This window comes from Roseateles agri (assembly GCF_034043675.1).
Taxonomy (GTDB): Bacteria; Pseudomonadota; Gammaproteobacteria; order Burkholderiales; family Burkholderiaceae_C; genus KK5.
Window position 1 is genome coordinate 170,948 of the sequence record NZ_JAXCLA010000006.1, and the last position, 57,671, is coordinate 228,618.

The 57,671-nt window shown below is 66.8% G+C and carries 45 protein-coding genes and 1 tRNA gene (2 of these 46 running past the window's edge); 25 read left to right on the forward strand and 21 right to left on the reverse strand.

The window, feature by feature from the left end; translation table 11 throughout:
- The 11 genes from SNE35_RS18760 to SNE35_RS18810 form a co-directional block, all read left to right on the forward strand.
- On the forward strand, nt 1-1,101 hold the 3' portion of the coding sequence (locus tag SNE35_RS18760; RefSeq protein ID WP_320424507.1) for a replicative DNA helicase. The gene continues 237 nt to the left of window position 1, outside the view; only the last 1,101 of its 1,338 coding nucleotides appear in the window; the start codon falls outside the window, past its left edge; its stop codon occupies nt 1,099-1,101.
- A 30-nt stretch (nt 1,102-1,131) separates the two neighbouring features.
- Nucleotides 1,132-1,341: a hypothetical protein gene (locus SNE35_RS18765; protein ID WP_320424508.1), complete on the forward strand. Its 210-nt coding sequence runs from the start codon at nt 1,132-1,134 to the stop codon at nt 1,339-1,341.
- 84 nt (nt 1,342-1,425) lie between these two features.
- Nucleotides 1,426-1,803, forward strand: a complete 378-nt coding sequence (locus tag SNE35_RS18770) for a hypothetical protein (RefSeq protein WP_320424509.1) — start codon at nt 1,426-1,428, stop codon at nt 1,801-1,803.
- Nucleotides 1,800-4,586, forward strand: a complete 2,787-nt coding sequence (locus SNE35_RS18775; protein ID WP_320424510.1) for a host specificity factor TipJ family phage tail protein — start codon at nt 1,800-1,802, stop codon at nt 4,584-4,586. The genes SNE35_RS18770 and SNE35_RS18775 overlap by 4 nt, the downstream gene beginning before the upstream one ends.
- 212 nt (nt 4,587-4,798) lie before the next feature.
- Nucleotides 4,799-7,870, forward strand: a complete 3,072-nt coding sequence (locus tag SNE35_RS18780; RefSeq protein WP_320424511.1) for a phage tail length tape measure family protein — start codon at nt 4,799-4,801, stop codon at nt 7,868-7,870.
- Nucleotides 7,871-7,954: 84 nt separating this feature from the next.
- A complete protein-coding gene (locus SNE35_RS18785) occupies nt 7,955-8,176 on the forward strand; it encodes a hypothetical protein (RefSeq protein WP_320424512.1) in 222 nt (73 codons plus the stop codon).
- Between the two features lie 439 nt (nt 8,177-8,615).
- Nucleotides 8,616-8,936, forward strand: coding sequence for a phage tail assembly chaperone (locus SNE35_RS18790; protein WP_320424513.1), 321 nt, complete (start codon nt 8,616-8,618; stop codon nt 8,934-8,936).
- A gap of 128 nt (nt 8,937-9,064) precedes the next feature.
- The gene (locus SNE35_RS18795) at nt 9,065-9,988 is read left to right on the forward strand and encodes a hypothetical protein (protein WP_320424514.1); all 924 of its coding nucleotides are present in this window, start codon (nt 9,065-9,067) and stop codon (nt 9,986-9,988) included.
- 66 nt (nt 9,989-10,054) lie between these two features.
- Nucleotides 10,055-10,540 carry a DUF2280 domain-containing protein gene (locus SNE35_RS18800; RefSeq protein WP_320424515.1) on the forward strand — a complete coding sequence of 162 codons (486 nt, stop codon included), beginning with the start codon at nt 10,055-10,057 and terminating at the stop codon, nt 10,538-10,540.
- Between the two features lie 474 nt (nt 10,541-11,014).
- Nucleotides 11,015-11,668, forward strand: coding sequence for a hypothetical protein (locus SNE35_RS18805; protein WP_320424516.1), 654 nt, complete (start codon nt 11,015-11,017; stop codon nt 11,666-11,668).
- Between the two features lie 312 nt (nt 11,669-11,980).
- Nucleotides 11,981-12,604 carry a DUF4145 domain-containing protein gene (locus tag SNE35_RS18810; protein ID WP_320424517.1) on the forward strand — a complete coding sequence of 208 codons (624 nt, stop codon included), beginning with the start codon at nt 11,981-11,983 and terminating at the stop codon, nt 12,602-12,604.
- A 396-nt stretch (nt 12,605-13,000) separates the two neighbouring features.
- On the opposite strand, the gene SNE35_RS18815 is transcribed toward SNE35_RS18810, so the two are convergent.
- The 7 genes from SNE35_RS18815 to tehA form a co-directional block, all read right to left on the reverse strand.
- Nucleotides 13,001-13,564, reverse strand: coding sequence for an SH3 domain-containing protein (locus tag SNE35_RS18815; protein WP_320424518.1), 564 nt, complete (start codon nt 13,562-13,564; stop codon nt 13,001-13,003).
- A gap of 75 nt (nt 13,565-13,639) precedes the next feature.
- Nucleotides 13,640-13,882 (reverse strand): hypothetical protein, encoded by a 243-nt coding sequence (locus SNE35_RS18820; RefSeq protein WP_320424520.1) that lies wholly within the window; start codon nt 13,880-13,882, stop codon nt 13,640-13,642.
- A gap of 46 nt (nt 13,883-13,928) precedes the next feature.
- Nucleotides 13,929-14,447 (reverse strand): hypothetical protein, encoded by a 519-nt coding sequence (locus tag SNE35_RS18825; protein WP_320424521.1) that lies wholly within the window; start codon nt 14,445-14,447, stop codon nt 13,929-13,931.
- 8 nt (nt 14,448-14,455) lie between these two features.
- Entirely contained in the window at nt 14,456-15,697 is a 1,242-nt protein-coding gene (locus tag SNE35_RS18830; protein ID WP_320424522.1) for a tyrosine-type recombinase/integrase, read from the reverse strand.
- A gap of 173 nt (nt 15,698-15,870) precedes the next feature.
- Nucleotides 15,871-15,947 (reverse strand) — tRNA-Arg (locus SNE35_RS18835).
- Nucleotides 15,948-15,963: 16 nt separating this feature from the next.
- Nucleotides 15,964-17,961, reverse strand: a complete 1,998-nt coding sequence (locus SNE35_RS18840; RefSeq protein ID WP_320424523.1) for an OPT family oligopeptide transporter — start codon at nt 17,959-17,961, stop codon at nt 15,964-15,966.
- Nucleotides 17,962-18,071: 110 nt separating this feature from the next.
- The gene (gene tehA, locus SNE35_RS18845; protein WP_320424524.1) at nt 18,072-19,046 is read right to left on the reverse strand and encodes a dicarboxylate transporter/tellurite-resistance protein TehA; all 975 of its coding nucleotides are present in this window, start codon (nt 19,044-19,046) and stop codon (nt 18,072-18,074) included.
- A gap of 148 nt (nt 19,047-19,194) precedes the next feature.
- Between tehA and SNE35_RS18850 the strand changes: the two genes are divergently transcribed.
- The 4 genes from SNE35_RS18850 to SNE35_RS18865 all read left to right on the forward strand — a co-directional run bounded on the left by SNE35_RS18850 (nt 19,195) and on the right by SNE35_RS18865 (nt 21,432).
- Nucleotides 19,195-19,938 carry a type 2 periplasmic-binding domain-containing protein gene (locus SNE35_RS18850; RefSeq protein WP_320424525.1) on the forward strand — a complete coding sequence of 248 codons (744 nt, stop codon included), beginning with the start codon at nt 19,195-19,197 and terminating at the stop codon, nt 19,936-19,938.
- A gap of 84 nt (nt 19,939-20,022) precedes the next feature.
- Complete coding sequence (locus SNE35_RS18855; RefSeq protein WP_320424526.1) at nt 20,023-20,445, forward strand: hypothetical protein; 423 nt, start codon at nt 20,023-20,025, stop codon at nt 20,443-20,445.
- 9 nt (nt 20,446-20,454) lie between these two features.
- Nucleotides 20,455-21,198, forward strand: a complete 744-nt coding sequence (locus SNE35_RS18860) for a class II aldolase/adducin family protein (protein ID WP_320424527.1) — start codon at nt 20,455-20,457, stop codon at nt 21,196-21,198.
- A 36-nt stretch (nt 21,199-21,234) separates the two neighbouring features.
- Nucleotides 21,235-21,432, forward strand: a complete 198-nt coding sequence (locus SNE35_RS18865; protein WP_320424528.1) for a 4-oxalocrotonate tautomerase — start codon at nt 21,235-21,237, stop codon at nt 21,430-21,432.
- A gap of 133 nt (nt 21,433-21,565) precedes the next feature.
- On the opposite strand, the gene SNE35_RS18870 is transcribed toward SNE35_RS18865, so the two are convergent.
- Nucleotides 21,566-22,222, reverse strand: a complete 657-nt coding sequence (locus tag SNE35_RS18870; protein ID WP_320424529.1) for a DUF6680 family protein — start codon at nt 22,220-22,222, stop codon at nt 21,566-21,568.
- Nucleotides 22,223-22,586: 364 nt separating this feature from the next.
- On the opposite strand from SNE35_RS18870, the gene SNE35_RS18875 reads away from it, so the two are divergent.
- Both SNE35_RS18875 and SNE35_RS18880 read left to right on the forward strand, forming a co-directional pair.
- Nucleotides 22,587-23,294 carry a DUF899 family protein gene (locus SNE35_RS18875; protein WP_320424530.1) on the forward strand — a complete coding sequence of 236 codons (708 nt, stop codon included), beginning with the start codon at nt 22,587-22,589 and terminating at the stop codon, nt 23,292-23,294.
- 136 nt (nt 23,295-23,430) lie between these two features.
- A complete protein-coding gene (locus SNE35_RS18880) occupies nt 23,431-25,566 on the forward strand; it encodes a prolyl oligopeptidase family serine peptidase (protein WP_320424531.1) in 2,136 nt (711 codons plus the stop codon).
- On the opposite strand, the gene mctP is transcribed toward SNE35_RS18880, so the two are convergent.
- The 4 genes from mctP to SNE35_RS18900 form a co-directional block, all read right to left on the reverse strand.
- Entirely contained in the window at nt 25,535-27,034 is a 1,500-nt protein-coding gene (mctP, locus tag SNE35_RS18885; protein ID WP_320424532.1) for a monocarboxylate uptake permease MctP, read from the reverse strand. The genes SNE35_RS18880 and mctP overlap by 32 nt on opposite strands.
- Nucleotides 27,035-27,039: 5 nt before the next feature.
- Entirely contained in the window at nt 27,040-27,222 is a 183-nt protein-coding gene (locus SNE35_RS18890; RefSeq protein ID WP_320424533.1) for a DUF3311 domain-containing protein, read from the reverse strand.
- A gap of 40 nt (nt 27,223-27,262) precedes the next feature.
- Complete coding sequence (locus SNE35_RS18895) at nt 27,263-28,261, reverse strand: SLAC1 anion channel family protein (protein WP_320424857.1); 999 nt, start codon at nt 28,259-28,261, stop codon at nt 27,263-27,265.
- 155 nt (nt 28,262-28,416) lie between these two features.
- A complete protein-coding gene (locus tag SNE35_RS18900; protein ID WP_320424534.1) occupies nt 28,417-29,016 on the reverse strand; it encodes a TetR/AcrR family transcriptional regulator in 600 nt (199 codons plus the stop codon).
- A 65-nt stretch (nt 29,017-29,081) separates the two neighbouring features.
- Here SNE35_RS18900 and SNE35_RS18905 point away from each other — a divergent pair, with 65 nt between their 5' ends.
- The 4 genes from SNE35_RS18905 to SNE35_RS18920 all read left to right on the forward strand — a co-directional run bounded on the left by SNE35_RS18905 (nt 29,082) and on the right by SNE35_RS18920 (nt 33,853).
- A complete protein-coding gene (locus SNE35_RS18905) occupies nt 29,082-30,623 on the forward strand; it encodes a CHASE3 domain-containing protein (protein WP_320424535.1) in 1,542 nt (513 codons plus the stop codon).
- Between the two features lie 159 nt (nt 30,624-30,782).
- Complete coding sequence (locus SNE35_RS18910) at nt 30,783-31,085, forward strand: hypothetical protein (RefSeq protein ID WP_320424536.1); 303 nt, start codon at nt 30,783-30,785, stop codon at nt 31,083-31,085.
- Nucleotides 31,086-31,104: 19 nt separating this feature from the next.
- Nucleotides 31,105-32,121: a GlxA family transcriptional regulator gene (locus SNE35_RS18915; protein ID WP_320424537.1), complete on the forward strand. Its 1,017-nt coding sequence runs from the start codon at nt 31,105-31,107 to the stop codon at nt 32,119-32,121.
- A 133-nt stretch (nt 32,122-32,254) separates the two neighbouring features.
- The gene (locus SNE35_RS18920) at nt 32,255-33,853 is read left to right on the forward strand and encodes a methyl-accepting chemotaxis protein (protein WP_320424538.1); all 1,599 of its coding nucleotides are present in this window, start codon (nt 32,255-32,257) and stop codon (nt 33,851-33,853) included.
- 21 nt (nt 33,854-33,874) lie between these two features.
- On the opposite strand, the gene SNE35_RS18925 is transcribed toward SNE35_RS18920, so the two are convergent.
- Nucleotides 33,875-34,447: a TetR/AcrR family transcriptional regulator gene (locus tag SNE35_RS18925; protein ID WP_320424539.1), complete on the reverse strand. Its 573-nt coding sequence runs from the start codon at nt 34,445-34,447 to the stop codon at nt 33,875-33,877.
- Nucleotides 34,448-34,602: 155 nt separating this feature from the next.
- Between SNE35_RS18925 and SNE35_RS18930 the strand changes: the two genes are divergently transcribed.
- Together SNE35_RS18930 and SNE35_RS18935 are read left to right on the forward strand one after the other, a co-directional pair.
- Entirely contained in the window at nt 34,603-35,769 is a 1,167-nt protein-coding gene (locus SNE35_RS18930; protein ID WP_320424540.1) for an MFS transporter, read from the forward strand.
- A gap of 33 nt (nt 35,770-35,802) precedes the next feature.
- Nucleotides 35,803-36,669 (forward strand): SDR family oxidoreductase, encoded by an 867-nt coding sequence (locus tag SNE35_RS18935; RefSeq protein WP_320424541.1) that lies wholly within the window; start codon nt 35,803-35,805, stop codon nt 36,667-36,669.
- A gap of 4 nt (nt 36,670-36,673) precedes the next feature.
- On the opposite strand, the gene SNE35_RS18940 is transcribed toward SNE35_RS18935, so the two are convergent.
- Nucleotides 36,674-37,516 carry a LysR family transcriptional regulator gene (locus SNE35_RS18940; RefSeq protein ID WP_320424542.1) on the reverse strand — a complete coding sequence of 281 codons (843 nt, stop codon included), beginning with the start codon at nt 37,514-37,516 and terminating at the stop codon, nt 36,674-36,676.
- 101 nt (nt 37,517-37,617) lie between these two features.
- Here SNE35_RS18940 and SNE35_RS18945 point away from each other — a divergent pair, with 101 nt between their 5' ends.
- On the forward strand, nt 37,618-37,998 hold the full coding sequence (locus SNE35_RS18945; protein ID WP_320424543.1) for a cupin domain-containing protein: 381 nt from the start codon (nt 37,618-37,620) through the stop codon (nt 37,996-37,998).
- Here the strand turns inward: SNE35_RS18945 and SNE35_RS18950 are convergent.
- The 4 genes from SNE35_RS18950 to SNE35_RS18965 all read right to left on the reverse strand — a co-directional run bounded on the left by SNE35_RS18950 (nt 37,991) and on the right by SNE35_RS18965 (nt 41,524).
- Complete coding sequence (locus SNE35_RS18950; RefSeq protein WP_320424544.1) at nt 37,991-38,905, reverse strand: LysR substrate-binding domain-containing protein; 915 nt, start codon at nt 38,903-38,905, stop codon at nt 37,991-37,993. The genes SNE35_RS18945 and SNE35_RS18950 overlap by 8 nt on opposite strands.
- Before the next feature lie 56 nt (nt 38,906-38,961).
- Nucleotides 38,962-39,861: an alpha/beta hydrolase fold domain-containing protein gene (locus SNE35_RS18955; protein WP_320424545.1), complete on the reverse strand. Its 900-nt coding sequence runs from the start codon at nt 39,859-39,861 to the stop codon at nt 38,962-38,964.
- Nucleotides 39,858-40,472 (reverse strand): isochorismatase family protein, encoded by a 615-nt coding sequence (locus SNE35_RS18960; RefSeq protein WP_320424546.1) that lies wholly within the window; start codon nt 40,470-40,472, stop codon nt 39,858-39,860. Before SNE35_RS18960 ends, SNE35_RS18955 begins: the two co-directional genes overlap by 4 nt.
- Nucleotides 40,473-40,585: 113 nt before the next feature.
- On the reverse strand, nt 40,586-41,524 hold the full coding sequence (locus tag SNE35_RS18965; RefSeq protein ID WP_320424547.1) for an AraC family transcriptional regulator: 939 nt from the start codon (nt 41,522-41,524) through the stop codon (nt 40,586-40,588).
- A gap of 83 nt (nt 41,525-41,607) precedes the next feature.
- On the opposite strand from SNE35_RS18965, the gene SNE35_RS18970 reads away from it, so the two are divergent.
- A complete protein-coding gene (locus tag SNE35_RS18970) occupies nt 41,608-42,600 on the forward strand; it encodes an oxidoreductase (RefSeq protein ID WP_320424548.1) in 993 nt (330 codons plus the stop codon).
- On the opposite strand, the gene SNE35_RS18975 is transcribed toward SNE35_RS18970, so the two are convergent.
- The 3 genes in view from SNE35_RS18975 to SNE35_RS18985 are tightly spaced (at most 1 nt apart) and all read right to left on the reverse strand, a layout consistent with a single transcriptional unit that may run on beyond the window.
- Nucleotides 42,601-45,768 (reverse strand): response regulator, encoded by a 3,168-nt coding sequence (locus tag SNE35_RS18975; RefSeq protein ID WP_320424549.1) that lies wholly within the window; start codon nt 45,766-45,768, stop codon nt 42,601-42,603. It abuts the gene before it with no gap.
- 1 nt (nt 45,769) lies between these two features.
- Complete coding sequence (locus tag SNE35_RS18980; RefSeq protein ID WP_320424550.1) at nt 45,770-47,269, reverse strand: sensor domain-containing diguanylate cyclase; 1,500 nt, start codon at nt 47,267-47,269, stop codon at nt 45,770-45,772.
- Nucleotides 47,266-57,671 carry the 3' portion of a cadherin-like domain-containing protein gene (locus tag SNE35_RS18985; RefSeq protein ID WP_320424551.1) on the reverse strand. Its footprint extends 7,804 nt past the window's final position, so the window shows 10,406 of its 18,210 coding nt (coding positions 7,805-18,210); its start codon lies off the right edge, out of view — the gene reads right to left on this strand; its stop codon occupies nt 47,266-47,268. The genes SNE35_RS18980 and SNE35_RS18985 overlap by 4 nt, the downstream gene beginning before the upstream one ends.

The window sequence follows — 57,671 nt, forward strand, 5'->3', positions numbered from 1 at the left end:
GACATCGGTGGCCTCGCCTACCTCAATGACTTGGCTCAGTGCGTGCCGAGCGCTGCGAACGTCGGCCGCTATGCCGCGATCGTGGCTGACAAGGCCTTGCGTCGTCGGATCCAAGAGATCGCAGCCAGCATCGGCGACGGCGTCAATGACGCGGCGACTGCCGACGAGGCCCTCGACCAGGCGCAGACCCTGCTCGCCGGCCTGAAGCGCGTCAAGGGCCGCGGCGAGCCCCGTTCGATCGGTGAATTGATGCTTGAGCGCTCGACGCATTGGGAGGCCCTGCAGGATGGCACCGAAGCCGCCGGCATCCCGACAGGCCTGCCCCACCTGGATGAGGCGCTTGGTGGCGGCCTGAAGCCCGGCACCGTGATCGTGCTGGCCGCACGGCCGTCCGTCGGCAAGACCAGCCTCGCCACGCAGATCCTGCTGCACGTGGCAGCGTCGGGCAAGCCCGGATCAATCCTCTCCCAGGAGATGCCGGCAGGCGCCCTCATGGACCGGGCCGCGGCTCACCTTGGTCGCATCTCGCTCGGTCGTCTGTCGACGGGCCACTTCGCCGATGACGACTGGGATCGCATCTCCGAAGCGACGAACCGAGCCCTCAAGCTGCCGATCTACGTCGATGACCAGCCCGCGCTCACGCTGCTGGATGTTCGCGCCAAGGCTCGTCAGGTCCAGCGCAAGCAAGGCCTGTCCCTGTTGGTCGTGGACTACCTCCAGCTCTGCGGGAACGGTGCGGGCAGCGACGGGCGAAATCGACACCATCAGATCGAGACCATCAGCCGCGGCATGAAGGTGCTGGCGAAGGAACTCGGCATCACTGTGCTGTTGCTCTCGCAGTTGAACCGTGCCAGCGAGGGCGATGAGCCGGAACTGCATCACCTGAAGGAGTCCGGAGCCATCGAAGAGGACGCCGATGTCGTGATCCTGCTCCATCCCTCCGGTCAAGAGGTCGACGGCTGCGTGCCGATGCTCGCAAAGATCGCCAAGAACAGGCAGGGCCGCCGCGGTCGCCTGGCTCTTGCGTTCGATGGAAAGACCCAGCACTGGGCAACTTCGACCAGCGATGTCTCTCGCCGCTCCGGCGGCAAGGCCAGCTGACTCCGTCGCCCTCCAACTCGAAAGGCATCCATGCTCATTCACAACTTCGGCCGCCCGACCATCTTCGGCCCGCCGCTCGCTCAACGCCCCTTCGAACCTGACGACTGCTCCGACCTCAAGACCCTTCACAAGGTCCGAGGCGGCAACTTCTGTGCACTGCCAGATGGCTATGCGCCCTGCCACGAAGGCTTTCGCCCCTACCGCTGCGCTGATGGCCAGGTCATCGGCGTGAAAGCCTAACGCGAAGGAAAAAAGCGGCCTTGCCGAGGTTCTCCCGCACGTAGAGACGCGAGCTCACACCCTTCATCGAAAGTCACGATCCACATGAACGTCAACACCTATTTGCCGCGCCAGTACGGCACGCCGCTGCCAGGCTGGGATCTCGTCACAGACGTCTGGAAAGCCGAGCGCGGCCTCGGCGTCACCACGTACAAGACGGTCAACTCCAGCATCCGCGCCATCGCTGCTGCCTTCCGCCTGGCCTTGCACAAGGGGCCGGAAGGCCTTACGCCGATTGCGGAACCGCAGGACCTGTGCCTCGTGCTACTGGGCAAGAGCGAGAAGGTCGGTCTGCATCACTGCGGCATCTACTGGCAAGGCAGCGTGCTGCACGCCTTGGCCGAAGGCAACCTGTACCAGGACCTGGCCTCGATCCGTGACGCCTACGCCCTGATCGAGTTCTGGGACCAGGCGGCCGCATGACCACCATCCGCCTCTACACACATCCGATCGCCGGCGCCGAGCAGGTCTTCGAAGCGCCGAGCATCGGCGAATGGCTGTTGAGCCACTACGGCGACGCGCCGCAGGTCGGCGTTCATGTCTTCGAGGGCGAGCCGTCGGCAGACACTGAGATCACCGGCAACATCGACGCGCTGCTGGCGAACGCCGCGCCCGAGTACGTCGTCCTGCAATCGCCAGGGTCATCGCCCTACGAGTGGGTTCAGGTCATCTTGGTCGTGCTATCCGTGGCCCAAGCTCTCATGGCCACGCCGGCCACGATGCCGGCCAACGTCAACCGCACGCAGCAGAGTCCCAACAATGCGCTGGGCAACCGCGAGAACCAGGTGCGTGTGGGCCAGCGCATCGAGGATATATACGGCACCGTGCTGGCGATCCCCTCGCTGATGATGCCGACCTACTACAAGTACATCCAGAACCGGAAGTACGAGTACGGCTACTACTGCGTTAGCCGCGGCTACTGTGAACTCAGCCAGGTGCAGGACGGTCAGTCGCTGATCGAAGCGATCAGCAACGCGAGCGCGGCGGTGTACTGGCCCTTCACCAGCCCGAACAGCGGCGACGCGCCGCACCTGCAGATCGGCCCGGCCATCATCGACAAGGTGCTGACGGTAGCGCGCTCCAACGAGGTGGACGGCCTGATCCTCAAGCCGCTGAATCAGTTGCAGCTCGCACGCGGCGAGACCTACACCTTCACGCCCGATCCGGGCGGCGACGTCATCACGCAGCAGACGAAGAAGCCGAACATCAATGCCATCGTCGACCCGGGCGACGAGATCATCATCACGATGGCTGATGTCCCGGTCATCTCGACCGCCATCGTGCAGGCCTTCGGCGGCAAGTTCAATGCGACCGGTGTCGGTGGTGAAGGTTGGGAGGATCCGTTCGCCGATTTGCGCGTCGGTGACTCGATCGCCGTGGCGTCGACCGATGACCCGACGAACGACGGCACGTACACCGTCGCGGCCATCGACAACTTGGGTCACCTGACCACGACGCCCGCTCCGGTGGATCGCGGCAGTCCTGCAGAAACCACGTTCACGGTGACCCGGAACTACTCCGGCTCACGGACCGTGATCGGCGTGGCCGACGGATTCATGATCTTGAGCGGCGCGGTCTTCCTGTCCGAGATCGTCGCGGCGGCCACCATCGACGACTTGGCCGACGCGCCGGCGCCGGGCCAGCCGGTGACCGAGTACACCGACTGGGTGACGCTGCGCGCGGCCAACCGCACGGAGGTCTGGGTCAACATCGTGGCGCAGAACGGCCTGTACAAGGACGACGGCGGTCTGTCGGCCGAGACCGTGGGCTTCGAGATCTCGATTGAGCGGCTGGACCCGGGCACCTTCGTGCCGACCGGCGTCGTGGAGATCATCACCGCCAGTCTCAGCGGGTCGGTCTCGGAAGAGCGGGCGGACACGATCGAGCACGCCACGGCGTGGACCGGCCCGGCTCGCGTGCGGATGCGGCGCACCAGTCAGCACGACTATGACTTCCAGGGCCGCGTGCAGGATGAGATCGCCTGGGCTGACCTTTACAGCGTCACGCCCGAGGCCCGGCTGCACTTCGGGAATCTCACGACTCTTCAAACGGTCACCGAGGCCAACAGCCGCAGCACAGCAGTGAAGACGCGGCAGCTCAACGCGCTATCGGCGCGACTGCTGCCCACGTTCGACGGGACGGGCTTCAGCGGCGCATTCGACGCGACCGGCCGCTTGGTCAGTGGCACTATCAGCGCTACGTCTCGCCTGGTCGACATCATCGCGGCCGTCGCGCTGGACCCCAAGATCGGCGCGCGCGACCTGGACGCCGATCTGGACATGGCGCAGATCTACGCCGTGCAGCAGCAGCTCGACGCCTGGCATCCGGAGGTCGGCCAGTTCAACTACACCTTCGACAGCGACAACATCGCCTTCGAAGAGACCGTCGAGACGATCGCCAATGCTGGCTTCTGTACCGGCTACCGCCAGAACGGCAGGATCCGCCTCGCCCTGGATCGGCAGCAGAGCGCGAGCACGGCGCTGTTCACACACCGGAACAAGCAGCCCAACTCTGAGACCATCACGCGCAAGTTCGTGGCCGACGGAGACTATGACGGCATCGAGTTCCAGTACTCCGACCCCGACACCCAGCAGACCGAGACCATCAAGCTGCCGCTGGACGGCAGCGCCCGCTCGCCCAAGAAGTTCGAGATCGCCGGCATCCGCAGCTTCGCCCAGGCCTGGTTCCGCGCGAACCGCGAGTTCTTCAAGCTGAAGGGCCAACGGCTGAGCATCGAGACCAAGACCACGCTGGACGCGCGAGCGCTGCTGCCGAACGCCCGTATCGACATCGTCGACAACACCCGCTTCAAGGCCTATGACGGCGAGGTGATATCGCAGCAAGGGCTGACGCTGACGCTGAGCCAGCGCGTCGCCTTCGAAGTTGGCGAGCCGCACAGCATCGTGCTGATGAAGCGTGATGGCACCCTGGACAGCATCTCGGTGAGCGCCGGCGCCAAGGCGAATCAGGTCATCCTCGCGCGGCCGCCCGCCGAGGCCATCGTGACCGTGCCGGGACCTGATGGCATCCGCACCATCTTCTCCTTTGCCAGTGATTCCCGGCGTCAGGCTATGGCGTGGCTGGTCTCGGAGATCGACCTGGCCGACGGCCAGTACCCGACCGTGCGCGCCGTGAACTACAGCGACGCGTACTACCAGATGGATCGCCAGCCGGTGCCTGAGTCGGCCGGCGTCATCAACGGCTGATCGATCTCAGTCACCGCTCAGACCATCGCACCTACTACCCGTCAGGACCTTCCTGACCTACCTCTCCGAAAGGCATCCCCATGACCAATGAAATCAGCACGCTTGGCCTCGCGGTAGACACCACGAGCGTCAAGACGGCCGGGAAGGACCTGGACAACCTCGGCAGCGCCGGCCAGCGCGCCGAGACGGTACTGGACCGCATCGAGACGCTGATGAAGTCCATCGATGCCAACTCCTTGTCGGCAGCCCAGGCTCTGCAGCGGACGCGCACCGCGACCACAGGCCTGGCGGACTCGGCGAAGCAGGCAGAGACGGCCGGCCAGCGGTTGGTCGATGCGCTCCGCGATCAGGTCGCCCTGTACGGCAAGGGTGTCGAGGATATGCTGCGCTATCGTGCCGCCCAGGCCGGCGTGGCGGAGCAGGCTGCCCCGCTGATTCTCCAGTTGCAGAACCAGCGGGCAGCGCAGGAGGCATCTGCCGCCGCTGCGCTCAAGGAAGCCCTGGCCCAGCGCGAAGCCGCGCAGGCCAAGCAGTCCCTGGCGAAGTCGCAGGACTCGTTCATTCAGTCGCTGAAGGAACAAGCCGACACGGCCGGCAAGTCTGCAACCGAGATCCTTCAATACAAGGCGGCGCAGCTCGGCGTGTCGGAGTCGGCGGCGCAGTACATCACACGTCTCGCTGCCGTCGGCAAACAGCAGTCCTCGCTGACCGACTCCACCAAGCTGACGGCGTACCAGACCCAGCAGTTGAGCTTCCAGCTCAACGATCTGTTCGTCCAGATCGCCTCCGGCCAGTCGCCCATCACGGCGCTGATCCAGCAGGGCTCGCAGCTCTCCGGCACCTTCGGTGGCGTGCGTGGCGCGCTGACTGCCGTGGGGACACTGATTACGCCCGTAACGGCTACCCTGGGGACCCTGGCGGCAACCTTGGGAGTGGCTGGCTACGCCTACTACAAGGGCTCCCAAGAGGCCGATGAATTTAGGAAGACGCTGATCCTCACCGGCAATGCCGCCGGCACGAGCGCCGTCAAGCTCTCCTTCATGGCCGCGGCCGTGGCTGCGAACGGAGCAGGCACTCAAGCTCGCGCCGCCGACGTGCTCAACCAGATGGCGCGCAGCGGTGTGATCGCCTCCCAGAGCTTGCAGTCGTTCACCGAGGCCGCACTCCGGATGGAGACGGTAGGCGGGGATGCAGCTGAAGACACCGTCAAGGCCTTCGAGCAGTTGGGCAAGACTCCTCTCGAGTCCGCACGCCAGCTCGACCAGCTCACCAACGCCTTCTCTCGCTCCACGCTGGAACAGATCCGCAACCTCACCGAGCAAGGGAGGACAACCGAGGCGGGCAAGTTGGCACAGCAGGCCTATGCGGACACGTTGAATCAACGTACCCCGCAAATCCTCCAGAACCTGGGATACGTCGAGCGGGCCTGGCGCGCCATCAAGGGCGGGACCAAGGCCGCGGGTGATGCCATCGCTGACATCGGCCGGCCCGAGGACGAGATCGCGCAACTCCAGGCGAAGCTCGCAAAAATCGACGCTCAGCGAGCGAAGGCAGCCAACGGGCTGAAGGGCCGCACGGTTCTTCCTCAAGACGATGTCGCCGCGCGCCAAGAGGCAGCCGATCGGGAACGGCTGAGGATCCTCACGGTCACCCGCGACCAAGAGGCGGCCCTGGCAGCGGCAACCGCCAAGACGACGCAGGAGAAGCGTCTGGGTCAGGAATGGGACGACAAGAACGTCCAGTACCTCACGGCTGCGAAACAGTTGCAGCGCGACCTCATCGCCATCCAGAACGAGGGGGTGGCGGCCGGCATCTCGCAAGAGAAGATCGACGAGCGCAAGGCAGCGCGACAGCGGCAGTACGACTCGAATGGAAGCATCGCCAAGCAGATCGCGCAGATCGCGGACCTGACTCGTGCCGAGAACTCGCGCCTCTCCGTGTTCGAGGCCTCGGAGGCGATCCTCGAGGCCAATCGGCAAGCCGGCATCGTCGGTGACAAGGAGTACTACGGCGCGAAGCTCGCGTTCATCAACCTGACCATCGACGCGCAGAAGCGCCTGCTCGAGGCCAGCATCGCCGACCAGCAGCAGCAACTGCTGTTGCCGAACGTGCTCCCGTCAGAAGCGAAGGGCATCGAGTCCCGCATCAAAGACCTGCGCCAGCAGATCACCGACCTCACGACCCAGGGCGCAGTCAAGGGCATCAACCTCGCGACGGAGCAAACTGCCGCACAGGCCATGGTCTCCCGGGCGTTCGAGCAGTCACGCCAATCGGCCGCCGACTACCTCGCAACCTTGGCCCGGGCTGCCCAGCGCGAGAATTCCTACGCGGGCCTCGGCGACGCGGCACGTCAGCAGGCCCAAGGCCGCGACGCGATCCTCGACAAGTACGCCGACGAGCGCCGCCAGTTGGAGAACGAGCGTGCGCTGATGGAGAAGACCATCCGCAGCGTCACCGGCAACCCGGACGCGAAGATCTCGGATGAGGCGCAGAAGGACTATGAGCGGCGCGTCGACCTCAGCAAGAAGACCGAGGCTGAGGAGTTGCGCATCTACAACCAGGGCGTCGACGACAAGCTCGCCGCAGACAGCCGCTGGGAGAACGGCGCCAGCAAGGCGATGGCCAACTACTTGGCCGATGCCCAGAACACCGCCAAGCTGACCGAGGACCTGTACACCAAGACCTTCAGCAGCCTGGAGGACTCCATCGTCTCCTTCGTGACGACGGGCAAGTTCAACTTCAAGAGCTTGGCCGACACGATCATCTCGGAGATCGTCCGCATTCAGGTGAAGCAGTCGCTGTCCAGCCTGTTCGGCACCGCATCCGGCAGCGGCACGAACTGGCTCGGCATCGCCGGCAGTGTCGCCAGCATCTTCGGCGGCACGGGCACAGGCACAAGCCTCGGCGACTCGATCGCCGGCTCGCTCAGCACCCAGTTCGGCGGTATGCGTGCCATCGGCGGCCCGGTGTCGGCCAGCAGCATCTACCGCATCAACGAGAAAGGCTTGCCCGAGGTCGCCAGCTTCGGCGGCCGAGACTACCTCCTGACCGGTGGGCAGAGCGGCACTGTGAAGCCTGCTGGTGCTGGCGGTGATGGCCCGATCACCATCATCAACCACACCTCCGCAGCGATCGGCCGCGCCACCCAGCAGACCACCAGCAACGGTGGCCGCACGATCACGCTGGAGGAGTTTGACGGCATGTTCGCGACCGCGATGGCCGATCCCAATAGCCGCGCAAGCCGCTCGATGGGCAAGTTCACAAAGACGGAGCGCAAGCGCTGACCTGCAGCCTCCAGATAGTTTTCCCTCAAGGCCTGACCCTCAGGCCACTTTCCCTCCCTTCACTCAACCTTAGAAAGACCAACCATGCTCATGATTCGCTATGTCCGCCGCGCCGGCGGTGGCCTGGGTGCAGAACACCACATCCCACTGAAACTGGAACGACTTCAACCGGAGCACCTCGAAGGCATCTATGGCGGTGGGCCTGTAAGTGCCGACGAGGTCGGCGTAATGCCACCGGATGGCTATTCGATGTGGCGAGGCAGGCGCAACGACGTCTTTGCCTACAGCACGGCAGACGAAAAGTGAACGTCAGGCCGGCCCCGCGTGACAACGCATCGCCGGCAATCTCGCTGGCCGCAAAGAAGCTCATCGCCTTGGGCGTCCTTGCGTGGGGCGATGCAGTCGAGGTCCCAAGATCTCGGCGGGCCCACGCCAGACGTCACTTCGCGGCCATCACCGCCAAGGCCAGCGGCCTCGGATTCCGAGAGGCTGCCAGGCTGAAGCGCGGCCTCCGCTCCGGGCGGGCCACGCCCATGGTCATTGAGCGAGCCGAGGCAATCTGCTCCCTGGTCAGCGAAGCCGCGATCGACGCCGAGCTACGTGCCGCAGCAGAGCACGAGCGGCAGGTCGGCGTGTTCGGCTCACCGCGGCGCACCGGGCGTCCTTCTCCCTGACCCTTCTTCTTCATCCACCACATCCGCTGCCTGAGCTTCACGCCCAGGCACGGTTCGCAGAAAGCACCCCAATGAGCAAACCATCCATCAAGGCGGCTCCGACCTTCACGGCCGAGGTCAAGATCCCGCGTCCCGAGGGCCCACCGCTGGTGATCAAGTTCGACTTCAAGCACCGCGGGCGCAAGGAGTTCGCGCAGTTCCGCGAGTCGCTGGAAGGCAGCGCCAGGGTCGATCACGAGGTGATGATGGATATCGCCTGCGGCTGGCACGACGTCGAGGAGCCGTTCAGCGCAAAGGCCGTCAAGGACTTGCTGGACGGCCACCATCAAGCCGCTCGGGCGATCACCGACACCTACATCGCCGAGCTGACTCAGGTGGGCCGGCCCACCTGACGCATCGGGCCAGCACACCGGCCTGCCTGCTTGGTACGTAGGCCGCTGGTACGCAGCGAAGTACGCGCCCGAAAGCTACCTGACAGACAGGTTTCCACGGACAGGTTTCCAGCGAGGTTGCCACCGAAATGCAGACGATGACTCCAGCGGCTAATACGAAACCCCCGGTTGCAGACCATCAGAAGGTCCTTGCCCTCCGGCGCGGCAACTCCCTGGCCGCGGTTGCCAGGCAGACCGGCCTGCCCTTGGGAACGGTAAAGGCCATCTGCAGCCGCTCCGGGGCGTTCCGCGACAACCAAGCACTGCGCAGCCTGTGCTCGCTCCCGCCAGTCCAGCAGAGCAGCAGTTCCGCGCTGGCACAGATCACACTCCCACCACAGGTTGAGGTCACGGGAGACCCGGAACTCGACGCGTTGCTGTGGCTGCGCGAGGTAATCAAGACCGGCAATCCTGCCTTCATCGCGAATGCCCTGGAAGCCGTCAAGCGGATCAAGACGCCGATTGACGTCCTGGAGCGCAAGTACACGCAACACCTGGTTGCACAGAACCCCGGCAGTCTCATGGCCGCCTTTCAAAGCATCGGCTTCGCTGACCTTGAGGCCTTGGCTCGGTCCACCAACGAGAAGCTGGCTCTGCGACACGAGGGCCTTGCGCGCTTTGGCAACGTAGAGGGCCTGTTCGCCGAGACCCCGGCCGAGCGCTTCTGCATCGATGCATTGAAGGGCGTCCATCGCAAGCGTGACTTCGGTGACTACGACGCTAGTACTGTGGACGCCCGCTTCAATTCGCGCGCAGATCTCCTGCCGCAGACATTGGACGACTGCCTGTTCGAGCTGCGGTACTGGGACGACCTCTATCGCCTCCGTGAGGCCGACAGCTGCGGAGATCACGAGCCGGAAGTCAACGCGCGCGAGGACTTTGTCTTGCGATCGCTGGCCCGCATCCGACCGCGCACCAAGGCCGAGGCAGTGAGTGTGTTTCGGTACCTCGCCGAGTCCGAGTTCATGGACCGCAAGGAAACCGAGAGCATCTTGCTCAACCTCATCGGCTGATCTGGCCTCCGGGTGTACCCAGAGCTCGCGCTGCTACCTTGACCCAACCTTGACGAAATCCAATCGATGGCAGCCCTCTCCGACGATGTGAAGCGCTTTATCGTCCAGGCTCTGGCCTGCTTTGAAACGCCGTCCGAAGTCGCGGAAGCCGTCAAGCAAGAGTTCGGGTTGACGGTCTCCCGCCAGCAGATCGAGACCTACGATCCCGGACGATGTGCTGGCCGTGCTCTCAGTGCGAAATGGCGGGAACTGTTTGAAGCGACGCGGACCCAGATGCGCAATGAGGTCATCGAGATCCCGATCGCCAATCGAATTACCCGCTTGCGCGCCCTGCAGCACCTTCTCTACCAGGCGCAACGGATGAAGAACTACGTGCTGGCTATGCAGATCCTGGAGCAGGCTGCCAAGGAGGTCGGCGGCATGTATGAAAGCCGTCGCCACCGCGCCGGCTCTGTGGGCACAGGCGACGAACCGGTGGCGACCCAGGTCATTCGTAGTGTGCAGAGTGCTCTGAGCCCCGATGAGCCAGTGCCCGAGCGCCCGATTCTCTGAACCATGGGCGCACGGTTTAGGTTGACGGAGGGTTGACGGGCTGAGATCTGGCTCACGGGTATGCCCTGCCCGGAAGCGCCTGTCCATCGGGGAACGGCGACATCAAAGGCTCCTGATGCTGCGGCAACGCGTCAACCCTGATACCGTGGTATCCGCAGGTGCCAGCCAAGACTCCGCTGACAGGGCCTAGTTAACAGGCGATGGTTAACACCGAAGTTAACACCCGACAGCCCTGGTTACACAGCACGAGGTTACAGGGTGCTTGCACCCGAAACCAGCCGCAGACGACCGCCCAGCGTTCTTTGCTGGCGTCACACCATGTCGACACGCTTCCGGGTGCTACTGAGTTGGTCAGCATGTGAACCCAGTCCCGGCACCGCCCGGGGCTTTTCAACCCCTGTGTTGGCGTACTAGCATCAGGCCACCTGAAAGCTCATGGGGCAGCAATGGCATACAAGGAAAACCAGGTGTTTTATGTCCGATAAGCAAGATGTTAGCCCGGAGGAAAAGAAGGTCGAATTTCGGCGTGAACTGATCCTGTTAATAACCGGTGCCGCAATCGCCCTGTCGTCAGCGTTGATAACATCACTAACGCAAGCCCATTTCCAACAAGCCCAAGCAAAGGCCGACAGACAGCTCAAGCTTTTAAACGAAATGTCCAAGAGCCTCGGCGAACATTATGCGACCGCGCTCCTAAACCAGAAGATGTTGAGAGCTTCACTTGCAGATATTCAAGCGACCTTGGATTCTGGAAATTTTGCAACAAATAAGCAGATCGATGATTTAAATCGGTTCAATGACGCGTCAGATGCGGCGCTGCGCAATTTAGTTAATGTCCTTCCGGGGTGGGAAATTCAAATCAAGGCGGTATTTCCTGGCGCGGAAGAAGCGCCGGACGATGATTCGTATGTCGATCTTTCAAAAATTGATATGTTAGCCCTTAAAGAGATTATGGAACTGCGGCGGCAGGTTGAGGCGACAAGCGATATAAACAGACGGATCAGTCTACTAAAAATCGTTTGTGAAAAAATGGATAAACCCAACGCCGAGGCTGAGAAGACCCTGCAAGATGATCTTACAAAAATGTATAGCAGGCTAACGAAACTTGCTCACGAGGTAAACAAATAACATCGGCTTCTAAGCCGGCACCTCATCCCACTGCTTCTTCATCCAGTCCCGCACGCCCGGCAACTGCCCCATGATGAGCGCCGCCGTCGTGCTGCATGGCTCTGTGTCAAAGCCGGCCAGCCACGAGTTCACGGTTAGTGCCGCACTGGTTAGTGTCGAGGCTAGTGCGCAAGTCGATAGCTCCGCCCGGCAGACCGGCTCAAATCTGAGCCGGTCTATTCGTCGAGATCTCCAACGCAGGTCGCGACTGCCGTGCCGGCCGTGTCCACGCAAGGGTGATAACCTCCCGCGGACTTTCCAGCAGGAAGACTCATGGCCATCTTCACGACGGATTGCCCGCATTGCGGCACCGTGAAAGCTGCGTTCGCGCCGGTAGCCGGACGAAACCGAGGCAACCACCTTTTCAACGTGCTGTTCACGTGCCCAGGCTGCTCAGGTCCGCTGGTAGCGGTCGTGCATTCGGCTCTTAATCTGGATCCGGTGACTGCATCGGGGGACCTCAGTCGAGGCGACGGCAATTGCAACGTGATGATGGCCTATCCGTCCGTGAAAGACGTCGACGTCCCAGATCATCTTCCCGACCGCGTAGCGAAGGCATTCAAGGAAGGCTGTCAGATCGTCGCGGCCAGCCCAAATGGGGCTTGTGCACAGTTCCGCCGTGCGCTGGAGTTGGGTTTGAAAGACCTGGCCCCGGACGTCGACGCGTGGAAACTGGAAAAGCGCATCGACAAATTGGCGGAACAGAACAGGTTGACACCGGCGATCCAAGAGTGGGCTCACCAACTTCGACTTGACGGAAATGACGCGGTGCATGGCGAAGAGGAGGCCTCCGTGGCTGACGCCAAGGCGATGGAGTCGCTGGCCCGCTACGTCCTGACCTACCTGTACACTCTACCCAAGCAAGTGGAGTTGGCACGCGCAGCAGGCGATGATTAGCACCGCTTCGAACGATTTTCGAAACGATTTCCGCGCGCATTTCTGACCATGTGATCGGTCTGCAGGCCGCACCAATGCTAGGTTCAAGCCCCGGTGGACAGGCAGATAGCTGGCCGATTTCTGCGCAGTTTCGGAACGATTTCTGCGCACCCCTGCAGTCCATCGTGAACCTTCGCGTCGAGCGAAGCGATACACCTCCGATGCCCCGTCGCCGCGACCTTCATGCCGCGCAGCGCTCAGCAACAGGCCGGGCCCAAGTCGCGCAGTTCACGCTGCTAGGCCCGCCAAGACCGCTCGCAACCCATTGATTCGTAAGCAGCGCGCAAACTTGCGCACCGGCTCTGGCATGGGCCTGGACGCCGCGCAGCAGGCCACCCCGACGATCTGCAGTTGGTTCTACCTGAACACCTCGCCGGTGCGGGCATTCAGGAAGATGCGGTTGGCCTTGGTCATGCCTCCGCAGTACATGAAGTAGACCGGAGCAGTCGGAGCATTGGTCGACTTCATCCAACCACCGATCTCCTTGAAATCCTGCAAGGAGCATTGCCCTCGAGCGACAAGGTCTTGCGATGCCTTGATGAACGCCTTTCGGTACCGGGAGAAGTCGTCGGAGTCGACCAGGAGCTTGGCTATTTCGGGCTCATCAGACCGAGCCTTCTCGTCTGGCGGTCGCGTGGGGGAAAGATCTGCGGCTCGTACCCAGCGGGCGACATCACCAGCCTGACCCTCGACTGCTCCGTCGTAGTACTTCGAGATACGAGCCCACTGCCCTTTCACCTCAATCACATCGACGGCCTGTCGGGTTCGAAGCACGTTGGTCTCTTTCGCGCTCGCCACCGGCGCAAGCCGCACGCTGGACGTCTCCGTGACTACGTAGTACTTGCCTGGTTTGGAGACTTGCGCGATGGCCGGCTGCAAGAAAGTCAGGACGAGAGCGACGATCAAAGCGATGGATTTCATTCAGCCATTGTGTGACCTCGAAACCTCAGTGCAATCGTCGTACCGTCGTGAATCCGACCGCTGTCCGGCACAGGCTCAGCGGCAGATGACTCGCTCGCCGCGCGCCATGCAGTGGAAGCACACCCACTGCTTGGTTCCACCCCGGGTCTTGCCGGGCGCTGTGACTTCCACGCCGATGGTGGTCTGCACCACCTCCACTCCACCGCATCGCGGGCACTTCAGCATGTAGGCCCGCACCGTGGCAGCGTGCTTCGCGAGGATCTTCTCGCGCTCGGTCTTCGGGGGCTTCGAAGCCGGTGGAACGAGATGCAGGGTCATAGTCTTGTACGGCGCTTGCCAATGCCGCTCCGGGCTTTGCGCGCCATCAGCCTTCCAAAGGCGGGGACGCTCGCGCGACTAGAAATCGGTCGAAGGCGTCCCGACTGCAATGGCCGTCGGCCACATCGACCAAGAGGTCAATGACGTCATCATCCAATGTCCTATTTGCTAGTAGTTCCCTCGCTACCAGCGATACGGCTGAGGAATTTTCGGGCTTGATCATCATCGAGACTGCCGCGGATTTGATCTGGTCCAGCCCTCCTTCCAACTGCCATGCGACGACAAGATCCTGCACGCATCGAAAGTCGCTGTCGCACCCTGCGGAGGCCTCTGTCTCAGCGAGCCCAGCAGCAACAAGCGCCGCATACCCAGAGCAGTAGGCAATTGCCATTGCCGCCGCTTCGTCCCGAGACCACACCTCGCACTGCGATCGAACGCTACCAACCGTGTCGCCGGCTTCAATGATGCTGGCGCGCAACTGCGGGATCTGCAGGCGCACATGAGCAACGGCGTGGCCGGCCTCGTGGAGCGCTACCAAGTCGAGTGAAGTCGTCCCCGTCAACATAACTACTCCTATGCCGTCTTGAACGGCAGCACCTTCGCGCCGGCGCGCAACTGGTCGAGGTAGTCCGCCCACGTCTGCATCATCCGCCGGCGCTGCTCCATGTACTCCGCCCGGTCATAGGCCATGCCCAGCGGACCACTCTTGCCGTGCGCGAGCTGGGCCTCGATGACGTCAACCGGGATGCCGGGCAGCTGCTCCGCGATGATCGTCCGCGCCATCGACCGAAAGCCGTGGGCAGACATCTCCTCTTTGCCGTAGCCCATGCGCCGCAGGGCCGTGTTCACGGTGTTCTCGCTCATCGGCCGCTCGCCGGTGATCAGGGACGGGAACACGAAGAGCCCGTGCCCGGTCAGCGGCTGCAGGTCCTTGAGCACCGCGACGGCCTGCGACGCCAGCGGCACCAGATGCGGTCGCCCATTGGTCTTGCCGTGTACTGAGCGCTTCATCTTGGCCGCCGGGATCGTCCACAGGCACCCATCGATGTCGAGTTCGGCCCACTCCATCATCCGGATGTTCGCCGGCCGCTGGAACAGGAACGCCGACAGCAGCAGCGCCGCCCGGGTGGCCGGCTGGCCGGGGTAGTCCGCCATGCTGCGCAGCAGCGCGCCGGCCTTCTCCGGCTCCAGGACGGCAGACATGTGCTTGACCAGCACCGGCTGCAGCGCGCCGTTCAGATCGGGCGCCGGATTGCGCTCGCAGCGTCCCGTCGCGATACCGTAGCGGAAGACTTGGCCCGCGGTCTGGCGAAGCGTGTGGGCCGTCTCGATCGCCTGGCGCTGCTCTACCCGCCGCAGCACCTGGAGCAGCAGCGGAGCCGTGATCTCCGACAGCGGCAAGCTGCCGATCCAGGGGAACAGGTCCTTCTCCATCCGCTCCAACCACCGAGCAGAGTAGAGAGGACTGACGGCTGCCTTCCGGGTGCCGTGGTACTCCCGGGCGATCGTCTCGAAGGTGTTGGCCTGGTCAGCTTTGGCTTCCAGCTTGTCCAGTTGCCGGCGCTGGGCCGGGTCGACGCCGCCCTGCTGCACTTTCCGCTCGTCATCGCGCTTGCCGCGGGCCGCTTTCAGGCTTACGTCGGGGTAGCTGCCCAGCGCCAGCCGCTTCTCCTTGTCCGCGAAGTAGTACTTCCAGAACCAGCGCTTGGAGCCGTTCGGCGCGACCTCCAGGTACAGGCCGCCCGAGTCCGAGAGCCTGATCCTCTTCTTGTCCGGTGGGCACAAGGCGTTCTTGCAGGCTGGGTCAGTGAGCATAGGGGAACAGGTTCGGGCAGGATCCCGGAAAGCCGGTTTGTTCCCCGAAGTGTGCCCCTTGTTCCCCTGCGATGTAAAGAGAAGCCGTGAGTCGTTGTGAAATGAAAAAAGCCGCCAAGTGCTTGATTCACTGGGCGGCTTGCGATGTTGTGATCTGTCGTGAGATCCTGATTTGGCCTGACCGGAGGGACTCGAACCCCCGACCTGCTGCTTAGAAGGCAGCTGCTCTATCCAGTTGAGCTACGGTCAGCTTCAGCGTGGAATTATCACCCGAGCAGCACGTTGACGATCGCGTTGCCGATGCCCATCAGCGCGGCGCCCGAGATCAGGCCGGCGCAGATCGGCTCGCAGCCGTCGACCCAGCGGCGCCAGCCGATGGTGCCAGGGGTCTTGTAGCGCTTGGACAGCAGCCAGAAGATCAGCGCGCCGATCCACATCGCCAGGGTCGATTCGGGCGGCAGTACCACGCCCAGACCCACCGAGACGGCGGAGATCTGGAAGCGGCCGCGGGTGACGATGCGCGCCACCTCCAGCGCGATAGCGCTGACCACGGCCACGGCCGCGGCAATCACCGCGGAGAGCGGCAGGCCCTTCAGGCCCTTGGCGATGATGTCCGCCACGCCCTTCCACTGCAGGGCGGCCGGCATCGGGAACTGCTCCGACACCAGGGTGGAGACCGAGCGCACGCCATGGCTGTCGGCCGGCAGGAACAGCAGGAAGAACAGCGGTACGCAGGCCAGCACGCCCGAGACGATGCCGATGATGTGGCCGATCACCTGATGGCGCGGCTTGCCGCCCAGCATGTAGCCGGGCTTGATGTCGGACAGCAGGTTGGACGCGTTGGCGGCGATCTCGCCGGTCATGCCGGCCGGCAGCAGGTTGCTGGCCGGGTTGCTGCGGTCGATCGCGCCCATCGTGAACTGCGTGATCTTGGACAGCGCGCCGGTCGGCGTCCAGGAGGTCAGCGCCATCGAGTTCGCGCAGATCACCGTCAGCACGAAGATCAGCGGCAGCGAGATCAGCGCCAGCAGCGGCGGCACGCCGAAGAACTCGTGCGTGATCCAGGCGCCCAGCAGGCCGAAGACCGGCACGCCGACGTAGGAGATCCACAGCGGCACCTCGATGTCCTTCAGGATGTCGGGGCCGGCATCAGCGGCGGCCACCTTCTTGTCCCGACGGGACAGCGACTTGAAGATCGAGGTGAACAACTCGGGCTTGGCCAGCAAGCCCACCAGCGAGCCGGTGACCATCATCGCCACACCCCACCACAGCGACCACTGGTTGACGATCTCCGCGCGGTTCAGGGGCACCAGCACGCCGGTCGGGCCGACGCGCGGCGCCACGTCGCCAATCTGAATCATGATCGGCGCGAGGATCACGAAGTTGATGAAGGCGCCCAGCAGGCAGCTGGTGGCCACGGCGATGCCCATCAGGCCGCCCACGCCCATCATGGCGACGTCGGCCGTGAGGCGCAGGCCCAGCACGCGGATGTCGGTGCCGAGGATCTTCGGGATCGCCAGGTCGAACTTGACCGCGGCCTCGTAGTAGTACTGGTCCAGGCGCTCATGGAAGGTCCAGGGTTCCTTCATGCCGGCCCACTGGTCCATGCGCAGAATCTTGAACTGCAGCAGCTTCATCCAGCCATCGCTGACGGCGGCCTGGTACAGCGCGGCAAAGGCGGACACCTTGCCCAGCAGCCGCGCCTTGTACATGCCCTCGCCGGCATTGCCGGTGTACAGCGAATCCAGCACCACGCCGCAGGCGCGGCCTTCGGGGAAGGGCAACTGGTCCTCGTTGATGAAGCGCCGCTTCATCGGGAAGGCCACCAGCACGCCCAGCACCGCGATCACGGAGATCCAGATCATCAGCTGCCACCACGGGATCAGCTTGCCGCTGACCATCATGTAGGCCGCCAGGCTGACGTACAGCGGCGTGACGACATAGCCCGCCGCCGTGGCGATCGACTGCGTGCAATTGTTCTCCAGCACGGTGAAGTCCGAGGCCCAGCCGGCCGCGTGCATCATGCGGAACAGCGCGAAGGCGAGGATCACCGAGGTCAGGCCCACGCCGATCGCGATGCCGGTCTTGGCGCCGATGTAGAGGCCCGTGGCGGAGAGGATCGCGCCCAGCAGGAAGCCGGTCAGGCCGGAGCGCAAGGTCAGCTGCGCCATGTCGCCGCGGTAGACGTTCTTGAACCACCACTCGTCTTTTTGAGCTCGGCTCCAGGTACGGGTCTGCTCGTCGGTCAGATGTTGAATTGCCATCGGTAAAGCATCGGGAAATGGAGGGCCTCGGTAGAGGCCGAAGGGGCGGATTGTCCCTGCCCGCAGCGGCCCTTCCCGTCGGGGGATGCCCGAACTACCGAGTTACCGAATTACCGAGCCGCCGGCGCGGGCTGCGGCGGCAGCAGCCGCCCGCGCAGCGCCGCCAGCGCCGTCGCGATGGCGAGGCCCACGACGATCACGTTGGCCAGCACGAACAGCACCGGTGCCAGGCTCACGAACACCCAGTCGCCGCCGCGGTCGGCATAGCGCATCGTCGCCGTGGCGATCGCCGTGGCCGCGAAAGTGAAGGCCCAGTAGCCCGGCGTGAAGGGCTGGCGGATCCAGGGCATCAGGCGCAGCGCGAGCAGGGCCTGCACCAGCGCATAGCCCAGCAGGCCGTGCGCGACCAGATCCGGCGGGCCGGTGGTGATGCTGCAGTAGGCCAGCAGCGCCACGGCCGGTGGCGCCGCCTGGATGCCCAGGGTCGGGCGCAGCGGCTGGGGCAGTTCCTCGGCCGTCAGCAAGCGATTGATGATGATCGACTCCAGCGCCAGCCAGGCCAGCACGCCCGCGCCGAAGAACAGCTGCCCCAGCTCCGGCCAGCCCAGCGCGGCCGCGGCAATGGCAGACACCAGGTTCGCCGCCACCGTGGGCAGGTACAGCACCGGCGTCGTCGCACTGACGCTGCGCCCGCCGCGCCACAGGCCGCCATGCCGCCAGATGCCGAACAGCAGCGCGGCCAGGCCACCCACGCCGCACAGCAGCAGCGCCGCGGGCCGCGAGTACGGCAGCACCGCGATACCCACCAGCATCGTCGTGACCGGCACCAGCGCCACGAAGCAGCACATGATCGGATGCTCGATCTCGCCGCGCGCCTGCGTGCCGGCACGCAGCCACTTCAGCGCATAGAGCAGGGCCAGCACGGTCCACACGGTCACGGCCACCGCCATCGCCGCCTCGCCCACCCAGGCCGGCAGCCCCCACAGCTTCGCGGCCACGCGCCAGTTGGTGCCCAGGCCCGTGAGGCCCAGCACCATCCCGAAAAAGGAGGCCGGCACGACCCATTGCAACGGCTTGTCGTTCATTGTCTTTCCCCCGGCGTTTGCGCCTGTGCTGTCGACACCGCCCTCCGCGGGTCGCGGCCGCCATTGTGGCGAAGCCGCCGCGCAGGCATGTGACGCAAGCCACCCGCGTCGTTAGACTCGCCACAGAACAGCGAGGAGACGACACAGCATGCCAGCAATTCCGGCGGCGCTCGTGCTGGGGGTCCTCGCCCTCCAGCCGACCTTGGGCACTGCGGCGCCCATCCCCGTCACCCTGCGATTGTGCGTATCGGGCCAGGCCACGACGCCCGAAGGCGTCGGCGTGTTCCACCAGCGCGTGCTGACCGCCGCACGGGACGTGGCGCTGAACATCGAGCACTACGTCGCCCCGCGGGCCCGTTGCCTGCAGGACACGCGCATGGGCACGGCCGACGCGCTGATCGGCGTCTTCACGCCCGAGCGGCAGGCCTGGCTGGCCTACCCGCTGCGCCAGGGCCAGCCGGTGGCGGAGCAAGGCGTCGGCAGTATCCAGGTGAGGATCTACCGCCGCGCCGGCACCCGCGTGGAATGGGACGGTACGGCCCTCAGCGGCCTGGAAGAACAGCCGCTGGGCCTGAAGTTCGGTTCCTCCTACGGCGCCGACGTGGCCAAGCTCGGCGTGCCGCTGGACGACCGCGCCAAGACCGACGAACAGCTGATCGCCAAGTTGCTCTACGGCCGCGTCGGCGCGATCCTGCTGACCGACGAGGCCGTGCAGGACCTCGCCAAGATCGCGCCCGGCAAGATCGAAGCCCTGGCGCGAACCTACAGCACGATGCCGCTCTATCTCGCCGTGTCCACCGCCTTCGAGCGGGAACACCGGGTGCTGGTGCGCCAGTTGTGGACGAACCTGGCCAACGGCGCAGAACGCAAGCCGCCGCCGGCGGGCCGCTGAGTTCAGTGCACCGATCCGCCCGGAGCGGGCGTAGAGTCGCGGTCAACGTAACTAAGCCGTTATGCCGACGGCACCGGAGGCTCGATGGAAACGATCGCGGCGGTCTTGGGCGGGGTGCTGATCGGGGCGCTGGCGGCGGCGCTCATCGGAGCCGGCTGGTGGGGCCGCAAGCTGAAGGCTTCGGCGGAGCGCGTCGCACGGCTGGAGCAGGCCCGCCAGCAGAGCGAGCAGGCCAGCACACAGCTGCGCAAGCAGTTCGACCAGATGCGCATCGAGGTCGCCGAACTGCGCCACCAGGCCGATCGGCAGCGTGCCCGGCGCGACACACCCGCCCCCGCCCCGGTGGACGAGACGCCCGACCTGCTCTTGCGCGAGACCCCGGTGGAGGAGTTCCCGGCCACGATGATCCTGCCGCGTAAGCCCCCCGCCGCTGCACCCGGCACGGCCGCGGACGAGCCCTTCCCCGCCACGATGATGGTGCCGCGCAAGCCGCCTGCGTCCTCCTGAGAAGCATCGATGACGAACCCGACCCGCAGCGCCGCCGATGTCCGCGTCGACCTCGCCGCCGCCTACCGCCTGGCCGCCCTCGCCGGCTGGGACGACACGATCTACACCCACCTCTCGGCCGCCGTGCCGGGCGAACCGGGCCGTTACCTGATCAACGAATTCGGCCTCGGCTTCGACGAGGTCTGCGCCTCCGGCCTCGTCGAGGTGGACCTGCACGGCCGCGTGGCGGACGGTACGAAGCGGCGCGTCAACCCCAGCGGCTTCGCGATCCACGGCGCCGTGCATGCAGCCCGGCCCGAGCTCGAATGCGTGATCCATCTGCACGCGCCCTGGGGCGTGGCGCTGGCCATGCTGCCGGGCGGCCTGCAGCCGACCTCGCAATGGGCGATGCGGCTGCACGGCCGCCTCGGCCGCCACGCCTACGAAGGCCTGGCCCTGCCCGCCGACGAGCAGCGCCGCCTGGTCGCGAATCTCGGCACGCTGGACGGCCTGATCCTGGAGAACCACGGCACCCTGACCGTCGGCCACACGGTGGCCGAGGCCTTCATGCTGATGCACATCCTCGAACACGCGGCCCAGGCCCAACTGCGCGCGATGGCCGCCACCGGCGGGCGCGTGATGGTCGCCGACCCCGAACTCGCCGCCCTCACCTATCGCCAATGGGTCGGCGACGGCAGCGAACGCGACGGCGATGCCGAATGGCCGGCGCTGCTGCGCCGCCTGGACCGGCTCTCACCCGGTTTCCGCGACTGAATTTGAATCAACCGAACTCATCCAACGAGACCCACCATGCCCACGATCCGCGTCGAACTCTTCGAAGGCCGCACCACCGAACAGAAGGCCGCACTGGCCCAGGAACTGACCGCCGCCTGCGTGCGCGTACTGGGCGGCAGCCCCGACGGCGTCGACGTACTGTTCTTCGACATCGCCCGGCAGGACTGGGCGACCGGTGGGGTACTGTGGAGTGAGAAGAAGCCGGCGGGCTAGCGGTCTTCTCGTCGTGGGCAGGTGGACGCGGCACGCGCAATGTCAGTCAATATGACTGCGAATGCATGGCCTACGCACTGGACAGTCGGCCCCGGCGCCGACTGAGCTTCAGAAGCCTAACAGTTGGTCAGAACTACTCGCGCTCCACGACCTCAACCTGTAGCACGCCTGATTCCAGCGCCTTTCCGACGTTCTGAATTGCGGTCTTGTTTGCCTGTAGTGCTTCTTGATCAATGGGGAATCCGACGACGTTCATCTTGAGCGCGTGCTTGCCGGTCACGAGAGACAGAGTCGCCTTGCGCAACTCGTTCTGCTCCTCTTCGATCTCGCCGTGCGCAATGGGACTGTATGCACCACGCTTCAGTTGAACCCGATCGAACGTATAGCCAAGGTCTTGCGCGATGGCGAACAGGATGTTCGTGAAAAGCTCATCACCTTGCGCACCCCAGAGCGCGAGTTGCCCGTCCTGTGCCTTGGTGTTCAAGTGATCCAAATATTCCTTCCATGCGTCGATGACCCGCTGTTCTCTGCCCGACCGATGCGAAATACCGAGCGTTCTCTTGCCATAGAACACTAAGTCAATCATGTTGAGTGCCCGAACGTGCTCCGGCGAGAGTCTTGCGGCTCGAGTTGCCATGAGTTGCTCGAACAGCCTCGCCTTCCGAACTTGACGCTCGCGAAATGCCTCGACGGCCTTCTGTGCCTGGACAGCAAGAATTGGCCCCAGCAGCGTCGCGAAAATGACCGCCCAGTCTTTTAGTTCGAGGTGGAAGTAGAGCGTTGGTTCCATCTCTTGTAGTTCTGATGTGTTGTAGGGGAAAGGTCTTACTCCATGACCTCGCAGGTGCTCCCATATTCAGGCTGGCTCGTGAGCCTCAAGTTGCTGATGCAGTGTCACTTTTCCCTGACTCTCTGCAGCCCCATACGGCCGCACGTTTTCCAGCCATTCCGGCACCTACTAAGTCTGCACTGTCGGATGCCGGCCGGCTGAATGCTGCCACTAAGACCTGCCGACGCGCCAGTCCGTGGAACCCCGCGGCCCGCCACACCGGGGAACTTGCCGCCGCGTCTTTCCGCCGAACTGCCGCAGCACGGAGCAGGCCAGGCCCGCCGATTGCCGCAATTTCTGCTCTGACGGTTGCACGGAGACTCTCATGCCCGAAACCGCTGCCCTGAAGTCGGCCGCAGAACTCGCCCAGTTCGGCCGTATCCCCTTCCCCGGCGCCTCACCCGAATACGAGGCCGCACGGCGCGCGCTGCTGGCCGAGGAGATCGAGTTCCGCCGCCACATGACGCGGCTCGTCGAGCAGCGCCGCGCGTTGCCGCCGGGGCCGATGATCGCTAATGACTACCGTTTCAAGGACGAGCAAGGCTTCGAGGTCGGGCTGGCCGATCTGTTCGGCGACAAGGACACGCTGGTCGCCTACTTCTGGATGTACGGCCCGCAGCGCGAACGGCCCTGCCCGATGTGCACGAACTGGCTCGGCGCGGTCAACGGCAATGCTGCCGACATCAAGCAGCGTGTCGCGCTGAAGGTGCTGGGCCGCTCGCCGGTCGAGCGCCAGTACGCGTTCGCGCAGCAGCGCGGCTGGCGTGACCTGAATTTCATCCAGACAATCGGCGACCACTACGCGAACGACCTCGGACTCCTTAACCCCGACGGCAGCGAGAACCCGGCCCTGACCGTCTACCGGCGCGACGGCGAGCAGTTGCGCCTGTTCTGGGCCAGCGGCATGCGCCGCGAGATGGCCGACCCCGGCCAGGATCCGCGCGACGCGCCGGACATCGCCTCGCTGTGGTCCGTGCTCGACCTGACCCCGGGCGGCCGCGGCACCGATTGGTATCCGAAGCTGCAGTACTGAAGCACCGGCGCCGCCGTCCGCAAGGGCCGGAAGTCATGCCCCTTGTGGCCCCGCGGCGACGAAGCGCGCGGCATGGAGGATTGGAGCAAGGTCGAGGCGCAATACTCCGGCGCCTCAAGAAGAACCAGCCACGCCGATGCCACGAATCTCCTTGCTCCGCCGCCTGATCCTCGCCACCGCCGTGGCGGTCCTTTCCACCCAGCCCGCATTCGCCGCGGACGATCCTTACCAGTGGCTGGAAGACATCGACGGCGCCCGTTCGATGGCCTGGGTGCAGCAGCACAACGAGGCCACGGCGAAGCGCCTGGAGGCGCGGCCTCAGTACGCGGGGCTCTACCGCGATGCGATGCAGGTGCTGAGTTCCGCCTCGCGCGTGCCGGAAGTCCAGCAGCACGGTCAGTGGCTCTACAACCTGTGGCAGGACGCCGAGCATCCGCGCGGCATCTACCGGCGAACGAGCCTGGCCGAGTTCAGCAAGCCGAACACCCACTGGGAGACGCTGCTGGACATCGACGCGTTGTCGCGGGAGGAAGGAACGGGTTTCGCGTTCGGCGGCGCCGTGTTCCGCGGCTCGGACGAACGCCGCGCGCTGATCCTGCTTGCGCCGGGCGGCGGCGATGCGGCGGAGGTGCGCGAGTTCGACGTCGAGAGCCGCAGCTTCGTGGCGGGCGGCTTCCGGCTGCCGTCGGCCAAGTCGCGCGTGAGCTGGCGGGATGACGATTCGCTGTTCGTCGCGACCGACTTCGGGCCCGATTCGCTGACGCGCTCGGGCTATCCGCGCCTCGTGAAGGTCTGGCGACGCGGCACGCCGCTCGCCGAAGCCGCGCCGCTGTACGAGGCGGGCGCCGACTCGGTGCAGGTCCATGTGCAGCGCGTCGACATGCATGGCGGCGGTGCTCCGCTGGATGTCATGGATGAAGGCGTGACCTTCTGGAACAGCCGGCACGCCTTGCTGGTAGACGGCAAGCCGGTGCCGCTGGCGCTGCCGGCCACCGCCGCGATCAGCGGCGGCTACCAGGGCCGGCTGGTGCTGTGGCTGAAGGCGGACTGGACGGTCGCGGGCAAGACCTGGCCCTCGGGCGCGGTGCTGCTGGTGGACCCGGCGCAGTTGCAAGGGCAGCAAGGTGAAGCGCCACAGGCCGTCTTCCTGCCCGACGGGCACACCGTCGTCCAGGGCGTCGACGCCACCGGCCACGGCATCCTGCTGACCTCGCTGGACCAGGTGCGCGGCCGGCTGGATCGCTACAGCCGCGACGCGAAGGGCTGGCACCGCACGGCCATCCCCTTCCCGGACAACAGCGCCATCCGCGTACTCACCGTCGACGACGCCTCGGGCGACGCGATCGTGCAGCACGAATCCTTCCTGACGCCGCCGTCGCTGTGGCAGGTGTCGGCAGGGATCGGGACACAGGGCGGCCACCCGCGCAAGCTGAAGTCCCAGGCGGCCAGCTTCGACGGCTCGCGCTTCAAGGTGACGCAGTACTGGGCCAGTTCGGCGGACGGCACGCGCGTGCCCTACTTCGTCGTGGGCAGCAAACGGCTGAAGTTCGACGGCGCCAACCCGGTGTGGATGTTCTCGTACGGCGGCTTCGAGGCCTCGCTGCTGCCCTCCTACTCGGGCTCCTACGAAGACATGCACGGCGCCTACGGCAAGCTGTGGCTGGAGCGTGGCGGCGTGTTCGTGCTGGCCAACATCCGCGGTGGCGGCGAGTTCGGGCCGGCCTGGCACACCTCGGCGCTGCGCGAGAACCATGTGAAGGCCTTCGAGGATTTCGAGGCGGTGGCCGCGGACCTGGCGCGGCGCCGCATCTCCTCGCCGCGGCACATCGGCATCGAGGGCCGCAGCAACGGCGGCCTGCTGGTCTCCGCCACGATGCTGCGCCGCCCGGAGCTGTACGGCGCCGTCGTCTGCGGCAATCCGCTGGTCGACATGCAGCGCTACAACAAGCTGCTGGCGGGCGCGAGCTGGGAGGCGGAGTACGGCAACCCCGACGTGCCCGAGGATTGGGCCTTCATCAGCCAGTACTCGCCCTACCAGCGCCTGCAGCCGGGCATGAAGCTGCCGCCGGTGATGTTCTATTCCACCACCCGCGACGACCGCGTCCACCCGGCTCACGCCCGCAAGATGGCCGCGAAGATGGAGGACGCAGGCTACGCGGTCGAGTACTTCGAAAACGTGGAAGGGGGCCACCACGGACCCGTGGTGACCGAACAGCTCGCCACGCGCATCGCGCGTACGTTCACTTTCCTGTGGGAGCGCGTCGGCCGCTGAGGAAGGGCTGCACCACCAGCGCCACGACGATGTTCACCGCCAGCGCCAGGATGCCGGTGTAGACGGTGAACTTGTCGCCGCCGATCAGCAGCGAGTGCACCGGCTTCACACCGTCGGCGAAAGCCGTCCAGGTGCCGAAGACGATGCCGGCCAGCCAGCCCAGCAGCAGCGCCGGCGCCTGCAGGCGCTTCCAGAACAGGCCGAACACCAGGGCCGGGAAGGTCTGCAGGATCCACACGCCGCCCAACAGCTGCAGGTCCAGCGCGAACTTGGTCGGCATGAACAGGATGCACAGCAGCGCGCCGACCTTGACGACCAGCGAGGCGTACTTGGCCACCTTCTCTTCCTGCGCCGGCGTCACCTTGTCGTTGACGTAGGGCTTCCAGAAGTTGCGGGTGAACAGGTTGGCCGCGCCGATGGACATCACGGCGGCCGGCACCAGCGCGCCGATCGCCACGGCCGAGAACGCGAAGCCGGCGAACCACGAGGGAAACAGCGCGTTGAACAGCGCCGGCACCACGTCGTTGTTGCTCTTCACCGCGATCTTGGCGGCGTAGGCCATGTAGCCCAGCAGCGCGATCAGGCCCAGCAGCACCGTGTAGGCGGGCAGGAAGATCGCGTTCTTGCGGATCGTGTTGGCGTCCTTGGCGGCGAAGATGCCGGTCAGCGTGTGCGGGTACATGAAGGCCGCCATCGCCGAGCCCAGAGCCAAGGTGGCGAACGGCAGCATCTGGCCGGGCTGCAGTGTGAGCCCCGTAGCGCCACCCTTCAATGCAAAGGCTTCGCGGGCCGAGGTGAACACGTTCGCGTAGCCACCCACCTTCATCGGCACGATGACGACGGCCACCAGCACGACGATGTAGATCATCACGTCCTTGACGAAGGCGATCAGCGCCGGCGCGCGCAGGCCCGCGGCGTAGGTGTACAGCGCCAGAATCACGAAGGCGGCGGCCAGCGGGAATTCGCCGGTGAGGCCCAGCGCCTTGATGACGACCTCCATGCCCACGAGCTGCAGCGCGATGTAGGGCATGGTCGCGACGATGCCGGTCAGCGCCACGGCCGATTCGAGCGCGCGCGAGCCGTAGCGGCCGAGCACGACGTCGGCCGCGGTCACGTGGCCATGCTTCTTCGCCTCGCCCCACAGCCGGGGCATGATCATGAACACGATCGGGTAGACGAGGATCGTGTACGGCAGCGCGAAGAAGCCGTAGGCGCCCACGGCATAGACCAGCGCCGGCACGGCGATCACGGTGTAGGCGGTGTAGAAGTCGCCGCCGACCAGGAACCAGGTGATCCAGGTGCCGAAGTTGCGGCCGCCCAGGCCCCATTCGTCCAGGTGGGCGCCCTTGTGCGATCCGCCGCGCTGCCACTTCGAGGCCAGGAAGCCGATCACCGTGACCAGCGCGAAGAAGAAGATGAAGACCCAGAGCGCGGTCCAGTTGACTTCGGGTGTTGTTGTCGTTTCCATGATGCTCAGTCCTCCAGGGTCTCGTGCTTCTCGTTGCGGTACACGAGCCAGATCAGGACCGAGGTGATGGGCACCCAGGCAAACATGTACCAGTAGAAGAACGGGAAGCCGGCGATCTCGGGGGTTTCCGAGTTGAACAGCGGAACCGCCAGCAGGCCGATGAACGGCAGCAGCAGGAGCAAGCGCATGGTGGGTGACCTCTTCGGAGGATGAACTATTGAAATACTTCTAGCGCGGACTCAGCAGCTTGCCGTTGAAAAGGACCTGCACGGTGCGGAACAACAGCACTGCGATCACGATGCTCAGGAACAGCAGCAGGCCCGCCGCGAAGACGGTCACCGGCAGGTACTGGACGTGTTCCGCATAGCGCAGGGCGGCATTGCCCAGCGCCGCGAGCGGAAAACTCACAGCCCACCATCCGGCCGCGAAGGGAATGCCACGCCTGAACACCTTGAAGACGAGCGCGAAGAAGATGAACACGCCGAAGTAGAACAGCATCGCGGCAAACGTGTCGACGCGCTGGAAGAAAGCCGTATACGCCAGAAAGCCTACTTCGAACGGCGCGGTCAGGATCATCAGCGAGGGCACCATCTCGTTGGCCAGCTTCTCGTGGTGATGGATCAGGCGCGACATGATCATCGTGAAGAAAACCAGCGCCACCATCGTGCCCACGGCCATCGCGAACAGGTTGATCTCCCGCGCCCAGGCCATCGGAAGCGATCCGCCGGCCACCGTGATGTCCAGCGTCGCCACGCCCGGGATCAGCCAGGCCGGCAGCGCGTGCCCCGCATCCACCTTGCCGCGCAGCAGCCGGCTCACCAGGGTGAACGCCAGCGCCACCGTCATCGCCACGCCCAGGCACCACATCGCTTGCGACAGGGCGGCGCTCACCGGCGCCACGACCGAGGACATCAGCAGCACTGCGATGTTCACCGTGCCGAAGAAGTTGCCCGCGATCGGATGGCGGAACTCGTTGTGCACCGCCTGCGGATGCAGAAAGGCCTTGGCCGCGTACGCGATGCACAGCAGCACGAACAGGGCCACGGCGAGGCTGCCGATCACCACGTCGAACAGCGGGCTGGCGCCGAACTGGTGGCTGGCCTGGCGCCACGCCAGGCTCAGGCCCGAGACGCCCATGACGGCGGCGAACAGATTGATCGGCAGATGCTGGATCGATGCCGGGCCGCAGGCTTGCTGGGCCGGGGCGGCGCTTGCGCTGGTATTGATGATGATTCCTTCGGACGGATGTGGGCGACGGACAGGCTCAGCGCGATCGGCGCCTTCTGCCACACGAAGGAGACTAGTTGCGGGGAGGAGCGCTCACAACGAGCGCATGAGCGCGGGAACGGCCAAGATGGGCGTGTCCTGGGCCAACGCCTGTTTCAGCTCGCCTTTGCGCGGGCCGGGGCCGGCTCTTTGATCATCTTCACCAGCCGCTCCAGCGGCTTCAGCGCCTCGGCCGGTGAATCGAACTGCGCGTGCAGGATGGCACCGTCCACGGCCAGCGCCAGCGCCTTGGCATCGGCCCAGCGCGAGCGCGCCGCGGGCAGCAGCGTCTCGATCGCCTCGGTCATGTCGTGCTTGTGGTTGCGGGTGATCTCGACCACTTCGGGGATCGCCTGGCCCACCTCGCCCACGCTGTTCAGGAAGGCGCAGCCGCGGTAGCCCGGGTCGGAGAACCATTCATTGAGCGCCGGCACCAGCGCGGCCACGCCCTTGCTGCGATGGCCGCCGTGGCGCTCCAGTGCGCCCTTGAACCAGGTCATCCAGCGCTCGTGCCGGTAGTCGAGAAACTCGATGATCAGCTTGTTCTTGCTCGGGAAGTGCCGGTAGAAGGTGACCTTCGTGACGCCCGCTTCCGCGATGACCCGGTCGATGCCGGTGGCGCGAATCCCTTCGCAATAAAACAGGTCGTGCGCCGTGAGAAGAATGCGCTCCCGCGGCGATTTGCCGGCGAGATCCACGGGTTCGGAGAATGCCATGCGGGCCATTCTAGGCAGCCGCGGGAACCGCCTTTGCCTTAGACTGGTTCGAGGGAGATCGAACCATGAACATGCCCCATAACGGCAGATTGGTTTCAGCGGAGCAGATTCCGCCGGGAGGCCGCGCTTTGCGGGTCTCGTCGACGTGGTCCTTCGGCAGGAAACTCGCGCTCGGCTTCGGCCTCAGTTTCCTCGTCCTGATGCTGGTCGGCGGCCTGTCCTACCGCGGCGTCCAGAGCCTGGCTCGCACGAGTTACCAGGTCGCGCACACCCACGAAGTGCTGGATCGCGTCAATGGCCTGCTCAGCGCCATGAAGGACGCGGAGACCGGTCAGCGCGGCTACCTGCTCTCCGGCAACGAGGCCTATCTCGAACCCTATCTCGCGGCACGCGCCGCCGCGCCCCAGTTGCTGGCCGAATTGCGCGCACTCGTCGCCGACAGCGCGGACCAGCAGCAGCGAGTCGCCGAAGCCGGCGGCCGCGTCGACGCGATCATGAAACTGCACGGCGAGCGCATCGACATGCGCCGCCAATCGGGCCTGGAGGCGACGCTGCGCGCCGTCCAGACCGGCGAAGGCAAGCGCCAGATGGATGGCCTGCGCCGCCTGCTGGGCGACATGAACAACACCGAGCGGGACCTGCTGCGGGAACGCGCGGCAGAGGTGGAATCTGCGTCGAGCGACGTCCGCACGGCGATAGCCGTCGGCACCGTGCTGGGCCTGCTGCTGGTCGTGGCGGCCGGCGCCTTCCTCGCGCGCCTGCTCCACGCGCGCATCGGCTTTGCCGTCGGCGAGGTCCAGCGATCGACGAACGAGCTGCAGGCCACCTCGGTCCAGCAGGCGGCCAACGCGCGGGAAACCAGCACGTCGATGACGCAGATCACGACGACGCTGTCGGAGATGACCCGCAGCTCGCGCGAGATTGCCGCGAGCGCCCAACGCGTGGTCGGCATTGCGGGCCAGACCGCCAAGGAGGCCCGCGCGGGGGACGAACTGCTGCAGGCCGCCCACGCTTCCATCGCGACGATGCGCGAGCAGGCCAAGATCGTCGGCGACCGCATGCAGGAACTCGGCGGCCGGTCCAGGCAGGTCGACCTCATCCTCGATCTCGTCTCCGAACTGGCGGACCAGACGAACATCCTCGCCATCAACGCGTCGATCGAGGCTGTGAGCGCAGGAGAAGCCGGGGCGCGCTTCGGCACGGTCGCCGACGAGATCCGCAGGCTCGCCGACCGCATGACGATCTCCGCCAAGGAGATCCGCACGCAGATCGCCGATGTGCGCGCCACGGTCGAGGACACGAAGCGCTCGACGCAAGCCGGGGCCGATGCCGTCGAAGCCGGTGTGAGCCGTTTCACCGCCGTCGCCGCCTCCTTCGCCGACATCGGCGCGATGGTCGTCAAGACCAACGACGCGGCCCACGAGATCGAACTGGCCACCCAGCAGCAGGCCACCGCCGTCGAACAGCTCGGTGGAGCCCTCGCCCACACCGCGCAGGCGGCCCAGGAAACGGAAGTGAGTTCCGCGCAGACCTCGCAGACCGCCCTGCGCCTGGCCGAGATGTCGCGCGGGCTGATGCAGTTGATCCGGCCGCGGGCGGCTCAGTAACGAGAAGGCCGCTCCACCGCGCCGTGCGCCCGCGGCCAAGGCGATCGATCTCCGGCCATTGTTCGTTCGACGCGGGCCAGCCAGGGCTAACAGGCCCCACAGCGGGGCGCTGCGTGCCTAGCATCCGGTCGATGCCTCGCATCATCGTCAGGACGCCCCATGAACAGCCACATGACCATCAGCCTGCATCCGCAGACCTGCCAGCTCCACTTCGTCGACCCGGAGCTGTACCGAGCCAATCTGGAACGCGCCGTGCGCGGCCTCTATCACCCGATGGGCGTGACCGTGTCGGTGCGGATCATGCCGATGGAGGCGCTGCCGGACGAGGACTACTCGGAGGACTGGGCGGTCTACCTGATCGCGCTGCCCGGCATGGGCGAGGCGGAAGCGCGCGCGATACGCCGCATCGCCGGCAAGGTGTTCGGTGGCATGCTCAAGGCCCAAGCGCCACAACTGCATTGAAGGGGTGGGAAGGGTGACGATGAAACTTGCGCTCGTGGTCTTCGATGGCGTCCAGTCGCTGGACGTCGCCGGCCCGCTCGATGTGTTCTCGGAAGCGAACGCCGTGCTGCCGCCCGACCAGCAATACGAGCTGACGCTGGTGGGCCTGCGCCCCGGGCCGGTCCGCTGCGCCAACGGCATGGAGCTCAATGTGTCCGTCGACTATCGCAGTTATGCCGGGCAGGCCGACCTGCTGCTGGTGGCCGGCGGGCCGCGCCTGCCCGAGCAGCCCGCGCCCGAGCGGGACTTCCTGGACTGGCTCGCGCGCCAGGCCGCCGGCGCGAAGCGCTTCGGCTCGGTCTGCAACGGCGCCTTCCTGCTGGCCCACGCAGGCCTGCTCGACGGCCATGAGGCCACGACACACTGGAACGACGCCCCGCGCCTGTGCGAGCAGTTCCCGCGCGCCCGCGTGCGACCCGACAAGATCTATGTGCGCGATGGCCGGCTGTTCACCTCCGCCGGCGTGACCGCGGGCATCGACCTGTGCCTGGCCCTTCTAGCCGAGGACTGGGGCCACGAGATGGCGCTGCACGTCGCCAAGCGGCTGATCGTCTACATCCGCCGCGACGGCGGGCAGTCGCAGTACAGCCCGTATCTCGCCGTCGGCCCGAAGGAAGACACGATGGTCGCCAAGGTGATGCGCTACGTGACCGAGCACATCAGCGAGACGCTTTCGATCGAGCAGATCGCCGATGCGGTGGGCGTCAGCCGCCGGACCTTCTCGCGCGTGTTCGCCAAGGAGGCGACCGTCACGCCGTCGGTGTTCGTCGAGCAGGTGCGGGTCGACTTCGCCCGCAAGCTGCTGGAGCAGACCGACCTGCCGCTGAAGACCGTCGCCTTCCGCAGCGGCTTCCACAGCGCCGCCCACATGCGCATGATCTTTCTGCGCCGGCTGGAGAGCACACCGCGCCAGTACCGCGAACGCTTTCGCGCGAGCGACGAGGCGGCTGGCGATCGGCAAGCCGCGTTGGCGTCGAGCGCCCATGCTGCTCACTGAATGAGGCCGGGGCGCAACTTGAGAAATCGGGGAATTGTCGCCTCTTGACGTTCGAGGATGAGGTGGCCGCGCCATGAGCGCGGCCCCTCTGCACCGCGTGGCTAGTATTGCTCGACGGTAAAGAGGGACCTCAATGAACTTCTCGAAGCTGGTTTCGATCCTGAGTGTTGTGGCAGGTGCCTGCGTGCTGTTCACCCTGGCTTTGCTGTGGGTGTCCAGGGACCTTGAGAGAACCCATCGAACGCAGCGCCTGTCGGCCGAGCTGGCCGATCAGTTCAGACAAAGCTCCGACGATCTGACACGCTCCGTGCGCATGTTCGTGGTGACCGGCAACCCGCTCTACCGGGACGAGTACAGCACCATCGCCGACATGCTCGACGGCAAGGCACCGTCGCCGGCCGAACCGCAGCGCATCTACTGGCCTTTCTATGAAGTGACGGGCGTGAAGCCACAGCCGGATGGTGCCGCCGTTTCCTTGATCGAGCTGATGAAGCAAGCGGGTTTCTCGAATGAGGAGCTGGCCAAGCTGGAAGAAGCCAAGGGCCTCTCCGACAGGCTCATTGCCCTCGAAACAGAAGCGATGAAGCTGGCCGCCGACGGCACGCCCGAAGGGAAGGCCCAGGCCATCCAATCGGTCCACAGCAAGGAGTACATCGAGCAGATCGCCAAGATACTGAAGCCGGTCGACGAGTTCTTCGTGTTGCTGGAGGCGCGCACCTCTCAGGCCATCGTCAACACCCAGCGGGTGCAGAACGTGTTGTCGGTGTTGATCGTTCTGGCCATTTCCAGCCTGTTCGGATTGATGGTGTTTGCGAGCCGCTTGTTGCGCAGGCAGGTCGGCGGCCCCATGAGCGCCGCGACGGACGCCATCCAGTTGTTCTCGTCCGGCGATTTCAGCCAAGCGGTCGCGTTCGACAGCAATGGCAGCATGCTGGGTGGTCTGGAGACGATGCGGACCAGCCTGCAGGATGTGGTGCGCAAGGTGCGCGAGAGCTCCCATGGGCTGTCCCTCGCCAGCGCTGAAATCGCCCAGGGCAACCATGACCTCTCGGCCCGCACGGAGAGCCAGGCCAGCGCCTTGGAAGAGACCGCGGCCTCCATGGAAGAACTCACGGCCACCGTCAACCAGAATGCCGAAAGCGCGCGGCAGGCCAATCAGTTGGCCATCGACGCGTCCTCCGTCGCGGAACAGGGAGGCGCCGTGGTCGCGCAGGTGGTGGAGACCATGAAGGGGATCAACACCTCGTCGCAGAAGATTGCCGAGATCGTCGGCGTCATCGACGGCATTGCCTTCCAGACCAACATCCTGGCCTTGAATGCCGCCGTCGAGGCGGCACGCGCAGGAGAGCAAGGACGTGGTTTCGCCGTGGTGGCGTCCGAGGTGCGCTCACTTGCCGGGCGTTCCGCCGCAGCTGCCAAGGAGATCAAGGCCTTGATCAGCGCCAGTGTCGAGCGCGTGACGCAGGGGAACGCCATGGCCGACAAGGCAGGAAGCACGATGGCAGACGTGGTGACCGGCATTAAACGTGTCACGGAAATCATGGGCGAGATCAGTGCCGCGAGCAACGAGCAGGCTTCCGGCGTGGCGCAGATTGGCGAGGCCGTCACCCAGATGGACCAGGCCACGCAGCAGAACGCGGCACTGGTGGAGGAAATGGCGGCCGCCGCCAGCAGCCTCAGTGACCAGGCCAACGGGCTGGTGCAATCGGTCGCGGTTTTCAGGCTCGCCTGAGATCCCGCTGAGGCGATCGGTTCAGCCGATCGACTGGGCGATGCGCCGGCGCGTGGTCTGCAGGATGCGGTCGGACAGCTCGGGGTCGTCGACCATCCGCGCGATCGTCAGGGCGCCCACCATGTTCGTCAGCAGGCTCAGCGCCGTGTCCATGCCCTCGGCATCGTCCGGCGAACGCATGAACGGGGCGGCGGCCTCGACGATCTTGCGGAAGCTGGTGGTCGCCGCGTGGCGCGTGTTGTCGTCGGCGCGTACCAGTTCGCTGCCCATCGCGGCGAGCGGGCAGCCGTCCTCGACCTTGTCGCGGTAGGCCTCGGTCATGTAGTCCTGGAAGACGGCGAGCATCGCCTCGGCCCCCTTCTCGGCGGCCTCGCGGGAGTCCCGCACCATGTTCTTGTCGGTGGCCGACAGTGCCTCGGCCACCAGTTGATCCTTGGACCCGAAGTGCCGGTAGAAGCCGCCGTGCGTCAGGCCCGCGGCGGCCATGATTTCCGCCACGCCGGTCGCCGCGATGCCCTTGCGGCGGAAGGTCTTGGCGGCGGTCTCGACGATGCGTTTGCGGGTCTCCGCGGTTTCTGCCTTCGACTTCTTCATCTCGGTCTCCGTCTGTTCCGCGCCATTTTAGATGACGTGTCGTATCAATAACCACTTTTAGAGAATAGTCATCATCTATGTCTTGACGGTTTAGATGACGACTCTTAGCATTCGCCCACTTTTTAGTGAATCACCATCATCTAAGTGAGGCAAGCATGGACAAACGTCTCTTCGTACTGGCACTGGGCATGTTCGCCCTCGGCACCGACAGCTTCGTGGTGGCCGGCGTGCTGCCCAAGATCTCCGAGAGCTTCCAGATCACGCCGGGCCTGGCCGGGCAATTGACGACGGCATACGCGATCGCCTATGCGCTGCTGTCGCCGACGATCGCGGCGCTGGCCGCCTCGGTGCCGCGCAAGAAGCTGATGCTGTCGGGCCTGGCCGTCTTCGTGCTCGCCAACCTGGCCACGGCCGCGGCGCCCACCTTCTTCCTCGCCCTGCTCACTCGCGTCTTCGCCGGACTGGGCGCGGCCATGTACGCCCCCACGGCCACCGGCACCGGCGCGCTGATCGTGGCGCCCGAGCACCGGGGCAAGGCGCTGACGATCATCGTCGCCGGCCTCACCGCCGCCACGGCGCTGGGCTCGCCGATGGGCACGGTGATCGGCGGCCTGGGCGACTGGCGCTGGACCATGGTGTTCGTCTCCGTCATCGGCCTGCTGGCGGCCATCGGCATCGCCGTGCTGCTCAAGCAGGTGCCGCTGCCGGCGAAGGTGAGTTTCCGCGCCCGCATCGCGCCGCTGTCGGATGCCCGCGTGGGCCTGACCCTGGCCACCACCCTGCTCGCCATGGCCGGCAACTTCGTGATCTACACCTACTTCTCGGTGGTGTTCGATCGCGTGCTGACCAGCACCGCGCTGTTCGGCGCCCTGCTGGTGCTGTGGGGCTCCGGCGGCACGGTGACGAACATCGTGCTGTCGCGCCTGCTGGACAAGTTCGGCCCGCGCGAAGTGCTGCTGGTGATGCTGTCGGTGCTCGTCGTGGACATGGCGCTGGTGCCCTGGGCCAGCGCGCACCTGTGGTCCTCGGTGCTGGCGATCGCCGTGTGGGGCATCGCGGGCTGGGGAATCATGGGCCCGCAGCAGTACCGCCTCGTCAACATCGCGCCGCAGATCGCGCCGGTGGTGCTGGGCCTGAACACGGCCGCTACCTACCTGGGCGTCACCGCCGCCGGTGTGCTGGGCGCCGCGGGCCTGCAGGTGCTCGGCGGGCACAAGCTCGGCTTCTTCAGCGTGCTGCTGTTCGCCCTGGCCATCGTCGCTTCCGAACTGGCCACGCGCCGCATCGCCGGCCGCGAGGCCGCCGCCGCAGCGGCCGCCTGAATCGATTCCTTCCCCCACCCTCACGAGGCAATCATGCAAAAGACCATCCTGATCACCGGCACGTCCAACGGCTTCGGCAAGGACGCCGCTCTCACCCTGGCCGCCGCCGGGCACCGCGTGTTCGCGACGATGCGCGATTCGCTGGGCCGCAACCGCGAGGCCGCCGCGGCGCTCCAGGCCAAGGGCATCGAAGTCGTGGAGCTGGACGTCAAGCAGAACGCTAGCGTCGACGCGGCATTCGCCGCCGTGTTCGAAAAGACCGGCGGCCGGCTCGACGTGCTGATCAACAACGCGGGCCTGATGATCCAGGGCATCTCGGAAACGATCACCGCCGAGCAGACCCGCGACATGTTCGACGTCAACGTGTTCGGCATCCAGCGCACGACCCGCGCGGCCCTGCCCGCGATGCGTCGCGCGAAGACCGGACTGATCGTCAACATCGGCTCGATCCTCGGCCGCGTGACCATCCCCTTCGTGGGCCTCTACGGCGCCACCAAGCACGCGGTGGAGGCGATGACGGAGTCCTACCGCTACGAGCTGTCGCAACTGGGCGTGGACGTGGTGCTGGTCCAGCCCAGCGCCTACCCGACGAATCTCTACTCCACGCACCAGGATCCCGCCGACGCCGCCCGCGAGCCGGAGTACGGCGAAGTAGCCGCCGTGCCGAAGGGCTTCGTCGCCTTCCTGCAGAGCGTGTTCAGCGGCGCCGATGCACCGGACCCGCACGACGTGGCGCAGGCGCTGGTGACGCTGGTCGAGACGCCCGCCGGCCAGCGGCCCGAGCGCGTCGTCGTCGGCAACCCCTTCGGCGCCACCGACGTCAATGCCGTGGTGAAGCCGATCCAGGGTCAGCTCATCGAGGGCATCGGCATGAGCGGGCTGGCGGCGCTGAAGGTCTGAAGGGTCAGCGGCTCAAGACGTCCCGCAACACGCGAGCCAAGCGCTCGCTCGCCGCGTCGACGCGCGGCCCGCGCAACAGATGCAGCGGCGCGCTGGGAAGCGCGGGCAGCCCTTCGTCGCGCAGGGCGCGCAGGTCCGCGGGAACGGTGTCGGCCATCCAGACGGTCACGGCATGGTCGGCGCGCACCAGCGCGGTGGTGGCCTCGATGTCGCCCGTTTCGTAGACGAATCGGGCCTCGCGCCCCTGGGCCAGCAGGGAAGCCTGCATGTAGACGCGGAATGCGCAGTCCTCGGCCACCATGGACACCGGCAAGGGATTGCGCCGATGCGCATTGCCATCGGCCGCGCCGACCCACACCAGCGCTTCTTCGCCGAGGCATTCGGTCTGCGGCGGCACCGTGCCCTGGACGACGGCCATGTCCAGCTCTCCGCGCTCCAGCGCGGCCACGAGGCGGATGGACAGGGTGCACTGCAGGCTCAGCTCCGTGCCCTGCTCCACAGGTTGCCAGCGCGCCAGGATGTCCGGCAGCCAGCGGCGCGCCAGATCGGGCGGCAGGCCCAGGCGCAAGGGCTGCGGCGTGTGGCCCCGCAGGGCCCGCCAGGCCTCGTCGTGCGCGGCCAGCAGCTTGTTGAACTCGGTGAGCGCTCGCGCGCCGTCTGCCGTCAGCCGCGCGCCGCGATGGTCCCGCTCCAGCAGTCGCAGCCCCAGCTGTTCCTCCAGCCGTTTGAGCTGCTGGCTGACGGTGCTCTGCGTGAGCTTGAGTTCGTTGGCCGCGGCGGTCACATTGCCGAGCTGGGCGGTGCATACGAAGGTACGCAGCAACACGGGGTCAAGATCGCGAGGCATGGGTCATTGTCGTGGACGATGGCCCCATCACCGAATGTCGTTGGACGTTCCGGAGCGGCGCGCGAACACTGGCGGTTCCTCTGTTTGCTACACCGCATGCCATGCCCGAGAACTTCCCCACCCAGGTCCATCTGCTGAACGCCGCCCGCGAGTTGCGCGAGCCCTGGTCGCCGCGCGTGGTGGCGCGGGTGAACGATCAGTACGTCAAGGTCGCCAAGCTGCAGGGCGAGTTCGTCTGGCATGCGCACGAGCAGGAGGACGAGCTGTTCCTCGTGCTCGCCGGCGAACTGCGCATCGACTACCGCGATCGGCCCGCGGTGCACCTGCGGCCCGGCTCGCTGCACGTCGTGCCGCGCGGCGTCCAGCACTTTCCGGTGGCGAAGGAGGAATGCCTGATCGCGCTGATCGAGACGGTCACCACGCGCCACACGGGCGAGCTGCAGACCGAGCGCACCCGATCGCTGGCAGAGCAGCTCAGCTGACGCGGACCGCGTGCGGAAACGCCTCCGCGATGTGGTCGATGAAGGCCCGCGTCGCCGCGCTCATGCCGCGGCGCGTGGGCATCAGCGCGGTGATCGTCGCGTCGGCGGCGATCCACTCGGGCAGCACGCGCCGCAGCCGGCCCGCGGCGACCTCGTCGCGGCAGACGTAGGCGGGCAGCGCGACGATGCCGGTGCCGGCCTCGGCCGCGCGCTTCAAGGTCACCATGCAGGAGCCGGTGATGCGCGGGCGCAGACTCACCTGGACCGTGTTCGCGCTGTCCGTCTCGTGCGTCAGGCTCCACGAGGGCGAGACGCCGTCGCGCTTCATGAACAGCGTCGCGCAGCCGGCCAGGTCCTCCGGCGCCGCCGGCACGCCATGGGCCTCCAGGTAGCCAGGCGAGGCGAACAGATGCCAGGGCGCTTTCGCGAGCGCGCGCTGCACCATCGTCGAATCGGGCAAGGCGCCGGAGTAGGCGCGGATCGCGAAGTCCAGCCGGTCCGCGACGATGTCAACATTGCTGTCGCCGGCATGCTGGACCAGTTCGACCTTCGGATACTTGGCCAGGAACGAGGAGATCATTTCCGGCATCGCGAACTGCGCCGTCGCGATCGCCACCGTGAAGCGCACGGTACCCGTGGGCTCGGTGGAGCGGCTGCGCATCGCCAGCTCCGCCTCGTTCGCGCGGGCCAGCGTGGCCACCGCATGGCCGTAGAACTCGGTGCCGTTCTCGGTCAGCGTGATGTGGCGCGAGGTGCGTGCGAACAGCGTCAGGCCGAGTTCCTTCTCGAGCTGCTGGATGCGGTAGCTGATGGTCGAAACGGGCTTGTCCAGCGCACGCGCGGCTGCCGACAGGCCGCCCCGCTCGGCCACTTCCACGAAGAATCGAAAGTCGTTGAGATCCAGCACCGGGGCCCTCGCACCGACCGGGTCGGTTGTGCAAAGGTTCGATGCTATCCCCGCATTCATGACGGCCAGTGCCGGTCGAGGAATGCCGCGCTGCGGTCGAGCGCCTGGCGCGCGCTGGCCAGCTCGGCGGTGTTGAGCTGGAACACGTGGTGCATGCCCTGCCACACCTCCAGCGACACCTCCGCCCCGGCCCGCGCGGCGGCCTCGGCCATGCGGCGCGAATCGTCGAGCAGGACTTCGTCCGTGCCGACCTGGATCAGCGTCGGCGGCAGCAGGCGCAGGTCGGGATCGAACAGCGGCGAGGCACGCGGATCGGTGGCCGGGGCCGCGCCCAGGTAGGCCGCGGCGGAGGCCCGCAGATAGCCGACGTCCAGCAGCGGATCGGCGACGGCGAACTCGCGCGCGCTGTCGCCGCTGAGGCTCAGGTCGGTCCAGGGCGAGAAGGTCGCCAGCGCGGCCACGGGGATGCCGCGGCGCCGTGCCTCCAGCACCGTTGCGAACGACAGGCCGCCGCCGGCCGAGTCGCCGACGACCGCGACCGCACCGAAGTCGGCGGCGAGGTGTTCCAGCGTCTCGGCGGCGAGATCGCGTGCCGTCGGCACCGTCGCCTCCGGGGCGAGCGGGTATTCCAAGGCGAAGGCCGGCACCCGCGTGCGGGCGGCGAGTTGGCTCACCATGCCGGCATAGGCGCCGGCATGCCCGAGCCCGTAGCCGCCGCCGTGGATGAAGAGGATGGCGCGGCCCGGCTGCGCCTCCGCGGGTCGGCACCACAGGCCGGGACTGGCCGGATCCTCGGCGCGGGTCACGCCCTCGGCGATCGGCGTCGCGGCGATGAACTGGTCATAGATCTCGCGCGGCGTGCCCACGGCGGTCGACCAGAACCTGCCGAACTGCAGCCGCAGCGCGCGTGCCGCGGCGATGTCGCTCTCGATGATGGGGACGACGGTGGCGCTCATTTGGCCAGCGCTCCGGCCACCTGGCCCATAAGCACGGCGAAGGGCATGTCCAGCGCGGCGTAGACGTCCAGCGCCTTCGGGTCGGCGTTGTCGCCCATGATCTCGACCATCAGGGTCGCGTAGTCGGAAACCTCGATGCCCAGCGCCGTCAGTCGGGCCAGGCCGGCTTCGCGCTTGGCGAGCGAGAAAGTACCGCAAGCATCGAGCGCGACGATGGGCTGGAAGCCCTCCTCGGACGACGAGATCGCGGGCAGCGAGGCACATACCTCGAAAGACAGGCCCGCGATGATCAGGTGGTCGCGGCCGGTGGCCTTCACGGCGGCGACGAAGGGCGCGTGGTCCCAGGCGTTGACGGAGGAGCGGTCCATGATCTCGCCGCCGCCGAGCGCTTGCTGCAGCTCGGGCGCCGTCGGCCCCCACATGCTGTCGCGGGCGGTGGTCACGGCGACGACCGGCAGTCCCAGCACCTTGGCGGCGCGGGCCAGGCCGACGACGTTGTGCTTGAGTTCGCTGACCGTGATGTCGCGTACGCCGGTCATCAGGCCGACCTGGTGGTCGATCAGCAGGACCGCGGTGTTGTCGCGGGTCATGCGGGTGCGCTTCGTTTGCATGGCGAGTTCCTTCGAATGGTTGGGGTGAATCCATTCGACCGGAGGCCCGCCCGGCGATCAACGCGGGTGGCTTGGAGGGAGCTTCCAACCGACCGGAAGGTCAGGTCGCGAAGTCAGGCCTGAGAGCGAGCGCGCCAGGCGCTGGGGCTGCTGCCCATCACGCGCTTGAACGCGTGACTGAAGGCCGAGTCGGAGTCGTAGCCGAGCGAGACGGCCACCGTGGCGACGGAGCTGCCGCCCTCGCGCAGCGCGCGTGCCGCCTGCAGCATGCGCAGGCGCATCAGGTAGTCGAGCGGTGGCAGGCCCACCAGCGACTTGAAGCGCGCGGCGAAGCCCGAGCGCGACATCGCGGCGAGCCCGGCCAGCTCCGCGAGGGTCCAGCGCGCGGCCGGATCGCCATGCAGCCGCGCGACGACCGGGCCGATCTGCCGGTCGGCCAGGGCCGCGATCCAGCCGGTGCCCTGCCCGTCTTGCGACGCGAGATGCGTGCGCAGGATCTGCAGCAGCAAGACCTGCGCGAGGTGGCTGCGCATCAGGGTCGTGCCGGCCTTGGCGCCGTTCGACTCCCCGGCCAGTTGCACCAGCGCCCAGCGGATGACGGCGGCGGCCTCTGACGTCGCCGCCACGTGCACGACGGGCGGCAGCATGTCCAGCAGCAGCGCGGCATGCGAAGCCTCGAAATCGAAGCGGCCGCCGCGCACGGTCACGCCGTCACCGGAGCCCTGGCGGGCACGGCCATCGCGCGCGACGGCGTACAGCTCGCGCGCATCGCGCTCGGGCAGCGCGAGGTCGCTGGCCAGCACGTAGGGCGCACCGCGCGTCATCAGGAAACAGTCGCCGGTGCGCAGTTGCCGCTCGGGCTCGCCCTCGCGCCGCATCCAGCAGCCGCCGGACTCCACGGCCAGGAACTTGATCGTCGTCGGCGAGGCCGGAAAGCGTAGGCACCAGGCACCGCCCGCTTCCAGCGACGCCGACAGCGCCGTGCGCGGCCGCAGCAGCGCCACGACCTGGGACAAGGGATCGTCGTCCGCATCGGCTGGACGATCGAGCAAGGATGCTGGATCAGGCGGCATGGTCGCGGGCGGCGTGGAAGGACATCATGAACGCCAGTCTCTCACTCCTCACTGCCACCCGAATGAATCCCCACCAGCATCCCCTTCCCTCCGGCTTCACCGCCACCTCCACCGCGCAGGAGGTCATGCGCAGCATCGACCTCACGGGCAAGCGCGCCATCGTCACGGGCGGCTACACCGGCCTAGGTCTCGAGACCGTGCAGGCGCTCGTCGCTGCCGGTGCGCGTGTCGTCGTGCCGGCGCGCAGCCCGGAGAAGGCAAGCGCTGCGCTCGCCGGCCTGCCGGGCATCGAGCACGCCGAACTCGACCTGCACGCCCCCGCCTCCATCGCGCGCTTCGCTGACGACTTCGTCGCACGCGGCGAGGCGCTGGACCTGCTGATCCTCAACGCCGGCATCATGGCCACGCCGCTGCGCCGCGATGGGCGCGGCCACGAGAGCCAGTTCTCCGCCAACCACCTGGGCCATTTCGAGCTGGCCGTGCGCCTGTGGCCCACGCTCGTGCGCGCCGGCTCGGCCCGCGTCGTGGCACTGAGTTCGCTGGGCCACCGCTTCTCGGCCTTCGACTTCGACGATCCCGACTTCGAACATCGCCCCTACGACAAGTGGAAGGCCTACGGCCAGTCGAAGACCGCCAACGCGCTGTTCGCCGTGGGCCTGGACCGCCGCGGCGCGCCGCACGGCGTGCGCGCCTTCGCCGTCCATCCCGGCTCGATCCGCACCGAGCTGGTCCGCGACCTGACGCCGGAGGACTTCGCGGCCTTCGGGCTGCCGGCCGATGGCAAGTACGGCGTGGCGCCACAGGGCCAGTCCGTCGAGGAAGGCGGCCGCTACAAGAACCTCTCGCAAGGCGCCGCGACCTCGCTGTGGTGCGCGACGAGCCCGCAGCTCGCGGGGCTTGGCGGTCTCTACTGCGAGAACGGCGACGTCGCTCGCCCCATCCCCGAGGGCGAGGTCTTCGACGGTGGCGTGCGCTCGTGGGCGATCGATCCGGCCCAGGCCGAACGCCTGTGGTCGCTCAGCGAGCGACTGACCGGCGCGAGCTTGCCCGCCTGATCACGAGGCCTGTCGCCCATCGCGCCAGCGAACCAGCGTCTCGAACAGGTCCTTCACCTCGAAGGGCTTGGCGATGTGGTCGTCCATGCCGGCCTGCAGGACCTCCTCGCGGTCGCCCTGCATCGCATTGGCCGTCATCGCGATGACAGGCAGTCCGTCGAAGCGGCGATCGGCGCGGATCACCCGGGTGGCCTGGTAGCCGTCCATCACGGGCATCTGGCAGTCCATCAGCACCAGGTCGACGCGCACCTGCTCCAGCGCCGCCAGCGCCTTCTGGCCATCGAGCGCCAGGGTGACCTCGATGCCCACGCGCTGCAGCACGTCGGTCGCCAGCTCGGCGTTGATGTCGTTGTCCTCGACCAGCAGCACGCGCAGGCCCTGCAGGCGGCTGCGCGCCTCGGCCAGCAGCGCTTCGGGGTCGTCGACCGGCGCCGCGCGCGCCGCCATCTGCCCCGAGGCCTGCGCCAGCGCGCCCTGCAGCGCGGCGGGCAGCACCGGCTTCAGCAGCACGGTCATCGGCGGCAACTGCTCTTCGGCCAGGCGCTCCAGCAGATCCTCGCGGCCGAAGGCCGTCGTCATCAGGATGGCCGTGGGCCGGCCGTCGTGCAGGTGCATCAGCGAGCGCACGCCGTCGATGCCGTCGCGGACGGGCATGCGCCAGTCGACCAGCACGATGTCGAAGGGCCGTCCGTTGGCGATCGCCTGCGAGGACTCGCGCAGCGCGCTGTCCACGTCGCCCGCCTTCACGACCTCGCCGACCCCCAGCTCCTGCGCCATGCCGGCCGCGATCTCGCGCGCCGCGGCGTTGTCGTCGACGATCAGCAGGCGCAGGCCCGCCGGCGTCCAGGCAGTATTCGGGAGCGCCAGCGGAGCGTCCGCGGCCGGCAGGGCAAAGCGCAGGCTGAAGGAGAAGGTCGCGCCCTGGCCGGGCGCGCTGTCGAGCTGCAGCTTGCCGCCCATCAGCTCGATCAGATGGCGGCTGATCGCGAGGCCCAGGCCGGTGCCGCCGTAGCGGCGCGAGGTCGATCCGTCGGCCTGCACGAAGGGACGGAACAGGCGCTCGTGCTGCGCCGGGTCGATGCCCACGCCGGTATCGCGTACCGCGAAGCGCAGCAGCACCGAGGCCGCGTCCTGCTCGCACAGCTCGATGGTCACGACGACCTCGCCGCGCTCGGTGAACTTCACCGCGTTGGACAGCAGGTTCGTGAGCACCTGCGACAGCCGCAGCGGGTCGCCGATCAGTGCGTCCGGCAAGCCCGGCGCGGGAGAGAACAGCAGCTCCAGCCCTTTGTCCTGCGCGCGCAGGCCCACCAGGTCGGCCAGGGTGTCGAGCACGCTGGTCAAGGTGAACGGCGTGTGCTCGATGCCCAGCTTGCCGGCCTCGATCTTCGAGAAGTCGAGCACGTCGTTCAGCACGCCCAGCAGCGAGCGCGCGGCGCGTTCCGCCTTGGCGACGTAGTTGTGCTGGCGCTGCGAGAGCCCGCTGCTAAGCGCGAGATGGGCCATGCCGAGGATGGCGTTCATCGGCGTGCGGATCTCGTGGCTCATGTTGGCGAGGAACTCGCTCTTGGCCGCGTTGGCGGCGTCGGCTGCGGCACGCGCGCGGCGTGCCTCGTCCACCGCGGCCTCGATGCGCAAGGTGCGGCCGCTCGCGATCAGCAGCGATGCCGCCAGCAGCGAAACGGCCACCAGCCCCGCCACGGCGAAAAGGTCGCTCTGCCCGACCGATGCCGCGGCGCTGCCGTGGGACATCACGGGCTCGACGCGCAACTGCCAGGCGCGCCCGGCGAAGTCGATCGGCTCGGTGCGTCCGCCCGGCGTGCTCTCGCCGAGTTCGCAGCCCTCGGGGCCGGCCAGCCGCCGCGCGGCGCCGGGCGGCGTCGTGTCGACGATGCAGACCCGCACCGTAGCCGGCAGGCGCTTCAGCGTCCGCTCCAGCATGCGGTCCAGGCGCACCGTGGCCAGTACCACGCCGAAGGCATCGCGCCGGCGCTCGTCGTCGGTGACGGGATCGCCCGCGTACACGGCCTGGTAGGCGACGACACCGAACTGCTGCTGCGCATCGGTGGCCTGGGTCAGCTTGAAGGCCGGCGTGGCGGCGGGCTCGCCGGTGCGCACCGTCCGCTCGATGGCCACACCGGCAGCACGGATCGACGCCGAGTTGAGGCCCAGCCGCGAGCCGCTGCGCTCCGCCGGTTCCATGTAGGTGATCGCATAGACCTCGCCCTTGGGCGGCAGCCGCTGGGTGTTGGACTCGTCCCGGTCGAACACGCGGAACTCCGGCAGACCGGTAGTCCGCACCTGCGCCTCGAAGGCGGGAATGTCCTGCAGCTGCACGCGGCGGTTGAAGCCCAACGACTGGATCTGGCCCGGCCCTTCCAGCCAAGGCGTCATCGCGCGCCGCACGGCATCGCGCGGCGGTGCGGGGCTGGCGGTGAAGACGCTGCGCATCGCCCCCAGCGCGCGCAGCGGTTCGTGCAGCTCCAGGTTCAGGATCGAGCTGGCGGTGGCCACGTCGCTGTTGAAGGCGATGCGCAAGCGCTCGTCGTCGACGCGCTGCACGCCGGCAATCATCCAGCTCAGCAGCCCCGCGGCCACGACGAGCGGCAGGGCCGTATTGATGCGGCGGGACCGCCAGGCGCTGCGCGGCCGGCCGATCAGCGCCAGCACGACCGGCGCCACGCAGCACAGGCTGGCACCGAGCGTCACCCAGCAGGCCAGCAGGTCGAACCACTCGATCGGGTCGCCGGGCAGTTGGGCCTCACCGATCAGCGTGATGATCGCGGCGGGCAGCGAGGCCGCAGCAGCAGCGAGCGCGAGCTGCAGCACTTCCAGCGGTTCAGCCAAGGTCAGCGACGGGCCGGCGCGCCAGCGCAGCAGCACCACGCCCAGCCACCACTGCAACACACAGGCGCCGACGACGATGCCGGCAACGACCGCTTCCGCAGCCGTGGCGCCCGCTGCCGCACCGGCCCATGCCGCCAGCGCCACCAGCACCCCGGCCAACCGGCCATGCACCAGCACGGCCGCGAAGCCGAGGCCGCCGATGGTGATCGCCAGCATGCTCGCCGTCGGAAACGCGACCCAGCGGTTGAACGCGCCGCAGGCCAGCGCGGCCAAGGTCAGCAGGACCAGTTCACGCCGGCGATGGATCGGGGCGTCCTCCACCTCAGCTGACCCGATTGCGCCCGCCTTGCTTGGAGCGGTAGAGCGCCTGGTCGGCGAGGTCGATCAATGCGGCGGGCCCATCCATGCCGGGCGCCCACAGGGCCACGCCGAAGCTCATCGTCACCTTCGGCCGGGCCGGCTGGCGCAGGGCGATGCCGACGTGGGTGTCGACCTCGTGCCGCAGCCGCTCGGCCACCTCGAAGGCCTGCTCCAGCGAGGTGCGCGGCAGCAGGATGCAGAACTCCTCGCCGCCGTAGCGGCCCAGCAGGTCGTCGCCGCGCAGGCCGCTGTTCAGCGAGCGGACGGAGGCCTGGATGACCCGGTCGCCCAGCGCATGGCCGAACTGGTCGTTGATCGACTTGAAGTGGTCGATGTCGCACATGATGCAGCACAGCGGCGTGGCGTCCCGCGTGGCCTCGGCGACGCGCTTGTCCGCCAGGTCCATCAGGGCGCGCCGGTTCAGGCAACCGGTCAGCGGATCGCGCGTGGCCTGCAGCGTCAGCTCCTCGTTCTTCTGCTCGATCTCGCGCTGCGAGGCGCTCAGGGCCTCCAGCGCCACGCGCAGGCCCTCGGTGCGCTCGTGCAGCTCGGTCACGTCGGAGAAGGTGGCCAGGCAGCCGCGCACGCGCCCGCGGCCATCGTCGATCGGCGAGCAGTTCATCACCAGGTCGAGGTTCGCACCGTTCGGGCCCTGCACGCGCAGCGGCAACCCGAGCTGCGGCGCCTTGCTGCGCATGGCCTCGGTCCAGGGCAGTTCGGACTTCGCCGGCAGGCCGTTGACGAGCCAGTCCAAGGACGAGGCGTTGAGCCCCGTCAGCGCGCCGACGCCGGGCGGCAGCATGTTCTTGAAGGCCCTGTTGGCCAGCATGATGGAGCCCTCGGGGTCCAGCACCAGCACGCCTTCGCTGAGCGTGTCGAAGGCCGTGCGCACCCGCTCCGGCACGGCGGCGTTCGGGTCCATGTAGCGCATCATCCGCCGCAGGTACAGGTGGAAAGCGATGAAGGCGAACACGGTGACGAAGATGATGGCCTGCACCAGCGGATCGCGCAGCCAGTAGCCCAGCGACAGCGGCAGGGCCGGCGCGAACACCAGCTGCAGCTCGCCCCAGGGCCGCTCGTCCGCGATGATGGGCACGCGGATGTTGTCGAGCGTCGAGGGCTCCGCCGGTGCCAGCGTCCAGCCCTTGGGGTGGTTGCCGCGCTGGGCCAGCAGGCGCCCGTCGGCCGTGAAGAGCGCGCCGCCCTGCAGCGCGGATTCCGGCGTCATCGCGGAAGCCATCAACGTGCCGACCTGCTCGGCCCGGCCGGCATTGAGCGCCGTCGTCAGGCGGGTCGCCAGCAGCTGGGCGGTCGCCTCGCGCGCACGCTTGGCCTCGCCGAGCCGGCTGGGCAGCACGCCGGTCACCACGTCGGCCATCAGCAGCAGGGTCAGCATCAACGAGACGAGCCCGATCGCCACCCGCGAGGCGGGGCTGAGCGAGAAACGCAGGCGCGGCATCATGGCGCGCCCTCCTCGGCCAGTTGGGGCTGGCCGGGGCGCTTCGCCGCCGCGGCGTCGTCCGGCGGCGCATCGGGGCCTCGCGGGCCGGTGGACTCGGGCCCGCTCGACGAGTCGTCATCGGGATCGTCGTCGTCCTGGCTGTCGCGCGCCGCGAGTTCGTCACCCTTCTTCTTCCGCTTGTGCAGGATCGGCAGCAGGTCATAGGAGCGCCAGGCCGGCGCAGCCATCAGCAGGCTCGTGATCAGCGCGCCGCTGCGGCTGGCCCAGATCAGCAGGCCGGCTGCCGTGGCCAGGCTGGTCAAGAGCGCGGCGTTCAAGGCGATGTCCGCCTCGCCCTCCGGCAGATCCACCGACGGAGAGGCATGCAGGCCCGACGACCCGCGGCCCGGATCGTCCTCCGCAGCCAGGGCTGCGAGATAGGCCTGCAAGGGCGTCAGCCGCACGGGGCCCAGTTCGCTCAGGCGCACCGCCGCCGTGCGCGCGTTGAGTTCGAAGCTGGACAAGCGCAGGCTGCCCGGGCCGCGCCATGAACCGGCATCGCCCGGAGCACTTCCATCGGCCGTTGGCCAGCCATGAGGGGCCCAGGGCTGAAGCCCGGTCGGGCCGCTGCCGGAGCCGGTGCTATCCGACGGGAGAGAAATTTCGATAGGCACGGAGCTGGGCGTTCCTGTTTCCGGTGCGGGCTGCTGATGCACGGTGGGCAGCGGCGTCTGCGCGATCGGCGTCTGGGGCGAGCCGGGGCCGACCACGATCTCCAGCGACTGCTGCTGGACGAAAGTGCCGTCGCTGACCGCGACGGTGACCTGGTAGGTATTGCTGCCGCCGGGCTGGTAGGCCGGCGGCTTCACGAACACGAGCTGGCCGGTCTGCGGGTCGATGCGGAACAGGCCCGCATCCGCGCCACCGACGATTCCGTAGCTCAGGCCATCCAGCGATCCATCGGGATCAGTGGCGGCGATGACGGTGACGTCCTGCTGACCGGCCGTCGTGCCGACCACCGCCGTCGCGCCGCCGCCGTTGCTGTGGATCACCGGCGGGTTGTCGTTGACGTTGAGCACAGCCACGGTCAGGTCCTGGCGCACGGTCGACTTGCCGTCGCTCACCTGCACCGTCACCGCATAGGTGTTCTGGCCCCGCGAGTCCTGCGGGTGCTCGTAGTCGGGCGGGTTGATGAAGCTCAGCGCACCGGTCGCCGGATCGATCGTGAACAGCGCGGCATCCGCGCCGCCGGCGATCGAGAAGACGAGAGACGCGGCCGGCGTGTCCGGGTCGCTCACGGCGATCGTCGTGACCGGGCGATTGTTTTCGGCCACGGAGACCGAGCCGGGGCTGGTGATGTGCGGGCCGTCGTCGACGGCCATGACGTCGACCGTGATCGTGCTGGGCGTCGCTGCATAGTGGCCGGCCTGGTCGCGCACGCTGAAGGCGAAGCTCGCGTAGTGCACACCGCTACCGTCGGCCGCCGGGGTGAAGGTGAGTTGGCCGATGTCGGCTGCGCTGATGACCTGCCCGGCCACGACGGCCGTGCCGCCCAGGCTCAGCACGCCGGCCGCCGGCAAGGTGTCGATGCGCACGGCGCTCAAGGTGTCGCCGGCCGCGGCGCCGCTGAAGCCGAAGTCGGCGGCGCTGAAGGTGTGCGAGCTGCCTTCGCTGGTGACGACAGTGCCGTTCGTGCCGGTCGGCGCATCGTCGACCGCGACGACGTTGATGGTGAGCCGCTTCGGCGAGCTGTCGTAGGCGCCGGACGAATCGCGCACGCTGAACGTGAAGCTCGCGTAGCCGGTGCCGTTGGCATCAGGCGCCGGCGTGAACACCAGATTGCCGATGTCCGCAGCCGCGATGACCTGCCCGGCCGTCACGGCCACGCCCGACAGGGTCAGGCTGCCCGCGGCGGGCAAGGTGTCGATGCGCACCGCGCCGAGCATGTCGCCCACGTCGACGTCGGTGTAGCCGAAGTCCGCGGCGCTGAAGGTGTAGGCCGTGTCCTCGTTGGTGCTGACGGTCTTGTCGGTGCCGGACGGGGCGTTGTTGACCGCCGTGACGTTGATCGTCATCGTGCGCGGAGTGGGGTCGACGTCGACGCCGCCGTTGGCCGTGCCGCCATCGTCCTGCACCTGGAAGGTGAAGCTCGCGTAGACCGCGCCGTTGGCATTGGGCGCGGGCGTGAACTTCAGATTGCCGGCCGTGATGTCGGCGAGGCTAATCACCTGGCCCGCCGTCACCGCGACGCCGTTCAGGCTCAGGCTGCCGGCACCAGGCACGGTCGTGATCTTCACGGCCAGCAGCGCATTTCCGTCGGCATCGCCGAAGCCGAAGTCGTCGGCGATGAAGGTGTAGGCCGCGTTCTCGTTGGTCGTCACCGTCTTGCTCGTGCCGCTGGGTGCATCGTTGACCGAGGTGACGTTGATGGTGATCGTGCGCGGCGTCGGGTCGGTGTCCACGCCACCATTGGCCGTGCCGCCGTCGTCCTGCAACTGGAAGCCGAAGCTCGCGTAGCCGGCGCCGTTGGCATTGATCGTGGGCGTGAACTTCAGGTTGCCGGCGACGATGTCTGCTGCGCTGACCATCTGGCCCGCGGTGACGGCAACGCCGTTCAAGGTCAGGCTACCGGCGCCGGGCACCGTCGTGATCTTGACGGCCAGCAAGGCATTGCCGTCGACGTCGCTGAAGCCGAAGTCGGCCGTGGTGAAGACGTAGGCCGTGTCCTCGTTGGTCGTGATGGTCTTGCTGGTACCGCTCGGTGCGTCGTTGACGGCGGTGACGTTGACGGTCATCGTGCGCGGCGTCGGGTCGGTGGCGATGCCGCCGTTCGCTGTGCCGCCGTCATCCTGCACCTGGAACGTGAAGCTGGCGTAACCCGCACCGTTGGCGTTGGCCGCCGGTGTGAACTTCAAGTTGCCCGCAGCGATGTCCGCCACGCTGACCATCTGGCCGGAGGTCACTGCCACGCCGTTCAGGGTCAGGCTGCCGGCGCCGGGGGCCGTCGTGATCCTGACGGCCAGCAAGCCGTTGCCGTCCACATCGCTGAAGCCGAAGTCGGCGGCGGTGAAGGTGTAGGCCGTGTCTTCGAGCGTGGTGACGGTCTTGTTCGTGCCGCTCGGCGCATCGTTCACCGAAGTGACGTTGATGGTGATCGTGCGCGGTGTCGGATCGGTGTCGACACCGCCGTTGGCCGTGCCGCCGTCGTCCTGCACCTGGAAGGTGAAGCTCGCATAGCCGGCGCCGTTGGCATTGGCCGCCGGCGTGAACTGCAGCTTGCCGGCGGCGATGTCCGCCGCGCTGACCATATGGCCCGCGCTCACCGCCACGCCGTTCAGGGTCAGGCTGCCGGCACCGGGCGCGGTCGTGATTTTCACGGCCAGCAAGGCGTTGCCGTCGGCATCGCTGAAGCCGAAGTCCGCAGCGGTGAAGGTGTACGCCGTGTCCTCGTTGGTCGTGATGGTCTTGCTGGCACCGCTCGGCGCATCGTTGACCGAGGTGACGTTAACCGTCATCGTGCGCGGCGTCGGGTCGGTGTCGACACCGCCGTTGGCCGTGCCGCCATCGTCCTGCACCTGGAAGGTGAAGCTCGAATAGCCCGTGCCGTTGGCGTTCGCGGCCGGTGTGAACTGCAGCTTGCCCGCGGCGATGTCGGCCGCGGTGATGGCCTGCCCGGCCGTGACCGCCACGCCGTTGAGGCTCAAGCTGCCCACGCCCGGGATCGACATGATCTTCACGGCCAGCAGCGCGTTGCCGTCCACGTCGCTGAAGCCGAAGTCCGCCACGGTGAAGGTATAGGCCGTGTCCTCCAGCGTGGTGACGGTCTTGTTCGTGCCGCTCGGCGCATCGTTGACCGAGGTGACGTCCAGCGTCATCGTGCGCGGGGTCGGGTCGGTATCCACGCCGCCATTGGCCGTGCCGCCATCGTCCTGCACCTGGAAGGTGAAGCTCGCGTAACCCGCGCCGTTGGCATTGGCTGCCGGCGTGAACTGCAGCTTGCCCGCGGCAAGGTCGGCGGCGCTGACGAACTGCCCTGCGGTGACCGTGACGCCGTTCAAGGTGAGGCTGCCGGCACCGGGCACCGTCGTGATCTTCACGGCCAGCAGGTCGTTGCCGTCGAAGTCGCTGAAGCCGAAGTCGGCAGCGCTGAAGACGTAGGCCGTGTCCTCGTCGGTCGTGACCGTGTTGCTCGTGCCGCTCGGCGCGCTGTTGACCAGGGTGACGTTGATCGTCATCGTGCGCGGCGTCGGGTCGGTGTCCACGCCGCCGTTGGCCGTACCGCCATCGTCCTGCACCTGGAAGGTGAAGCTCGCATAGCCCGTGCCGCTGGCATTGAGCGCGGGCGTGAACACCAGGTCGCCGGCAGCGATGTTCGCGGCGCTGATCGATTGCCCCGCGGTGACCGCCACGCCGTTCAAGGTGAGGCTGCCAGCGGCGGGCAGCGTCGTGATCTTCACGGCCAGCAGCGCGTTGCCGTCCACGTCGCTGAAGCCGAAGTCCGCCACGCTGAAGACATGCGCCGTGTTCTGCTGCGTCGCCACCGTCCGGCTGGCGCCCGTCGGCGCATCGTTGACCGAGGTGACGTCGATGGTCATCGTGCGCGGCGTCGGGTCGGTGTCGACGCCGCCGTTGGCCGTACCGCCGTCATCCTGGACCTGGAACGTGAAGCTCGCGTAGCCCGTGCCGTTGGCGTTGACCGCGGGTGTGAACTGCAGCTTGCCTGCAGTGATGTCGGCGACCGTGATGGCCTGCCCTGCGGTGACGGCCACGCCGTTCAAGGTGAGGTTGCCCGCGCCGGGGATGGTCGTGATCTTCACGGCCAGCAGCGCGTTGCCGTCCACGTCGTTGAAGCCGAAGTCGGCCGCGCTGAAGACGTAGGCGGTGTCCTCCAAGGTCGTGACCGTGTTGTTCGTGCCGCTCGGTGCATCGTTGACCGCGGTGACGTTGATCGTCATCGTGCGCGGCGTCGGGTCGGTGTCGACACCGCCGTTGGCTGTACCGCCGTCGTCCTGCACCTGGAAGGTGAAGCTCGTGTAGCCTGTACCGTTGGCGTTGGCCGCCGGTGTGAATTTCAGGCTGCCCGCCGTGATATCGGCAACGCTGATCGCCTGCCCCGCCGCGACGGCCACGCCGTTCAAGGTGACGGCGCCCGCACCGGGCAGCGTCGTGATCTTCACGGCCAGGAGCGCATTGCCGTCCGTATCGCTGAAACCGAAGTCCGCAGCGCTGAAGGTGTAGGCCGTGTCTTCGAGCGTGGTGACGGTCTTGTTCGTGCCCGTCGGCGCATCGTTCACCGAGGTCACGTTGACCGTCATCGTCCGTGGTGTCGGGTCGGTATCGATGTCACCGTTGGCCGTGCCGCCGTCGTCCTGCACCTGGAACGTGAAGCTCGCATAGCCGCTGCCGTTGGCATTCGCGGCCGGCGTGAACTTCAGGTTCCCAGCAGCGATGTCGGCCGTGGTGATGGCCTGCCCCGCTGTCACGGACACGCCGTTCAAGGTCAGACTTCCAGCGCCGGGGATCGTCGTGATCTTCACAGCCAACAGCGCGTTGCCGTCCACGTCGCTGAAGCCGAAGTCAGACGCCGAGAAGGTGTACGCCGTGTCTTCCAGCGTCGTGACCGTGTTGTTCGTGCCACTCGGCGCGTCGTTCACCGAGGTGACGTTGATCGTCATCGTCCGCGGCGTGGGATCGGTGTCGATACCGCCATTGGCTGTGCCGCCATCGTCCTGCACCTGGAAGGTGAAGCTCGTGTAGCCGGTGCCATTGGCATTGGCCGCGGGTGTGAACTTCAGGTTGCCCGCCGTGATGTCGGCGACGCTGATCGACTGGCCTGCAGTGACGGCCACGCCGTTCAAGGTGAGACTGCCTGCACCCGGCAGCGTGGAGACCTTCACAGCCAGCAGCGCGTTGCCGTCTACATCGTTGAAGCCGAAGTCCGCTGCAGTGAAGGTGTAGGCCGTGTCTTCGAGCGTCGTCACCGTCTTGTTGGTGCCGCTCGGCGCGTCGTTCACCGAAGTGACGTTGATGGTCATCGTCCGCGGCGTGGGGTCGGTGTCGATACCACCGTTGGCGGTGCCACCGTCGTCCTGGACCTGGAAGGTGAAGCTCGCATAGCCGGTGCCATTGGCATTCGCGGCCGGCGTGAACTTCAAGTTGCCGGCGGTGATGTCCGCCAGAGCGATCGCCTGGCCTGCGGTGACTGCGACACCGTTCAGGGTCAGGATTCCAGCGCCCGGGATGGTCGTGATCTTCACAGCCAGTAAGGCATTACCGTCCACGTCGCTGAAGCCGAAGTCTGCTGCGGTAAAGACGTAGGCCGTGTCTTCGAGGGTCGTGACCGTCTTGTTCGCCCCGCTCGGCGCGTCGTTCACTGAGGTGACGTTGATCGTCATCGTCCGCGGCGTCGGGTCGGTATCGATACCGCCGTTGGCCGTGCCGCCATCGTCTTGCACCTGGAAGGTGAAACTTGCGTAGCCGGTGCCATTGGCATTCGCGGCGGGCGTGAACTTCAGGTTGCCCGCAGCGATGTCAGCCGCGGTGACGGTCTGCCCCGCCGTCACAGCCACGCCGTTCAGGGTCAGGCTTCCAGCGCCGGGAATCGTCGTGATCTTCACGGCCAACAGCGCGTTGCCATCGACATCGCTGAAGCCGAAGTCGGAGGTCGAGAAGGTGTAGGCCGTGTCTTCGAGGGTCGTCACCGTCTTGTTCGCGCCGCTCGGTGCGTCATTGACCGACGTGACGTTCACCGTCATCGTGCGCGGCGTCGGATCGGTGTCGACGCCACCGTTCGCCGTGCCGCCGTCGTCCTGCACCTGGAAGGTGAAGCTCGTGTAGCTGGTACCGTTGGCATTGGCCGCCGGCGTGAACTGCAGCTTGCCCGCCGTGATATCGGCCGCCGTAATGGCCTGGCCCGCCGTGACGGCCACGCCGTTCAAGGTCAGGCTGCCGGCGCCCGGGATCGTCGTGATCTTCACAGCCAGCAAGGCGTTGCCGTCCACGTCGGTGAACCCGAAGTCCGCGACGGTGAAGACGTAGGCCGTGTCCTCGTTGGTCGTGACCGTGTTGTTCGCACCGCTCGGCGCGTCGTTGACCGAAGTGACATTGACGGTCATCGTCCGCGGCGTCGGGTCGGTGTCGACGCCACCATTGGCCGTGCCGCCATCGTCCTGCACCTGGAAGGTGAAGCTCGCGTAGCCCGCGCCGTTGGCGTTGGCCGCGGGTGTGAACTTGAGGTTGCCCGCGGTGATGTCTGCGACCGCAACAGCCTGCCCCGCCGTGACGGCCACGCCGTTCAAGGTCAGGCTGCCGGCGCCGGGCACCGTCGTGATCTTCACGGCCAGCAAGGCGTTACCGTCCGCGTCGCTGAAGCCGAAGTCAGACGCAGCGAAGATATAGGCCGTGTCTTCCAGCGTCGTGACCGTCTTGTTCGCACCGCTCGGTGCGTCGTTCACCGAGGTGACGTTGACCGTTATCGTGCGCGGCGTTGGATCCGTGTCGATGCCACCGTTCGCCGTGCCACCGTCATCTTGGACCTGGAAGGTGAAGCTCGCGTAGCCGGTGCCATTGGCATTCGCAGCCGGGGTGAACTTCAAGTTGCCCGCGGTGATGTCCGCCAGAGCAATCGCCTGGCCTGCGGTGACTGCGACACCGTTCAGGGTCAGGCTTCCCGCGCCCGGGATGGTCGTGATCTTCACGGCCAGCAAGGCATTGCCGTCCACATCGCTGAAATCGAAGTCCGAGGCGCTGAACGTGTAGGCCGTGTCTTCGAGAGTCGTCACGGTCTTGTTCGCGCCGCTCGGTGCGTCGTTGACCGAGGTGACGTTGATCGTCATCGTCCGCGGCGTGGGATCGGTGTCGACGCCGCCGTTGGCTGTGCCACCATCGTCCTGCACCTGGAAGGTAAAGCTCGCGTAGCCGGAACCGTTGCCGTTGGCCGCTGGTGTGAACTTCAGTTTGCCCGCGGTGATGTCGGCCAAGGCGACCGTCTGACCTGCAGTAACCGCCACACCGTTCAGGGTCAGGCTGCCGGCACCAGGGATCGTCGTGATCTTCACGGCCAGCAAGGCGTTGCCGTCCACGTCGCTGAAACCGAAGTCCGAGGCGCTGAAGGTGTAGGTCGAGTCTTCCAGCGTCGTCACAGTCTTGTTCGCGCCGCTCGGCGCATCGTTGACCGAGGTGACGTTGACCGTCATCGTGCGTGGCGTGGGATCGGTGTCGACGCCGCCATTGGCCGTGCCGCCGTTGTCCTGGACCTGGAAGGTGAAGCTCGCGTAGCCCGCGCCGTTGGCGTTCGCGGCCGGCGTGAACTTCAGGTTGCCGGCCGCGATGTTGGCCGCGCTGACCGACTGACCTGCCGTGACCGCAACGCCGTTCAGGGTCAGGGTGCCCGCGCCCGGGATGGTCGTGATCTTCACGGCCAGCAGGCTGTTGCCGTCCACGTCGCTGAAGCCGAAGTCAGAAGCCGAGAACGTGTACGCCGTGTCTTCCAGCGTCGTCACGGTCTTGTCCGCGCCGCTCGGCGCATCGTTGACCGAGGTGATCGTCACCGTGGTGCTGGCCGTGCCGGCCAGCGCGCCGCCGGAGCCCTGGGCGCCGGTATTGCCGTCGTTGAAGCTCCAGTCCAGTTGCACGGAGGCCGGCGGGGCGTCGCTGCTGTTGCGGTAGGTGATGGCGGCAATGACGCCGTTGACCGCGGCCTGTGTGGCATTGGCATTGAAGGTGAGCAGCAGGCTGCCGCCGCTGTTGGTGGTGACGCTGCCCACCGTGACACCGTTGTAGACCAGGTTGCCGCCTTCGGTCAGCGTGCCCAGCAGGCCGCTGTTGCCGAAGATGTCCTGCGCGTTCGCGCCGCCGTTGCGCTGCAGGGTGAGCGTGGCGCCGGCGTAGTTGCCGGCGGCCGCGAGTTCGGTGTCCACCGCCGTGCCGCCGGGGGCGATCGCCACGCCGCTGGCGTTTTCGGTATAGGAGGCGCCGCTCGGCACGGTCACCACGGGCGCCGAGTTCACGGTCTGCACGTTGGCACCGAACTCCGAGGTCGAGCCGTAGCTGCTGGCGCCGGTCTTCTCGGTCGCCGTTGCCGTGACGTAGGCGCCATAGGCCAGCCCGTTGGCGGCCAGCACGGCGTTGATGACGGCATTGCCGCTGCCGTCGGTGGTGACCTCGACGAAGCCGAGGTAGACATTGCCCTCGCCGTGGCCGCTGCTGTCGTCGCTGCCGTAGGGGATGCCGAAGAACTCGATGCGGTAGGTCTTGTTGGCCTCGCTGTTCAGCGTGCCGGTGATGGTGAACTGGTTGCCCGCATAGGCCACCGAGGTGAGCACTGGGAAGTTCTGCAGGTTGTTCGGGCCGGTGTCCACATCGCCCGGGTCGTTGGGCGTCACGCCATCGAAGCCAAGGTCGATGCCCAGGCCGGCATTGCCGTAGATCAGGTTGCTGAGGATGGCGTTGCCTGCACCCGCGCCCGTGGTCAGCAGGATGCCTCCGTTGGCGCCGCTGAAGGCCACCACATTGCCCTGGATCAGGTTGTCGCTGGCGCCAGTGTCCAGGAACATGCCCGCCGCCTGGCTCACGCCCCAGTTGGCCGTGCCGGTGGCGTCCGTACCGATGCGATTGCCCTGCACACGGTTGTTCGAGGCAGCGACGATGCCGATGGCGCTGAAGTCGGTACGAGCGATCCAGTTGCCCTCGCCGGCACCCAGCCCCCCGATCTGCGTGTTACTGGCGCCGTTCGACACCAGGATGCCTTGGCCGGTGCTGCTCACAGAGGTCAGGCCGTCCGGCATCACGCCGATGTAGTTGCCCTGCACCACATTGCCGACCGAGCCCGCTCCGTCGATCAGGACGGCGTTCTGCGGCACGCCGATGATCACGTTGCGGTCGGCCGCCGTGCTGCCGCCGATCTGGTTGTTGCTGGAGTTGTCGACCCAGATCGCGTTCAGCACCGTGCTGCTGACGATCTGCCCACCCGCGCCGATCGTGCCCAGGTAATTGCCGACGATGGTGTTGTTGCTGGAGCCCGGCTCGATGTAGATGCCGGAGTAGTAGAAGCCCGTGAGCGCCAAGCCGCGGATGGTGCTGCCGCTGGAGCCTGCGCTCAGCACCAGGCCGCTCTCGACGGCGCCGCCGCCATCGAGTTGAATCGCCGGCTGGTTGCCGTTGGCGGCGAAGCTGTCGTCGGTCGTGCCGTCGATGATCACCGGGGCGGTGATGGAGAGGTTGCTCCCCGACAGCGAAATCGTATGCAGGCCGGTGCCGGGGATGCCGAAGTTGATCTTCGTCGGCAGGCCGGCGTTGTTCGTGTTGTTGATCGCCTCGATGGCCTCGCGCAGCGAGATGCGGCCGTCCGCGCCCTTGCTGGCCAGCAAGGTGGAGATGCTGGTGACGTCGCCGTCCACCGTGTCGTCCGCCGTGTCCACGATCA

Excerpts from the sequence above, each read along its gene's own strand:
- SNE35_RS18765 (WP_320424508.1), top strand. The coding sequence starts at position 1,132 with ATGCTCATTCACAACTTCGGCCGCCCGACCATCTTCGGCCCGCCGCTC.
- SNE35_RS18770 (WP_320424509.1), top strand. The coding sequence starts at position 1,426 with ATGAACGTCAACACCTATTTGCCGCGCCAGTACGGCACGCCGCTGCCA.
- SNE35_RS18775 (WP_320424510.1), top strand. The coding sequence starts at position 1,800 with ATGACCACCATCCGCCTCTACACACATCCGATCGCCGGCGCCGAGCAG.
- SNE35_RS18780 (WP_320424511.1), top strand. The coding sequence starts at position 4,799 with ATGAAGTCCATCGATGCCAACTCCTTGTCGGCAGCCCAGGCTCTGCAG.
- SNE35_RS18785 (WP_320424512.1), top strand. The coding sequence starts at position 7,955 with ATGCTCATGATTCGCTATGTCCGCCGCGCCGGCGGTGGCCTGGGTGCA.
- SNE35_RS18790 (WP_320424513.1), top strand. The coding sequence starts at position 8,616 with ATGAGCAAACCATCCATCAAGGCGGCTCCGACCTTCACGGCCGAGGTC.
- SNE35_RS18795 (WP_320424514.1), top strand. The coding sequence starts at position 9,065 with ATGCAGACGATGACTCCAGCGGCTAATACGAAACCCCCGGTTGCAGAC.
- SNE35_RS18800 (WP_320424515.1), top strand. The coding sequence starts at position 10,055 with ATGGCAGCCCTCTCCGACGATGTGAAGCGCTTTATCGTCCAGGCTCTG.
- SNE35_RS18805 (WP_320424516.1), top strand. The coding sequence starts at position 11,015 with ATGTCCGATAAGCAAGATGTTAGCCCGGAGGAAAAGAAGGTCGAATTT.
- SNE35_RS18810 (WP_320424517.1), top strand. The coding sequence starts at position 11,981 with ATGGCCATCTTCACGACGGATTGCCCGCATTGCGGCACCGTGAAAGCT.
- SNE35_RS18815 (WP_320424518.1), bottom strand. The coding sequence starts at position 13,564 with ATGAAATCCATCGCTTTGATCGTCGCTCTCGTCCTGACTTTCTTGCAG.
- SNE35_RS18820 (WP_320424520.1), bottom strand. The coding sequence starts at position 13,882 with ATGACCCTGCATCTCGTTCCACCGGCTTCGAAGCCCCCGAAGACCGAG.
- SNE35_RS18825 (WP_320424521.1), bottom strand. The coding sequence starts at position 14,447 with ATGTTGACGGGGACGACTTCACTCGACTTGGTAGCGCTCCACGAGGCC.
- SNE35_RS18830 (WP_320424522.1), bottom strand. The coding sequence starts at position 15,697 with ATGCTCACTGACCCAGCCTGCAAGAACGCCTTGTGCCCACCGGACAAG.
- SNE35_RS18840 (WP_320424523.1), bottom strand. The coding sequence starts at position 17,961 with ATGGCAATTCAACATCTGACCGACGAGCAGACCCGTACCTGGAGCCGA.
- tehA (WP_320424524.1), bottom strand. The coding sequence starts at position 19,046 with ATGAACGACAAGCCGTTGCAATGGGTCGTGCCGGCCTCCTTTTTCGGG.
- SNE35_RS18850 (WP_320424525.1), top strand. The coding sequence starts at position 19,195 with ATGCCAGCAATTCCGGCGGCGCTCGTGCTGGGGGTCCTCGCCCTCCAG.
- SNE35_RS18855 (WP_320424526.1), top strand. The coding sequence starts at position 20,023 with ATGGAAACGATCGCGGCGGTCTTGGGCGGGGTGCTGATCGGGGCGCTG.
- SNE35_RS18860 (WP_320424527.1), top strand. The coding sequence starts at position 20,455 with ATGACGAACCCGACCCGCAGCGCCGCCGATGTCCGCGTCGACCTCGCC.
- SNE35_RS18865 (WP_320424528.1), top strand. The coding sequence starts at position 21,235 with ATGCCCACGATCCGCGTCGAACTCTTCGAAGGCCGCACCACCGAACAG.
- SNE35_RS18870 (WP_320424529.1), bottom strand. The coding sequence starts at position 22,222 with ATGGAACCAACGCTCTACTTCCACCTCGAACTAAAAGACTGGGCGGTC.
- SNE35_RS18875 (WP_320424530.1), top strand. The coding sequence starts at position 22,587 with ATGCCCGAAACCGCTGCCCTGAAGTCGGCCGCAGAACTCGCCCAGTTC.
- SNE35_RS18880 (WP_320424531.1), top strand. The coding sequence starts at position 23,431 with ATGCCACGAATCTCCTTGCTCCGCCGCCTGATCCTCGCCACCGCCGTG.
- mctP (WP_320424532.1), bottom strand. The coding sequence starts at position 27,034 with ATGGAAACGACAACAACACCCGAAGTCAACTGGACCGCGCTCTGGGTC.
- SNE35_RS18890 (WP_320424533.1), bottom strand. The coding sequence starts at position 27,222 with ATGCGCTTGCTCCTGCTGCTGCCGTTCATCGGCCTGCTGGCGGTTCCG.
- SNE35_RS18900 (WP_320424534.1), bottom strand. The coding sequence starts at position 29,016 with ATGGCATTCTCCGAACCCGTGGATCTCGCCGGCAAATCGCCGCGGGAG.
- SNE35_RS18905 (WP_320424535.1), top strand. The coding sequence starts at position 29,082 with ATGAACATGCCCCATAACGGCAGATTGGTTTCAGCGGAGCAGATTCCG.
- SNE35_RS18910 (WP_320424536.1), top strand. The coding sequence starts at position 30,783 with ATGAACAGCCACATGACCATCAGCCTGCATCCGCAGACCTGCCAGCTC.
- SNE35_RS18915 (WP_320424537.1), top strand. The coding sequence starts at position 31,105 with ATGAAACTTGCGCTCGTGGTCTTCGATGGCGTCCAGTCGCTGGACGTC.
- SNE35_RS18920 (WP_320424538.1), top strand. The coding sequence starts at position 32,255 with ATGAACTTCTCGAAGCTGGTTTCGATCCTGAGTGTTGTGGCAGGTGCC.
- SNE35_RS18925 (WP_320424539.1), bottom strand. The coding sequence starts at position 34,447 with ATGAAGAAGTCGAAGGCAGAAACCGCGGAGACCCGCAAACGCATCGTC.
- SNE35_RS18930 (WP_320424540.1), top strand. The coding sequence starts at position 34,603 with ATGGACAAACGTCTCTTCGTACTGGCACTGGGCATGTTCGCCCTCGGC.
- SNE35_RS18935 (WP_320424541.1), top strand. The coding sequence starts at position 35,803 with ATGCAAAAGACCATCCTGATCACCGGCACGTCCAACGGCTTCGGCAAG.
- SNE35_RS18940 (WP_320424542.1), bottom strand. The coding sequence starts at position 37,516 with ATGCCTCGCGATCTTGACCCCGTGTTGCTGCGTACCTTCGTATGCACC.
- SNE35_RS18945 (WP_320424543.1), top strand. The coding sequence starts at position 37,618 with ATGCCCGAGAACTTCCCCACCCAGGTCCATCTGCTGAACGCCGCCCGC.
- SNE35_RS18955 (WP_320424545.1), bottom strand. The coding sequence starts at position 39,861 with ATGAGCGCCACCGTCGTCCCCATCATCGAGAGCGACATCGCCGCGGCA.
- SNE35_RS18960 (WP_320424546.1), bottom strand. The coding sequence starts at position 40,472 with ATGCAAACGAAGCGCACCCGCATGACCCGCGACAACACCGCGGTCCTG.
- SNE35_RS18970 (WP_320424548.1), top strand. The coding sequence starts at position 41,608 with ATGAATCCCCACCAGCATCCCCTTCCCTCCGGCTTCACCGCCACCTCC.
- SNE35_RS18980 (WP_320424550.1), bottom strand. The coding sequence starts at position 47,269 with ATGATGCCGCGCCTGCGTTTCTCGCTCAGCCCCGCCTCGCGGGTGGCG.